The sequence below is a fragment of the Amycolatopsis sp. NPDC104775 genome (genome assembly GCF_055583325.1).
Map to the genome: position 1 here is coordinate 655,673 of NZ_JBVJOE010000003.1, position 54,790 is coordinate 710,462.

At 70.6% G+C, this 54,790-nt stretch carries 45 protein-coding genes and 1 riboswitch; of the genes, 16 read left to right on the plus strand and 29 right to left on the minus strand.

All coding sequences use genetic code 11. The annotated features are described in order from the left end of the window. Positions 1-939: 939 nt before the first annotated feature. Positions 940-1,500 carry an NADPH-dependent FMN reductase gene (locus ACZ63D_RS17170; RefSeq protein WP_465355268.1) on the minus strand — a complete coding sequence of 187 codons (561 nt, stop codon included), beginning with the start codon at positions 1,498-1,500 and terminating at the stop codon, positions 940-942. A 94-nt stretch (positions 1,501-1,594) separates the two neighbouring features. Here ACZ63D_RS17170 and soxR point away from each other — a divergent pair, with 94 nt between their 5' ends. Continuing rightward, positions 1,595-2,062: a redox-sensitive transcriptional activator SoxR gene (soxR, locus tag ACZ63D_RS17175; RefSeq protein WP_465355269.1), complete on the plus strand. Its 468-nt coding sequence runs from the start codon at positions 1,595-1,597 to the stop codon at positions 2,060-2,062. Between the two features lie 725 nt (positions 2,063-2,787). Here soxR and ACZ63D_RS17180 read toward each other — a convergent pair. Continuing rightward, positions 2,788-3,294, minus strand: coding sequence for a mycothiol transferase (locus tag ACZ63D_RS17180; RefSeq protein ID WP_465355270.1), 507 nt, complete (start codon positions 3,292-3,294; stop codon positions 2,788-2,790). Positions 3,295-3,543: 249 nt separating this feature from the next. On the opposite strand from ACZ63D_RS17180, the gene ACZ63D_RS17185 reads away from it, so the two are divergent. After that, complete coding sequence (locus ACZ63D_RS17185; RefSeq protein ID WP_465355271.1) at positions 3,544-3,693, plus strand: hypothetical protein; 150 nt, start codon at positions 3,544-3,546, stop codon at positions 3,691-3,693. 67 nt (positions 3,694-3,760) lie between these two features. Here ACZ63D_RS17185 and ACZ63D_RS17190 read toward each other — a convergent pair whose 3' ends face one another. Beyond that, entirely contained in the window at positions 3,761-4,195 is a 435-nt protein-coding gene (locus tag ACZ63D_RS17190) for a DUF6314 family protein (protein WP_465355272.1), read from the minus strand. A gap of 242 nt (positions 4,196-4,437) precedes the next feature. Between ACZ63D_RS17190 and recQ the strand changes: the two genes are divergently transcribed. Further along, positions 4,438-6,282 carry a DNA helicase RecQ gene (recQ, locus tag ACZ63D_RS17195; RefSeq protein ID WP_465355273.1) on the plus strand — a complete coding sequence of 615 codons (1,845 nt, stop codon included), beginning with the start codon at positions 4,438-4,440 and terminating at the stop codon, positions 6,280-6,282. Positions 6,283-7,100: 818 nt separating this feature from the next. Further along, positions 7,101-8,411 carry a serine hydrolase domain-containing protein gene (locus ACZ63D_RS17200; protein ID WP_465355274.1) on the plus strand — a complete coding sequence of 437 codons (1,311 nt, stop codon included), beginning with the start codon at positions 7,101-7,103 and terminating at the stop codon, positions 8,409-8,411. A gap of 32 nt (positions 8,412-8,443) precedes the next feature. Here the strand turns inward: ACZ63D_RS17200 and ACZ63D_RS17205 are convergent, their stop codons facing one another. After that, positions 8,444-8,647 carry an antitoxin gene (locus ACZ63D_RS17205; RefSeq protein ID WP_465355275.1) on the minus strand — a complete coding sequence of 68 codons (204 nt, stop codon included), beginning with the start codon at positions 8,645-8,647 and terminating at the stop codon, positions 8,444-8,446. Between the two features lie 116 nt (positions 8,648-8,763). Here ACZ63D_RS17205 and add point away from each other — a divergent pair, with 116 nt between their 5' ends. Next, positions 8,764-9,747 carry an adenosine deaminase gene (gene add / locus ACZ63D_RS17210; RefSeq protein WP_465355276.1) on the plus strand — a complete coding sequence of 328 codons (984 nt, stop codon included), beginning with the start codon at positions 8,764-8,766 and terminating at the stop codon, positions 9,745-9,747. Here the strand turns inward: add and ACZ63D_RS17215 are convergent. From ACZ63D_RS17215 to ACZ63D_RS17225, 3 genes are all read right to left on the minus strand, one after another. Next, the gene (locus ACZ63D_RS17215; protein ID WP_465355277.1) at positions 9,725-11,098 is read right to left on the minus strand and encodes a vWA domain-containing protein; all 1,374 of its coding nucleotides are present in this window, start codon (positions 11,096-11,098) and stop codon (positions 9,725-9,727) included. The two genes, add and ACZ63D_RS17215, sit on opposite strands and share 23 nt — an antisense overlap. Further along, positions 11,095-11,976, minus strand: a complete 882-nt coding sequence (locus ACZ63D_RS17220; protein ID WP_465355278.1) for an AAA family ATPase — start codon at positions 11,974-11,976, stop codon at positions 11,095-11,097. Before ACZ63D_RS17220 ends, ACZ63D_RS17215 begins: the two co-directional genes overlap by 4 nt. Before the next feature lie 91 nt (positions 11,977-12,067). Beyond that, entirely contained in the window at positions 12,068-12,580 is a 513-nt protein-coding gene (locus ACZ63D_RS17225; protein WP_465355279.1) for a hypothetical protein, read from the minus strand. 135 nt (positions 12,581-12,715) lie between these two features. On the opposite strand from ACZ63D_RS17225, the gene mgrA reads away from it, so the two are divergent. Next, complete coding sequence (gene mgrA / locus ACZ63D_RS17230) at positions 12,716-13,744, plus strand: L-glyceraldehyde 3-phosphate reductase (protein WP_465355280.1); 1,029 nt, start codon at positions 12,716-12,718, stop codon at positions 13,742-13,744. A 22-nt stretch (positions 13,745-13,766) separates the two neighbouring features. Here mgrA and ACZ63D_RS17235 read toward each other — a convergent pair whose 3' ends face one another. After that, positions 13,767-14,324, minus strand: a complete 558-nt coding sequence (locus ACZ63D_RS17235) for an NUDIX domain-containing protein (RefSeq protein ID WP_465355281.1) — start codon at positions 14,322-14,324, stop codon at positions 13,767-13,769. Positions 14,325-14,329: 5 nt separating this feature from the next. After that, entirely contained in the window at positions 14,330-14,854 is a 525-nt protein-coding gene (locus ACZ63D_RS17240; RefSeq protein WP_465355282.1) for a PadR family transcriptional regulator, read from the minus strand. 85 nt (positions 14,855-14,939) lie between these two features. On the opposite strand from ACZ63D_RS17240, the gene ACZ63D_RS17245 reads away from it, so the two are divergent. From ACZ63D_RS17245 to ACZ63D_RS17265, 5 genes are all read left to right on the plus strand, one after another. After that, the gene (locus tag ACZ63D_RS17245) at positions 14,940-15,500 is read left to right on the plus strand and encodes a hypothetical protein (protein WP_465355283.1); all 561 of its coding nucleotides are present in this window, start codon (positions 14,940-14,942) and stop codon (positions 15,498-15,500) included. A gap of 4 nt (positions 15,501-15,504) precedes the next feature. Then, positions 15,505-16,806: a carotenoid oxygenase family protein gene (locus tag ACZ63D_RS17250; RefSeq protein ID WP_465355284.1), complete on the plus strand. Its 1,302-nt coding sequence runs from the start codon at positions 15,505-15,507 to the stop codon at positions 16,804-16,806. 227 nt (positions 16,807-17,033) lie between these two features. Beyond that, complete coding sequence (locus tag ACZ63D_RS17255; protein ID WP_465355569.1) at positions 17,034-18,191, plus strand: ROK family transcriptional regulator; 1,158 nt, start codon at positions 17,034-17,036, stop codon at positions 18,189-18,191. A 294-nt stretch (positions 18,192-18,485) separates the two neighbouring features. After that, the gene (locus ACZ63D_RS17260; RefSeq protein WP_465355285.1) at positions 18,486-19,217 is read left to right on the plus strand and encodes an HAD family hydrolase; all 732 of its coding nucleotides are present in this window, start codon (positions 18,486-18,488) and stop codon (positions 19,215-19,217) included. Continuing rightward, complete coding sequence (locus ACZ63D_RS17265; RefSeq protein WP_465355286.1) at positions 19,214-21,583, plus strand: glycoside hydrolase family 65 protein; 2,370 nt, start codon at positions 19,214-19,216, stop codon at positions 21,581-21,583. Before ACZ63D_RS17260 ends, ACZ63D_RS17265 begins: the two co-directional genes overlap by 4 nt. A 100-nt stretch (positions 21,584-21,683) precedes the next feature. On the opposite strand, the gene ACZ63D_RS17270 is transcribed toward ACZ63D_RS17265, so the two are convergent. The 5 genes from ACZ63D_RS17270 to ACZ63D_RS17290 all read right to left on the minus strand — a co-directional run bounded on the left by ACZ63D_RS17270 (position 21,684) and on the right by ACZ63D_RS17290 (position 28,692). Further along, positions 21,684-21,887, minus strand: coding sequence for a hypothetical protein (locus ACZ63D_RS17270; RefSeq protein ID WP_465355287.1), 204 nt, complete (start codon positions 21,885-21,887; stop codon positions 21,684-21,686). Between the two features lie 41 nt (positions 21,888-21,928). Continuing rightward, positions 21,929-22,891: a Ppx/GppA phosphatase family protein gene (locus tag ACZ63D_RS17275; RefSeq protein ID WP_465355288.1), complete on the minus strand. Its 963-nt coding sequence runs from the start codon at positions 22,889-22,891 to the stop codon at positions 21,929-21,931. Positions 22,892-23,050: 159 nt separating this feature from the next. After that, the gene (locus ACZ63D_RS17280) at positions 23,051-24,091 is read right to left on the minus strand and encodes an LLM class F420-dependent oxidoreductase (protein ID WP_465355289.1); all 1,041 of its coding nucleotides are present in this window, start codon (positions 24,089-24,091) and stop codon (positions 23,051-23,053) included. 84 nt (positions 24,092-24,175) lie between these two features. Then, positions 24,176-25,381 (minus strand): fumarylacetoacetase, encoded by a 1,206-nt coding sequence (fahA, locus tag ACZ63D_RS17285; protein ID WP_465355290.1) that lies wholly within the window; start codon positions 25,379-25,381, stop codon positions 24,176-24,178. After that, positions 25,378-28,692: a DUF885 domain-containing protein gene (locus tag ACZ63D_RS17290; RefSeq protein ID WP_465355291.1), complete on the minus strand. Its 3,315-nt coding sequence runs from the start codon at positions 28,690-28,692 to the stop codon at positions 25,378-25,380. The genes fahA and ACZ63D_RS17290 overlap by 4 nt, the downstream gene beginning before the upstream one ends. 619 nt (positions 28,693-29,311) lie before the next feature. Between ACZ63D_RS17290 and ACZ63D_RS17295 the strand changes: the two genes are divergently transcribed. Beyond that, positions 29,312-30,643: an AsnC family protein gene (locus ACZ63D_RS17295; protein ID WP_465355292.1), complete on the plus strand. Its 1,332-nt coding sequence runs from the start codon at positions 29,312-29,314 to the stop codon at positions 30,641-30,643. A gap of 4 nt (positions 30,644-30,647) precedes the next feature. Here ACZ63D_RS17295 and ACZ63D_RS17300 read toward each other — a convergent pair whose 3' ends face one another. After that, entirely contained in the window at positions 30,648-31,574 is a 927-nt protein-coding gene (locus ACZ63D_RS17300; RefSeq protein ID WP_465355293.1) for an RluA family pseudouridine synthase, read from the minus strand. Continuing rightward, complete coding sequence (gene lspA, locus ACZ63D_RS17305; RefSeq protein WP_465355294.1) at positions 31,571-32,179, minus strand: signal peptidase II; 609 nt, start codon at positions 32,177-32,179, stop codon at positions 31,571-31,573. The genes ACZ63D_RS17300 and lspA overlap by 4 nt, the downstream gene beginning before the upstream one ends. Before the next feature lie 98 nt (positions 32,180-32,277). Here lspA and ACZ63D_RS17310 point away from each other — a divergent pair, with 98 nt between their 5' ends. Then, positions 32,278-32,784: a hypothetical protein gene (locus ACZ63D_RS17310; RefSeq protein ID WP_465355295.1), complete on the plus strand. Its 507-nt coding sequence runs from the start codon at positions 32,278-32,280 to the stop codon at positions 32,782-32,784. Positions 32,785-32,799: 15 nt separating this feature from the next. Here ACZ63D_RS17310 and ACZ63D_RS17315 read toward each other — a convergent pair whose 3' ends face one another. The 6 genes from ACZ63D_RS17315 to ileS form a co-directional block, all read right to left on the minus strand. Next, positions 32,800-34,137: an aminotransferase class V-fold PLP-dependent enzyme gene (locus ACZ63D_RS17315; RefSeq protein ID WP_465355296.1), complete on the minus strand. Its 1,338-nt coding sequence runs from the start codon at positions 34,135-34,137 to the stop codon at positions 32,800-32,802. 40 nt (positions 34,138-34,177) lie between these two features. Continuing rightward, a riboswitch (SAM riboswitch) is annotated at positions 34,178-34,292 on the minus strand. A gap of 96 nt (positions 34,293-34,388) precedes the next feature. Continuing rightward, complete coding sequence (locus tag ACZ63D_RS17320; RefSeq protein ID WP_465355297.1) at positions 34,389-35,867, minus strand: potassium/proton antiporter; 1,479 nt, start codon at positions 35,865-35,867, stop codon at positions 34,389-34,391. Between the two features lie 100 nt (positions 35,868-35,967). Continuing rightward, the gene (locus ACZ63D_RS17325; protein WP_465355298.1) at positions 35,968-36,663 is read right to left on the minus strand and encodes an ArsR/SmtB family transcription factor; all 696 of its coding nucleotides are present in this window, start codon (positions 36,661-36,663) and stop codon (positions 35,968-35,970) included. 40 nt (positions 36,664-36,703) lie between these two features. Beyond that, positions 36,704-38,305: a penicillin-binding transpeptidase domain-containing protein gene (locus ACZ63D_RS17330; RefSeq protein WP_465355299.1), complete on the minus strand. Its 1,602-nt coding sequence runs from the start codon at positions 38,303-38,305 to the stop codon at positions 36,704-36,706. A 127-nt stretch (positions 38,306-38,432) separates the two neighbouring features. Continuing rightward, on the minus strand, positions 38,433-39,824 hold the full coding sequence (locus tag ACZ63D_RS17335) for an amino acid permease (protein ID WP_465355300.1): 1,392 nt from the start codon (positions 39,822-39,824) through the stop codon (positions 38,433-38,435). Between the two features lie 126 nt (positions 39,825-39,950). Then, positions 39,951-43,112, minus strand: a complete 3,162-nt coding sequence (ileS, locus tag ACZ63D_RS17340) for an isoleucine--tRNA ligase (RefSeq protein ID WP_465355301.1) — start codon at positions 43,110-43,112, stop codon at positions 39,951-39,953. A gap of 386 nt (positions 43,113-43,498) precedes the next feature. Between ileS and ACZ63D_RS17345 the strand changes: the two genes are divergently transcribed. Next, positions 43,499-45,268 (plus strand): HSP90 family protein, encoded by a 1,770-nt coding sequence (locus ACZ63D_RS17345; protein WP_465355302.1) that lies wholly within the window; start codon positions 43,499-43,501, stop codon positions 45,266-45,268. Continuing rightward, a complete protein-coding gene (locus ACZ63D_RS17350; protein WP_465355303.1) occupies positions 45,268-48,012 on the plus strand; it encodes a hypothetical protein in 2,745 nt (914 codons plus the stop codon). Before ACZ63D_RS17345 ends, ACZ63D_RS17350 begins: the two co-directional genes overlap by 1 nt. Before the next feature lie 348 nt (positions 48,013-48,360). On the opposite strand, the gene ACZ63D_RS17355 is transcribed toward ACZ63D_RS17350, so the two are convergent. Then, positions 48,361-49,704: an MFS transporter gene (locus ACZ63D_RS17355; protein ID WP_465355304.1), complete on the minus strand. Its 1,344-nt coding sequence runs from the start codon at positions 49,702-49,704 to the stop codon at positions 48,361-48,363. Positions 49,705-49,768: 64 nt separating this feature from the next. On the opposite strand from ACZ63D_RS17355, the gene ACZ63D_RS17360 reads away from it, so the two are divergent. Beyond that, complete coding sequence (locus ACZ63D_RS17360; RefSeq protein WP_465355305.1) at positions 49,769-50,557, plus strand: ArsR/SmtB family transcription factor; 789 nt, start codon at positions 49,769-49,771, stop codon at positions 50,555-50,557. Here the strand turns inward: ACZ63D_RS17360 and ACZ63D_RS17365 are convergent. From ACZ63D_RS17365 to pgeF, 6 genes are all read right to left on the minus strand, one after another. Beyond that, positions 50,502-51,113 (minus strand): hypothetical protein, encoded by a 612-nt coding sequence (locus ACZ63D_RS17365; protein ID WP_465355306.1) that lies wholly within the window; start codon positions 51,111-51,113, stop codon positions 50,502-50,504. The genes ACZ63D_RS17360 and ACZ63D_RS17365 overlap by 56 nt on opposite strands. Positions 51,114-51,265: 152 nt before the next feature. Then, on the minus strand, positions 51,266-52,117 hold the full coding sequence (gene wag31 / locus ACZ63D_RS17370) for a DivIVA-like cell division protein Wag31 (RefSeq protein WP_465355307.1): 852 nt from the start codon (positions 52,115-52,117) through the stop codon (positions 51,266-51,268). Between the two features lie 53 nt (positions 52,118-52,170). After that, a complete protein-coding gene (locus tag ACZ63D_RS17375) occupies positions 52,171-52,443 on the minus strand; it encodes a YggT family protein (RefSeq protein WP_037367937.1) in 273 nt (90 codons plus the stop codon). Between the two features lie 115 nt (positions 52,444-52,558). Then, on the minus strand, positions 52,559-53,131 hold the full coding sequence (locus ACZ63D_RS17380; RefSeq protein ID WP_465355308.1) for a cell division protein SepF: 573 nt from the start codon (positions 53,129-53,131) through the stop codon (positions 52,559-52,561). A gap of 81 nt (positions 53,132-53,212) precedes the next feature. Further along, positions 53,213-53,956 (minus strand): YggS family pyridoxal phosphate-dependent enzyme, encoded by a 744-nt coding sequence (locus tag ACZ63D_RS17385; protein ID WP_465355309.1) that lies wholly within the window; start codon positions 53,954-53,956, stop codon positions 53,213-53,215. Further along, positions 53,953-54,666: a peptidoglycan editing factor PgeF gene (gene pgeF, locus ACZ63D_RS17390; RefSeq protein ID WP_465355310.1), complete on the minus strand. Its 714-nt coding sequence runs from the start codon at positions 54,664-54,666 to the stop codon at positions 53,953-53,955. The genes ACZ63D_RS17385 and pgeF overlap by 4 nt, the downstream gene beginning before the upstream one ends. Positions 54,667-54,790 lie beyond the last annotated feature (124 nt).

Below are 54,790 nucleotides of genomic sequence, written 5' to 3' on the forward strand. Positions count from 1 at the left end.
AGAGGGCAAGTTGGGATGGTTTTTGGAAGGGCGGGCAGGTGGGGGGGTGGGCGGTTTGGTGGGGTGTGGTGGGGTTTTTCGGGGGGAAGTCCTTTCTTTCCCCCCCCTCCCCCGCTTCGTGGGGGGATGTTGCCCCGGGGTTGCTGCTTTGGTCGGTAGTTGCTGCACCGGATTCTGTCCGCCTCGCTTTCCCATCTGGTACGGGGAACGCGCCGGGCTTCACCTGGATTCTGGGAAATCACGCCGGTGGAGCCACGGCACAGGACACTTGCGCAGCCGGACTCTCACAAGGCCCCGCCGCATCGCTTGCCGAGCCGATGCCGGGATCGCGCCGATCTTCACCGCTCAACCCGGGAATCATCCCGGTCGACCCACGGTGCTGGACACTCACCAGCCGAACCAAGCCAGTCGGCCACGCTTTGCCCGACTGTGCCGATTCCCCAGCCCATGCCGGGACCGCGCCGGGCCTCACCACGGAATCACCCGGCCCAGGCACGGCAAGGGCACCCGCGCAAGCAGCTGGCACCGCGCCGGTCAGGCCACACTCTCACGCACCCCAGCCGCATCGCTCGCCGAGCCGATGCCGGGGTCGGCCGGGCTGCACCGCATGCCCCGGAATCATCCCGGTCAACCCACGGTGCTGAGCACTCATGAGCCGAACCACGCCAGTCGGGCCACACTTTCGCCCGACCGTGCCGCTCCCCCAGCTCATGCCGGGATCGCGCCGGACAGCACCGCCTACCGAGGAATCACCCCGGTCCGAGCCACGGCACACGACATCCGCGCAATCAGCCGGACCACGCCGGTCTGTCCGCACTTTCCCCAGGCCCGGCAGCGCCACCTACAGCGCGGGACGCAAGGGCTACGGCCCGGGCGCACCGATCTACGCGGCAGAACACCGACATCCCACCGGGAACCCTTGGCATCACGATCGCCGGATTATGCAGGATAAGCCCGCACCGACCGCGCGTCCTGCAACGCGCGCGCCCACCATTCGAGCTGGTCGAGCAACGCCGTCGCCGCCGTCGCCGCGGCGGGGTCGACGGGTTCGCCGTTCTCCCCGAACCGGCCGTGCGCGCCGTGGAAGCTCACGGTTTCGCGGATGGTGACCGCGTGCAGTTCGGCGAAGACCGGGCGGAGGTGCTCGACCGCGCGCAGGCCGCCGGAAATCCCGCCGTAGGACACGAAACCGACCGGTTTCGCGTGCCATTCGCCGTGGAACCAGTCGAGGACGTTCTTGAGCGCGGCCGGGTAGCTGTGGTTGTACTCCGGCGTGACCACGACGAACGCGTCCGCCGCTTCGAGCCGGGCGGCGACGGGCGCGGCTCCCTCGCCGTTCATGGCGAGCGGCAGCGAGATCTCGGCGACGTCGAGGACGTCGACCTCGAACCCGCCATGCAGATCGGCCTGGCCGGCGAACCAGCGCACGACCGTGGGGGCGAACCGCCCCTCCCTCGCGCTGCCGACGAGCACTGCGAGCCGGACGGGAGCTTCGGACACGGTGTTCTCCTTTTCCCGGGGCGGAACAGGTTTCCCGCCTCCGGAAGCGAGTCTCGAACTTCAAGCTCCCTTTAAGTCAAGCTATGCTGCGCGCATGACAAAAACGGAGCTGCCCGAACTGACCGTGGGCGAACTTTCCCGCCGCAGCGGCGTACCGGCGTCGGCCCTGCGGTTCTACGAGGACGAAAACCTGATCCGCAGCAGGCGCACCGCGGGCAACCAGCGCCGCTACCGCCGCGACGCCCTGCGGCGGGTCACGTTCATCCGCATGTCGCAGCGGGTGGGCATGCCGCTGGCGCAGATCCGCGCCGTGCTGGCCCTCCTCCCCGACGACCGCACCCCGACCCGCGCCGACTGGTCCCGCATCTCGTCCTGCTGGCGCACCGACCTGGACCAGCGCATCCGCCAGCTGGAACAACTCCGCGACCAGCTGAACGACTGCATCGGCTGCGGCTGCATGTCCCTGGCCAAATGCCGCCTGGCCAACCCAGGCGACCAACTGGGCCAAGACGGCCCCGGCCCGCGACGGCTGCCGGACCATCGAGGAGCCCGGTACGAGTGAGACCTCTCGGCAGTGGGGTTGCGCGCGGACGCAAGGCTTGCGCCACTGAGGCTCACGGCGCGGAGACGCTGACGCGCGGCGCAGAAACGCTGACGCGCGGAGCCGAGGACTCACAGCCCGAAGGCACCGACACGCGGCGCAAAGACACTGGCGTGCGGAGCCGAGGACTCACGGCGCGAAGGCGCCGACACGCCGCGCAGAAACGCTGACGCGCGGAGCCGAGGGCTCACCGCCCGAAGGCTCCGACGCGCGGCGCAAAGGCGCTGGCGTGCGATACCGAGGGCTCACAGCGCGAAGGCGCCGCCGCGCGGTGCTACGCGGCCGGGTGCCCGAGGAGAGCGGGTCTAATTCCGCCTCCCCTCTCGTGCCCCGTGTCCGCCAGTCACCGCCGGTTCGACCAGCGGTCGCAGCACCGCCCGATAATGGCTGGTAACCGGCGTGCGAGCGCCCCGGTCAGGTTCGCCCGCCGCCGAAACCCCGCCGCCGAAACCCCGCCGTCGAAACCCGGGCAGCCCACAACCCGCCGCCGCCCCAGCCGCTCCCCGTCGCGGCATCCACGGCGCGCGACCCGCGAAGCCGCCCCATTCCACCTGCCATCCACGGGCCGCGTTTCGTCCACCGGCCGCGCGCCGTCCACGGACTGCCTGCCGTCCACGGGCCGCTCGCCGCCACTGTCCGGGCGGGACCCAGTCACCCGCCCAGCGCGTCAGTCGCTCCAGCCCAGGTCAGCCCACCAGCAACCCCCTCACGTAGGCGGCCTGTCCGGCGTGTTGCAGGTCGTCGGACAGCACGCTGACCAGCCGGACTCCGAGGGTCACTGGCGGGTCCCAGCCTTTGTCGACGACGCGGTCCAGCTTCGCCGCGTCGAGGCCGGACACCCAGGACACTGTGTGCTCGTGCACGGCGTCGTAGTACCCGGTGAGCAAATCCGGCGACTGCGGGCGCACCTTGGCCACGTCGGCGCTGCGGTGTCCGTAGCCGATGTCGTCGGCGGGGAACGGCAGGTCGAATTTCTCGCGCCAGTCCTTTGCCGTCCAGAGCTGCTCGGTGTCCGCGACGTCCGCGATGTGGTCGTCTTGCACCCGCGCCAGATGCCAGATCAGCCAGCCGATCGAGTTGGCCTCCGGGCCAGGGCGCGCCGCCAGCTGTTCCGCGGTCAGGCCCTCGACTGCCTGGTGCACCACTTCCCGCACCCGGCCGAAGCCGTCCACGAGCAGATCGGCCACATTCATCCCGCGCTCCTTCTCCGTCGTCGTGCGCTTGCCTCGATCATGCCTCGAAGATCGCCTCCTGCCCAGCATCGTGACCCGAGCGGCGCGAAGGGTCCATTCGCACCGGCCGAACCGCCCCCGCAGGGCACATTTCACCGGCTACCAACGGTGACCGCGACTGTCCACTTCGGACCTGACGGTGTCGTCCGGTGTCGGGTAAACTCCGGCGCGCAAGCGATCCGCACGCCGACGACACGAACGGAGGGCTCCGTGGCGATCACCGCGCCCCGCGCCCTGCCCGGCTTCGACAACATCGCCGGGATCGCGATTCCCGCCTGGGCTGGGATGGTGATCACCGCCGCCTGCGCGGTTTCGGCGATCACGGTTCTGTTGGTGATCCTGCGCAACCGGCGCAAGTAGAGCGCTGCGATTACCGCCGGTTCCTCAGGGCGGCAGAGCGGAATCAGGCGTTAGACCGCAGCTGGAGTCACTTCTTCATCCGCGTGAACCGGCTGGTGATCACATGGTCCTTGGCTGGCCCGGTCACCACCCATTCCTGTTCCCACCGGCGGTCGTCGAGCACCCGGTACGCGCCTCGATACCAGTCGGCGGCGCACGGATGATCAGCTGTCCACTCCCCAGTCGCCAGGTCCAGGTCGTGGAAGAACCCGCCGTGGTCGAAATGCACGGCGGCGCGCGGGCCTCCGGCGGGCCGGTAGTGCAGGGTCCGCGTGAACGGTCCGCGATGCGCTCCCAGCTGCAACTCTCCCGACTCGCGATAGACCAGCACCCCGTCGTCCCAGGTGAACGCCGCGCGGCCGCTCGCCTTGCCCAGCGCCGCCCCGTCGACGTCGACGATTTCGCGCGCGAGCTGCCAATCCCCGGAAAAATACCCGGTCAGGTCATCGATCGGAAATGCCACGGATCCCATTGTGCGCCTCCGGACCACACCCGAAGGGCACTGGGACCGCTGTCTCGACACCGTCTGTCACGGGGGTGGCGTGAAGGGTCCCGCCATCCCGGCTGTCACCAGTCGCCATGCTGTTCACCCTGTGCGATCGAGTCCGCCGCAGCCCACGAAAACGGCCGGTGCGATGGGGACTCTCGCGCCGAACCCGGCGGGGCAGGCTCGCCCGGACAGCCCTCCGCCCTAGAATCGGCCGGGTGGCGCACCCCGATCTGGCCGAGCAGGCCACCCGTTCCCCCGCTCTCGAGACTCTGCAGCGCGTCTTCGGCTACGACGCGTTCCGCGGCGACCAGGCGGAGATCGTCGAGCACGTGATCTCCGGCGGCGACGCGCTGGTGCTCATGCCCACCGGCGGCGGGAAATCGCTGTGCTACCAGATCCCGTCGCTGGTGCGGCCGGGCGTCGGCGTGGTGATCTCGCCGCTCATCGCGCTGATGCAGGACCAGGTCGACGCGCTGCGCAACGTCGGCGTGCGCGCCGGATTCCTCAACTCCACCCAGGATTTCGCGCAGCGGCAGCAGGTGGAGGAGGCATTCGTCTCGGGCGAGCTGGACCTGCTTTACCTGGCACCCGAACGGTTGTCGGTCGAATCCACGGTGCGCCTGCTCGACCGCGGCAAAATCGCGCTGTTCGCGATCGACGAAGCGCACTGTGTCTCGCAGTGGGGCCACGATTTCCGGCCCGACTACCTGATGCTGTCGTCGCTGCACGAACGCTGGCCGGACGTGCCCCGGATCGCGCTCACCGCCACCGCGACCGAGGCCACGCACAAGGAAATCTCGCAGCGGCTCGGCCTGGACGACGCGAAGCATTTCGTCGCGAGCTTCGACCGGCCGAACATCCAGTACCGGATCGTGCCGAAGAACTCGCCGCAGAAGCAGCTGCTCGACCTCCTGCGCACCGAGCACCAGGGCGACGCCGGAATCGTCTACTGCCTGTCTCGCGCTTCGGTGGAGAAGACCGCGGAATTCCTGGTGCAGAACGGAATCCCGGCGCTGCCCTACCACGCCGGGCTCGACAAGGCGACGCGCGCGGCGAACCAGTCGAGGTTCCTGCGCGAGGACGGGCTCGTCGTGGTCGCCACGATCGCGTTCGGCATGGGCATCGACAAACCGGACGTCCGGTTTGTCGCGCACCTGGACCTGCCGAAGTCGGTGGAAGGCTATTACCAGGAAACCGGCCGCGCGGGCCGGGACGGGCAACCGTCCACCGCCTGGCTCGCGTACGGGCTGCAAGACGTGGTGCAGCAACGCAAAATGATCGACAATTCCGAAGGCGACGAGATGCACCGCCGCCTGCAGGGCCAGCACTTGAACGCCATGCTGGCGCTGTGCGAGACGGTCGAATGCCGGCGCACGCAAATCCTGGCGTACTTCGGGCAGTCCGGTCAGCCGTGCGGAAACTGTGACACCTGCTTGAACCCGCCGGAACGCTGGGACGGCACCATTCCCGCGCAAAAACTGCTGTCCACAGTGGTCCGGCTGCGCAACGAACGACGGCAGAAGTTCGGCGCCGGGCAGATCATCGACATCCTGCTGGGCAAGACGACCCCGAAGGTCACCCAGTTCCAGCACGACACGCTCAAGGTCTTCGGCATCGGCACCGAACTGCGCGAACCGGAATGGCGTGCGGTGGTGCGGCAACTGCTGGCCCGCAACCTGCTCGCGGTCGAAGGAGATTACGGCTCGCTGGTGCTGACCGAAGGTTCGGCGGCGGTCCTCAACGGCTCCCTGGAAGTGCAGCTGCGCCGCGAACCGGAACGTCCGGCGCGCGCCCCGCGCACGTCCCGCCGCCCGGCGGCTCCCCCGGTCGACATGCCCGCGGAAGCGGCACCGGTGTTCGAGCGCCTGCGCGCTTGGCGCGCCGCGACGGCGAAGGAACAGGGCGTCCCGGCGTACGTGATCTTCCACGACGCGACGCTGCGCCAGATCGCCACGCTCATGCCGACGACACTGGACGCGTTGGGCACGGTGAGCGGGGTGGGCGAGAGCAAGCTGGCCAAGTACGGGGAGGGCGTGCTGGCGACGCTGGCCGAGGAGTGACGTGGGGCGGAGCTGCTGCCACCAGCTCCGCGCTCGCGCAACGTCGGCTGGGCAGTCGGCTGTCGCCGGGCTGGGCCAGCAACACTGACTCGCGCCTGCCAACCTGGCCTGGGAAACCGGCCAACGCTAGGCCGAACCACCGCACCGACCCGCGCCCACCAACCCCACCAGCCAAACCGACCGCCAGGCTGGGCCAGCAAGGCTGACCCAGCGCCCGCAAACATGGCCCGGGAAACCGGCCAACCCCAGGCCGAACCACCAACACCCACCCGCGCCCGCCAACGCCACCCGACAAACCGGCCGCCGCCGAGCTGAATCACCAACACTGACCCGCGCCGCCAACCTGGCGTGGGAAAACCGGCCAACGCCAAGCCGAGCCACCAACACCCACCCACGTCCAGCAACCCACCCGCGAAACCGGCCGCCGCCGGGCTGGACCACCAATACCGACCCGCACCCGCCAACCTGGCCTGGGAAACCGGCCAACGCCAAGCCGAGCCACCAACACCCACCCGCACCCGCCAACCCACCCGCGGAACCGGCCGCCGCAGGGCTGGACCACCAATACCGACCCGCACCCGCCAACCTGGCCTGGGAAACCGGCCAACGCCAGGCCGAACCACCGACACCCACCCGCGCCCGCCAACCCCACCAGGCAAACCGGCCGCCAGACTGGGCCAGCAACACCCAACCCCACAACCCCAACCCCGCCCGCGAAACCAGCCCCGGAGAGCACTTTTCGGCACTCCGGTTGGCTAGCTCTGCGCAACGAGGCACAACCCGCCCGCACCAAGCCCCCGGGGCAGTAGGTTGCGGGGATGATGTGGGGTCTGCGCGAGCTCATCGCGGAGCACGACGTGCCGGGCGCGCAGGTCGCAGTGCTGGCCGACGGGGAAATCCGGGACGAGGCCGCCGGCGTGCTCAGCCTCCGCACCCGCATCGAGGCCACGACCGACTCGGTGTTCAAGATCGGGTCGATTACCAAGATCTGGACGGCCACGCTGATCCAGCAGTTGGTGAACGACGGCTTGCTCGACCTCGACCGTCCCGTCCGCGCCTACCTGCCCGGTTTCCGGCTGCGCGATCCGGCAGCCACGGAATCCCTGACCGCCCGCCATCTGCTCACCCACACGGGCGGCATCGACGGCAATCACTTCGTCGACACCGGGCGCAACGACGACGCGATCGAGAAATTCGTCGCCAGCCTCGCCGACGCCCCTCATCCGTTTCCGCCGGGCGGCGTTTTCTCCTACTCCAACAGCGGATACGCGTTGCTCGGCAGGCTGGTGGAAGTCTTGCGCGACAGGACCTTCCACGAAGCGCTCCGGGAGCGTCTGGCCGCTCCGCTGGGCCTTTCCACCGTCGCCGTGGACACCTACGAAGCGATCCTGCACCGCGCCGCGGTCGGTCACGTCGAGACCGAAGGAAAACTCGAGCCGACAACCAGCTGGGCAGTCCGCTACTTCTCCGCACCCAGTGGTTCGCATCTCGCGATGAGCGCCCGCGACCTGCTGGAATTCGTCCGCCTGCACCTCGCCGACCCGACGCTCGCGGGACTGCGCGAACCGCAGCTGGAATCCGTCCCGGACTTCGGTGGCGGTGTCCTCGGCTGGGGACTGGGCTGGATGCTGTACCGGGACGGCGTCGTCGGCCACACCGGCGTCTCCAAGGGCCAGAAGGCCTTCTTGCGCGTCGTTCCCTCAGCAGGGGTGGCGATGGCCGTGCTGACCAACAGCGCGGGAGCCGAGCCCTTGGCCCACGAGCTTTTCAGCACGGTGCTCCGGGACCTCGCCGGCGTCGAGACGGCACCACCGCCCGTGCCGCCCGCGAACCCCGCTCCCCTCGACGCGCACCGGATGTGCGGCACCTACCGCACCACCTTGTACGACCTCGCCCTGACCGTCGACCACGGCCGGGCGTTCCTCACCCACCACCCGCGCCAAGAGACCGCCGGGGCGCGGTACGGCAAGCCCGCGCAGCGCGTCGAGGTCGTCCGCCTCAACGACCACGCGATCATCACCGCCGAACCGAAGCTCAACAGCCACCAGGTCCTTTCCCTAGTCGACTCCGACGAGCACGGCCGCGCGCGCTTCCTGCACAACGGAGCCGCCGCGTACCGGGTCGCCTGACGGCCCCGGCGACCCGGCGACAGGTCTGGCCTTTACTCAGCCGTCCGAGGACGGGTCGTGTCCGAAACCTTCCGCACCGCCCCGGCGATCTGCGAGTGGTAGCGCCCACTCGTCTTCTCGTCGACGAAGCGCGCCGCCTTGCCCACGGCCTCGTTGACCTTCTCCGGGTTCTTCCGCACATACGACACCGCACCCGCGGCACCGGCCAGCACAGTGAGTTTCTTCAGCAAAGCCATCGCGCGTCCCTTCCCCTGCGGAAATCTCCGTCACCTACCCCAACGCCGCCCGACCGCCGCGGGTTCCCGGCGAAATCCGGATGACAGAAGATCGTGCGCCAGGCATCATCCGACGCGTGCGCGATCTTTCCGCCCTTCCCAAGGTGCACCTCCATGTCCACCTCGAGAGCACAATCCGTCCCGGCACGCTCAAGGAGCTGGCCGCCGGCCACGGAATCGAACTGCCGGACAAACCAGCCGCGTTCGACGGGTTTCGGGCGTTCGCCGATCGCAACAGTCTCACCCGGTCGTGTTTGCGCGAGGCCGAAGACTTCGAACGGATCGCGCGCGAGTTCTGCGCGGACGAAGCCGCCCAAGGGACTCGGTACGTCGAGGTCACGTTCACCGCTGCCTCGCACGGGGAACGGCTCGGGGATCTTGAACTGCCGCTGAACGCCGTCCTCAAAGGACTGTCGGAAGGCGGGAAAGAGCATGGGCTGCACTGGAGGCTGATCCTCGACCACTCACGGCGACGCTCGGTCGAACGGGCCGGGAAGACGCTGGAGCTGGCCAAGCAGCACGAAGAAGTCATCGCGATCGGGATGGCTGGCGAAGAAAAGCACTCGCTCGCCCCGTTCGAGGACGTGTTCGTCCGGGCACGGGAGGCGGGGTTGCATCTCGTTCACCACGCCGGCGAGGACGCCGGACCGGACAGCATCCGCGAGGCGATCGAAATCGGCGGTGCGGAGCGCATCGGCCACGGGATCCGTATCGCGGAGGACCCGGAACTGACCGAACAGGTCGCGAAAAGCGGGATCGCGCTCGAGGTGTGTCCTTCGTCGAACGTCACGCTCGGGTTGGTTCCGACGCTCGCCGAGCACCCGCTTCCCCGGTTGATCGAGGCGGGGCTCAAAGTCACGCTGAACACGGATGTCCCGGACGTCACCGGCACCACGATCACCGACGAGTTCACCCGTGCGCGTGAGGTTTTCGGTTACGACGACCCGACGTTGGCTCAGCTGGCTCGCAACGCGGTGGACGCGTCGTTCGCACCCGAAGAGACCAAAGCGTTGCTGCACAAGGAGATCGACGGCTGGCTCAGGTCGGCAGAAGGCGCGTGACCAGCACGCCCAGCTGCTGCGCGTTCCGGCATTCGTGCATTTCCACCAGTTCCGCGTAGTCCGGCGCGGCCGAATCGCCCGTCCCCCACAGGGCGCGGCGTTCGGGATTCAGCCAGTGGACGTGCCGGGCGCGGGAGCGGATCGCGCGGACGGCGTCGAGATTCGGGTCGCCGCCGTTCGTCCGGGCGTCGCCCAGGATGAGGACCGACGTTCGCGGGCCGACCGCGTCCAGCCAGTGCGAGGTGAACTGTCCCAGCGCGCGGCCGTAATCGCTGTGGCCGTCCCAGCGGACTACCGCGGCTTCGCTGAGCATTCGGGCGCCCAGCTGTTCGGGATCGGCGGCGCCGGTGTCCACCAGGTGCGTCACCTCGTCGGTGCTGTCGACGAAACCGAACACGCGGATTTTGCTGAACTGGTCCCGCAATGCTTGCACCAGCAGCATGGTGAAGTTCGCGAAACCCGCTACCGAACCGGAAAGATCGCACAGCAGGATGATTTCCGGGCGGCCGGGGCGGCGGTGCCGGTAGGCTGGCCGCAAGGGCACGCCGCCGGTGGAAAGTGAACGACGCAGCGTTCGGCGCAGGTCGATCTGACCGCGAGTGGTGCGTTTGCGGCGCGCGGCGAGCCTGGTGGCGAGTTTGCGGGAGAGCGGCTGGATGGTGCGCCGCAGCTCGGCCAATTGCGTGCGGCTGGCGAGAAGGAAGTCGACGCGGTCGGCGGCGGGTGCGATCGCGTGCTTGGCGATTCGTTCCCGGCCGCGGAGTTCGGCGGCCCGGCGGCGCGCTTCGGTACGCACGCGCCCGCGGAAACCCTCGACGCGGCGGCGGATTTCGTCGCGGGTGAGCCGGTCGGTGAACTCGTCCGGGGCGCCGGAGGCGCGCATCGCGGCGAGCACCTGGGCGATGAGCGTCTGCGGTTGCAGCCGGTCCAGCGTTTGGTGCGCGGAGTACCCGCCGCCTGGGCCGGTTCCCACGCCGTACTGGCCGAGCAGGTCCACGGCGAGTCCGGCGAGCTGGTCCAACGCCTGGTCGTCGCCTTCGGCCAGAGCGGCGGCGAGCGCTTCCCGCAGTTCCTCCCGGTCCCGCGGCGGGTTCTCGCGCGCCAGCTCCGGCGCGCCGACGCCGGCCGGGAAGTACAGGTCGAACGCGGCGTCGAACACCGTCCGCTGCCCGCCCCGGCGGACCAGCGCGGCGGCGAGCCCTTCGCGGACCAGTTCGCGGTCGTCCAGGCCGAGCACTTCGAGCGCGGCCGCAGCGTCGGCCGTCTCGCCGGGACCGGCCGGGATGCCTTGCGCCCGCAAGGCCCGCACGAACTCGGCGAGCCGTCCGGTCAGGCCCGGCGCGGCGGTCATGACGCGTCCAGCACCCGGTCGAGATTCAGCCCGGCCCCGGCCTTAGCGATGTCGTCCTGATGTTTCAGCACGACACCGAGGCTTTCGCGCACCACCCGCTCGTCGAGCGCGCCCGCGCCCAGCTCCAGCAGCGTGCGCGCCCAGTCGACGGTCTCCGCCACCGACGGCAGTTTCCGCAGGTCCATCGCCCGCAGCGCGGCGATCACGCGCACCACCGAATTCGCCAGCGCGGCCTCGATGCCGGGCACCTTCAACCGGACGATCTCGCGTTCGAGATCCTCGTCCGGGAAATCGATGTGCAGGAACAGGCACCGCCGCCGCAGCGCCTCGGACAGCTCGCGCGTCGCGTTCGACGTGAGCACCACGAACGGCTGCCGCGTCGCGGTGATCGTGCCGAGTTCGGGCACAGTCACCTGGAAATCGCCGAGCACCTCCAGCAGCAGGCCCTCGATCTCGACGTCGGCCTTGTCCGTTTCGTCGATCAGCAGCACGGTCGGCTCGGTGCCGGAAATCGCGGTGAGCAGCGGTCGGCGGAGCAGGAACTCCTCGCCGAAGATGTCGGTGCGCGCCTCGTCCCACGTCTCGTCGCGGCCCGCGGTGATCCGCAGCAGTTGCTTCGCGTGATTCCACTCGTACAGCGCGCGGGCCTCGTCGATGCCCTCGTAGCACTGCAACCGCACCAGCCGCGAGCCGGTGACCTCGGCGACCGCCGTCGCCAGCGCGGTCTTGCCGACCCCGGCCGGGCCTTCGACCAGCAGCGGCTTCCCCAGCCGGTCGGCGAGGAACACCGTGGTCGCGACCGCGGTCGACGCGAGGTACCCGGCCTCGGCCAGCTGCGCCGACACGTCGTCGACGGACGAGAAAAACCCGGTGCCCACGGTGCCTCCTAAGCGATCGCTCACCTGCACTGTACTGGCCAGTCGCCGCCTCAGCCAGAAAGCGGGCACCGCGCCGGGCTCGGGGCCGTATTCACGGCAAATGCGCAGCGACCTGGTCGACCAAGCGTTTCGCGACCGCGCAGGACCCTTCGTTGCCCACGGAGCGATCGAGATACCAGACCTGCACCGCCGCGTCAGTGCCGGGAATCAGGATCTGATACCGGCATCCGCCGCCGCCTTTCGTGGTGTCCTTCCGGATTTCGGGCCCGCTCTTGGAACTCGGCTCGCTGTGCCCGCTCCAGTCCTCCGCCTCGGCGAGGTCCAGAGTCGCGGCCAGATTGCCGCCGGTGAGCTTGCCGCGCGGCGGGTTCCACTCGGTGCGGCAGCCGCCCACGCCTCCCGTCGTCACGGCCGGGGTGGATTCCGTCAGCTTGTACTCGCTTCGCTGCGGGTCGATCGGCGTGCCCCGCGCGGCAGTTGCCAGCAACTCGCAGGCGTTCGTCTTCGCGAACGTCTCCGCCGGACCGGCGCCGCTGCATCCCGCAGAGACGACGGCCGTCAGCCCGAGCCCGAGTGCGAGCCATTGCCATCGAACCTTCGCCACACGTCCTCGCTGTCAGGTCACGCACCGCCGGGGCACCGTCTTGGTCCGCACAGTACAGAGGGAATTTAGCGGCCGAACCGGATCTTGACCCCCGCGCACAGGGCTCGGCGCGGCATCGCGGGCTAGCATCGCGGCGTGACTTACGCTGCCGCTGATGCCCGTTACGACTCGATGCCCTACCGCCGCTGCGGGCGCAGCGGCCTGAAACTGCCCGCGATCTCGCTCGGGCTGTGGCACAACTTCGGGAACGACCGCCCGCTCACGCTCCAGCGCGAGATCGTCCAGCGCGCGTTCGACCTGGGCATCACGCACTTCGACCTGGCCAACAACTACGGCCCGCCGTACGGCAGCGCCGAGGAGAACTTCGGCCGGATGCTGGCGAGCGACTTGAAGCCGTACCGCGACGAGCTGATCATTTCGACCAAGGCCGGCTACGACATGTGGCCCGGGCCGTACGGCGAGTGGGGTTCGCGGAAGTACCTGCTGGCCAGTCTCGACCAGTCGCTGGCGCGGATGAGGCTGGACTACGTCGACATCTTCTACTCGCACCGCTTCGATCCGGAGACTCCGCTGGAAGAGACCGTCGGCGCGCTCGACCGGGCGGTCCGGTCGGGCAAGGCGCTGTACGTCGGGATCTCGTCCTACAACTCCGCGCGGACCGCGGAAGCCGCGCAATTGCTGCGCGAACTGGGCACGCCGCTGCTGATCCACCAGCCGTCGTACTCGATGTTCAATCGCTGGACCGAGGCGGACGATCTGCTCGGCACGCTGGAGCAGGCGGGAGCCGGGTGCATCGCGTTTTCGCCGCTGGCGCAAGGGTTGCTGACGAACAAGTACCTGTCCGGCGTGCCCTCGGATTCCCGTGCGGCGCAAGGGAAGTCGCTGAACCCGGACACGATCACCGAAGAGAAGCTGGGCAAGATCCGGGCGCTGGGCGAGATCGCGCAGCGGCGGGGGCAGACGTTGGCGCAGCTGGCGCTGGCGTGGGCGTTGCGGGATCCGCGGATGACGTCGCTGGTGATCGGGGCCAGCAGCGTGAAGCAGCTGGAGGACAACGTGGCCGCGCTGGACAACCTGTCGTTCACCGAAGAGGAACTGGCGGAGATCGACCAGTACGCCACCGAGGAAGACATCAACATCTGGAAGCGGTCCTCGGACGGGTGAAAACCGGCGTTCGGCCGGAGGACTACCCGAGCCTCCGGCCGAACTCGCCGTAGACCGTCTCGCCCGTCTGCAACGCTTGGCAGGCCAGCGCAATCCGTCGCGCTTTGAAGGGCCGCAAGAGAGACCGCGCGGCCTCGAGTTCGAGGAACTCGAACCGGCTCAGCTCGTCCGAGGCCAGGCGGATGGCGCCGATCTGTTCGCGGCTCAGCACGCCGCCGTCGAAGACGAACTGCAGGCTGTCGCGCCAAACGCCGTGGGCGGGCAGCCAATCGACGACCAGCAGGCGTCCTCCCGCGACGTCGATGCCGAGTTCTTCGCGGACCTCCCGGCGGCACGCGGCCAGCGGCGACTCGCCCTCTTCGACCAGACCGCCCGGAATCTCCAGGAAGGGCTTGTAGGTCGGGCAGACGAACAGAACCCGGTCGCGGTCGTCGCGGGCGAGGATTCCCGCGGCTGCGTTCTTGCGCGGAAACCGGGCGGCGATGCCGGGATTGAACTCGGCCTCCGGCTCGCCCTCGTCCCGGAGGTCTCGCGCGAAAACCACGTCGTCGCCGCAGTGGCGGGCTTGGTCGCCGGTCACGATCGTCACCCGCGGTGGGCGCGGATGGTTTCCGCCGCCCACTCCGCCCAGTCCCGTTCCATCGCCGCGTAGCGCTTGCCCCATTCCAAGGCGAGACGGCCGTAGAGCGACGGATCGCTGTCGTCCCAGTCCACTGACGCGTCGATCGCCTCCAGTTCCTCGCCCAGCCCCTTGGCGAAAGCACCGTGCCGGGCCAGGAATCCCCGGGCTTCCTCCGGCGTGACCTCGCCCAGGAAGTACACCCGCAGCAGCATCTCGTTCCGCCGCGCCGCCGGCGGTTTGTCCTCCAGTAGCCATTTGCGCAGCTCCGCGCGCCCGGCGTCGGTGATCGCGTACTCCTTGCGCCCGCGCGGCCCCGCCGCGGAGACCTCGATCAGGTCCGCCCCCTCCAGCTTGCCCAGTTCCCCGTACAGCTGGCTCTGCGTGGCCGTCCAGACGCTCGACATCGCCGTTTCGAAGCGTTTCAGCAGGTCGTAGCCGCTTCCGGGGGCTGTCGCCAGCAGCCCTAGCACCGCGTGTCGCAAAGTCATGCACCCCAGCCTACCTTCCACTATTGACATGTCCAATCCGCACGTTCTAGCGTTGACATGTCACTACAGGAACGTGAGGGGCCCGATGAACTACCTGAAGAGTTTCCTTCCCTGGATCGCCTTCGCGATCGTGTCCACCCAGGCCGACTGGCGCTGGTCCGGCCTCACCGGACTCGTCCTCGCGGGCGGTCTGCTCCTGCTCGAACGCCGGCAGGGCAAGGGCTGGGACACGCTGGTCATCGAGGTCTCCGCGGTCGCTTTCTTCGCGGTGCTTTCGATCTGGTCCTTCAGCGACCCGGCCTCGCCGCTGCGGGACTACGTCGGCGCGCTGACCGATCTCTGGCTGGCCGTGACCGCCTGGGGTTCGATCGCGGCGAAACGGCCGTTCACGCTGGGGATCGCGAAAACCATGGTCCCGCCGGAAATCGCCGCGACCGCGGTTTTTCGCCGGGTCAACGTCGTCATCACCGCCGTTTGGGCGGCCAGTTTCACCGTCGCGGGCATTGCCGAAGCCGTGCTGCTGCATTACGCGCCGCACAACACGATCGCGCTGGTCGTCATCAAGGTGCTCGGCTTCGCGATTCCGATCTCGTTCACCATTCGCTACCCGCGCATCGTCCGGGCCCGTGCCCAGAAAGCCGCGTGACTTCATGGCCACCACCGATTTCCACCTCAAGGGCCATTACGCACCGGTCCATGACGAACTCACCGCCTACGACCTGCCCGTCACCGGTGCGCTGCCGCCGGAGCTCACTGGCTGGTACCTGCGCAACGGGCCGAACCCGCGCCAGGACAGCGCGCATTGGTTCACCGGCGACGGAATGGTGCACGGCGTGCGGCTCGAAAACGGGCGCGCGGCTTGGTACCGGAATCGCTGGGTGCGCACCGAAAGCTTCGACCTCCCGAATCCGGCGCTGTACAACGCCGACGGAACCCGAAATCTCCGGTCGAGCGTCGCGAACACCCATGTCGTCAATCACGCGGGACGCACGCTCGCGCTCGTGGAATCCTCGCTGCCCTACGAAATCACCACGGATCTCGACACCGTCGGCGTCTACGATTTCGACGGCAAGCTCGCCGATTCGATGACCGCGCATCCCAAGATCTGCCCGGAAACCGGCGAACTGCATTTCTTCGGCTACGGCAGCATCACCGCCCCGCACGTGAGCTACTACCGCGCCGACGCCGCCGGGGAACTCGTGCTGCGGCAGCCGATCGACGTGCCGGGGCTGACGATGATGCACGACTTCGCGCTCACCCGTCGGCACGTGGTGTTCTTCGATCTGCCGGTGGTGTTCGACCACGGAACCGACGGCATGCCGTTCCGCTGGAGCGACACGTACGGCGCGCGCCTCGGCCTGCTCAGCCGCGACCGCCCACAAGACGGCGTGCGCTGGTTCGAGATCGACCCGTGCTACGTCTTCCACACCCTCAACGCACACGACACCGCCGACGGCCGGATCGTGGTGCATGTCGTGCGGTACGAGCAGTTGTACCGGCCGGGCGTCCCAGACCCGGAAGGCGCCCTGTGGAAGTGGACGATCGATCCGCACACGGGCACGGTCAGCGAAGACCTGCTCGACGACCGCGACGGCGAATTCCCCCGCATCGACGACCGGCTCGCCGGGCTCGACGCCCGCTTCGGGCACGTCACCGGCAGGCACGGCCCCGAAGGCCCGCTCGTCCTCCGCCGCTACGACCTGCACACGAACGCCGCGCGCGAGCATCTGTTCCCGGAAGGACACATCCCGGGCGAGGCGGTGTTCGTCCCGGCGGACGACCGTCCGGACGGCGCGGGCTGGCTGCTCGCCTACGTCTACGACGGACCGAACGACCGCAGCGACCTGGTGGTGCTCGACGCGCAGGACCTCGAAGCGGATCCGGTCGCGACAGTCCATCTGCCGGGCCGCGTGCCCGCGGGCTTCCACGGCAATTGGCTGCCCGACGCCTGATCCGTCAACCAGCGCACGGCGAACTCTGCGTGCCGTCCCGGGGTTTCGCCGCCCGAGCCCGTATCGTCGGGTCGAGACGTACGCCTGCCCTCCCGCACCGGAAGAAAAGAAACTTTCCTGCCAAAGCGGGGCGAATCCGGTTACCGTGGCAGGACGGAAGTCCGAACGGGAAGGAAACTCAGCAGGTGGCAGGGTCGGGTACACCTCCGGTCGGCACCCCGGCCGGGATGCGCATGATCAACCAGCGGGCGGTGCTCGACCTGCTGCGCCGCGGCGGGCCAGCGACGCGGCCGCAGGTGGCGAAGGACACCGGGCTGTCGAAGCCGACGGTGAGCCAGGCGCTGCTGGCGCTGGAGGCCGCCGGGCTCGCCCGCGCGACCGGGCACACGTCCACCGGCACCGGCCGTTCGGCGGTGCTCTACGAGGCGGACCCGACCGCGGGCTACGTGCTGGGCCTCGACATCGGCCGCGAGCACATCCGGGTCGCGGTCGCCGACCTGGGCCGCACCACAGTCGCCCGGCGCGACGTGCGCAACACGGCCCGCTCCGGCAGCGCACTGATCTCCGCACTGGGCAAACTGGCAGCCGACATCGTGGCCGAGGCGGGCCTCACGAACGACGACATCGTGGTCCGCGTACTGGGCTCCCCCGGCGTCGCCGACCCGGTCAAACGCTGCTTCCGGCACGCCCCGAACCTGCCCGGCTGGGGCCGCCCCGGCCTGCTCGACGACCTCGAACAGGTGCTCGGACCGGACCTGCTGGTGGAAAACGACGCGAACCTCACCGCGGTCGGCGAGTGGGAAAGCGGCGCCGCGCGCGGAGCGTCGGTAGTCGGCTGCATCACCATCGGCACCGGCGTCGGCATGGGCCTGATGGTCGACGGCCGAGTCTTCCGAGGAGCCACCGGCGCAGCAGGCGAAATCGGCTACCTGCCCTACGGCCGCACGCACGTCACGGACGAACCGAGCGAACCGCCCGCCCGCGGACACCTGGAAGAAGCCACCGCCGCCCAGTCAGTAGTCCGCGGCGCACGCGAACTAGGCCTGGGCACAGCCCGATCCGCCCGCGAAGTCTTCCGCCTAGCCCGCGAAGGCGACGAACTGGCCCAACGCGCGGTGTCGGCGGAGGCAGACCGGCTCGCCTACACAGTCGCTTCAGTAGCCGCAGTAATCGACCCCGAACTCATCGTCCTGGGCGGCGGCGTAGGAACGGCAGCAGACCTCCTGCTGGAACCGATCGACCGAGCCCTCCGCGCCTTCACCCCGCTGACCACCACAGTGGTCCAAGGCGAACTAGGCGACGACGGCGTCCTCACCGGCGCGATCAGCGTAGGCCTGCGCGCCGCGGAACGCCTGGTCTTCGACCGCCGCGTAGGCGCCGCCTGACGTTCCGTGAGGGGAACCCTCACGACCAGCCCCAGCCCCAGCGCAAACCGCAGCCAGCGCACCCAACCATCGAGGCGCCCAGCCCCTCCCCCGCACCCCGATACGAAGCCTCCCTGCGGTCAGTGGGTGGTTGTCAAGGCATCTTTCCCGCCTTGACAACCACCCACTGACCGTCAGCACAATCACGCTTCGGGGTGCCCCACGCCACTCACCAAAGCAATGTCGCCCCCAGGGCGACGAGCCGACCCCCGCCAACACCCCGCAAACCCCACCCAGGACAGGTACGTTGCAGGAATGATCGGACTGCCCGACACCATCACCGCCTGCCTCTTCGACCTCGACGGCGTACTGACCGGAACGGCCGTGCTCCACCGCGAGGCGTGGAAACGGACGTTCGACGAATACCTGCGCACCAAGGACGCCGCGAACTTCCAGGAATTCACCGACGCCGACTACGCGACCTACGTAGACGGCCGCCCCCGAGCCGACGGCGTCCGGGAATTCCTTCGCTCCCGCGGAATCGACCTCCCCGAAGGCACCCCAGACGACCCCGTCGACGCCCCGACCGTCAACGGCATCGGCAACCGCAAAAACCAACTCGTCCTGAAAATCATCGACGAACGCGGCGTAAACCCCTACCCCGGCTCCGTCCGCTACCTCGAAGCCGCCAAAAAGGCCGGACTCAGGATCGCCGTGGTGACCTCCTCCGCGAACGGAGCCAAAGTCCTCGACGCGGCCGACCTTTCCCGCTTCGTGGAAGCCCGCGTGGACGGCCTGGTCATCCGCCGCGACCACCTGAAAGGCAAGCCAGCGCCCGATTCTTTCCTGGCCGGGGCCAAGGCGCTCGGCGTGGATCCGAAGCAGGCGGCGGTGTTCGAGGACGCACAATCCGGCGTCCAGGCGGGCAAAGCCGGCGGTTTCGGGTACGTGGTAGGCGTGAACCGGGAAAACCAGGCCGACGCATTGCGCGCGCACGGCGCCGACGTCGTGGTGGACGACCTCGCCGACCTGCTGGAGGACAAGTGACGGAACTCGGGTACGAATGCGCGCCGTGGGAGCTGCGCTGGCGCGGCCTCGACGTGGATGCGTTGCAGCGCACCGAATCCGCCTTCGCGGTGTCGAACGGACACATCGGACTGCGCGGCACGCTGGAGGAAGGCGAGCCGCGCGGGCTGCCCGGCACGTATCTCAACGGTTTCTACGAACAGCACGAACTCCCTTACGCCGAGGGCGGTTACGGCTATCCGGAGGAAGGCCAGACCGTCGTCAACGTGACCGACGGCAAGATCATCCGGCTGCTGGTCGAGGACGAGCCGCTGGACATGCGCTACGGCATCGCGACCGCGCACGACCGCGTGCTCGATTTTCGCCGCGGGACGCTGCGGCGGGTGACCGAATGGTCCTCCCCCACCGGCAGACGGGTGCGGGTGACCACTGAACGGCTGGTGTCCTTCACCCAGCGCGCGGTGGCCGCGATCCGGTACGAGGTCGAACCGCTCGACGAGGACCTGCAGCTGGTCGTGCAGTCCGATCTGCTGGCCAACGAGCCGGTCGAGTCGGACACGCACGATCCGCGGGTGGCCGCCGCGCTCGACGCGCCGCTGGTCGGCGAGTTCTGTCACGCCGCGGGCTATCAGGCGGTGCTGGTGCACCAGACCCGGATGTCCGGGCTGCGGGTCGCCGCCGCGATGGACCACAAAATCGAGGTGGACGACGGCCTGCGCACCCGCATCCACGCCGAAGAGGACCTGGCCCGGCTCACCGCCGCGGTCGACGTGCCCAAGGGCGGACGCCTGCGGGTCACCAAGTTCCTCGCCTACGGCTGGTCCGCGCAGCGGTCCGCGCCGGCGCTGCGCGCGCAGGTCGAGGCCGCGCTCGCCGGTGCCCGGCAGACCGGCTGGAAAGGCCTGGCCGCCGAGCAACGCCAGTTCCTCGACGATTTCTGGGCCACGTCGGACATTGAGATCGACGGCGACCCGGAGCTGCAGCAAGCCGTCCGGTTCGCGCTCTTCCACCTGCTGCAGGCCGGGGCTCGCGGGGAAACCCGTGCCATCGCAGGGAAAGGCCTCACCGGACCGGGGTATGACGGGCACGCCTTCTGGGACACCGAGACGTTCGTGCTGCCGGTGCTGACGTACACGATGCCGGACGCGGCCCGCGACGCCCTCGGCTGGCGACACTCCACAATAGACAAAGCGAAGGAACGCGCGACCCAGCTCGGCTTGCGCGGCGCGGCTTTCCCGTGGCGGTCCATCAACGGTGCGGAATGTTCCGCGTACTGGCCGGCCGGCACCGCGGCCTTCCACGTCAGCGCGGACATCGCCGACGCTGTCGTGCGCTACGTGAACGCCACCCAGGACACGCACTTCGAGCGCACTTGCGGCGCGGAACTGCTGCTGGAAACCGCGCGGCTGTGGGCGTCTCTCGGGCATTTCGACCACCACGGGCACTTCCGCATCGACGGCGTGACCGGGCCCGACGAGTACTCCGCGGTGGCGGACAACAACGTCTACACGAACCTGATGGCGCGCAAGAACTTGCTCGCCGCGGCGGACGTGTGCCAGCGGCATCCGGACGTCGCCGAACAGTTCGGAGTGGACACTCCCGAGATCGATTCCTGGCTCGCCGCGGCGGAGGCGATGGCGCTGCCGTACGACCAGGAACTCGGCGTGCACCCGCAGTCGGAAGGGTTCCTGCAGCACGACGAGTGGGATTTCGCCGCCACCGACGAGGATTTCTACCCGCTGCTGCTGAACTACCCGTACTTCGACCTCTACCGCAAGCAGGTCGTCAAACAGGCCGATCTCGTGCTGGCCCTGCATCTGTGCGGGGATTCGTTCAGCCCGGAGGAAAAAGCCCGCGACTTCGCCTACTACGAAGCCCGCACAGTCCGCGATTCCTCGCTGTCCGCGGGCACGCAGGCCGTGATCGCGGCCGAGGTCGGGCATCTGCAACTGGCCTACGACTACCTCGCCGAAGCCGCGCTGACCGACTTGCACGACGTGCACAACAACGTCCGCAACGGCCTGCACATGGCGTCCCTGGCCGGTGCCTGGCAGGCCGCTGTGGCTGGATTCGGCGGCCTGCGCGATTACGGCGGCCAGCTGTCGTTCGCGCCGCGGCTGGCGGAGGAACTCGGCGGCCTCACCTTCCGCCTCGCCTTCCGGGAGACGCGCTTCCAGGTGTCGATCCGGCACGACGCGGCGACGTATCGCGTGCTCGACGGGCCGCCGCTGGACCTGATCCACCACGGCGAGCGGTTCACCGTCGGCGACGAGCCGGTGGAGCTGCCGATCCCGAAACTGGACCCAGGCCCCGCGCCGGTCCAGCCGATCGGCCGGGCCCCGGCGCGCCGGGACGCGGCGAAGGTGCGGCAGTTCGACCGGAGCTGACTCGGGAGTGGCACCGCGGTGCCAGCCACTCACGCCGTCTCGCCCGGACACGCACTTCCGTCGTGAGCGGCCGATGCCAGTTCTCCCCGGCGTCGGCCGCTTACGACGGCGTTTCGTCCGTGCCCGGCACCCGCGGCACCTCGTCCGTCCGCGACGGGCTCAGGTCCGGGCCGGGCGCGTTGGCCACCTCGCCGGGCAGCTCGTCCGGGTCGGGCAGCTCGCGTTTCCGGCGCGCGGGGAACGGGGATTCCTCGTCGTCGTCCTCGGACCGGTCACGGGGATGGAACTCGCTGCGCGGGGTCATGGTTCCGGGATACCCGGTTTACCGCGCCCGCACCAGGGAGTTCACGCGGCCGGACGCGAGCGCTGCTTCCCGGTCGCGTCGGTGAGCTGATCCAGCAGCGTCAGCAGCAGCCCGTCGCGCGTCGACCACGGGCAGATCGTCATTCTCCCGCCCGCGACGGTCAGCAGGGCTTCCGCCACCACGGCGCCGCCGAGCGCCTGCTGGGCCCGCTGCCGCGAAATCCCCGGCAGCTGCGCCCGCCGCGCGAACGGCATCGCCGACAGCCGCGGGATCCACGCGCGCACGTCGTCCAGGTGCAGTTCGCGAGCCTTCCCCGGCCGGTCGCCCGCCAGCCGGGCCAGCTGCCGCAGCACCTTCGAGCAGCCGACGACCCGGTGTTCGGCCAGTTCGGCTTTCACGTCGCCCAAGGCGGCGGCGACTTCCTCCAGCACATGGTCACGCAGCGCACTCACTTGCTTGCTGCGCACCGGCGGTTCGGCGGGCAGCCAATCGCGCGTGACCGACCGGGCGCCCAGCGGCAGCGAACGCGCGAAAGTAGCTTGCTCGCCTGCCCCGGCGGACAGCTCGACCGTGCCGCCGCCGATGTCGAGCGCCAGCAACGGACCGCCGGCCGCGCCGTACCAGCGGCGCGCGCCGACGTAGGTCAGCTCCGCCTCCCGGCGGCCGGACAGGAAACGCAGTTCTACACCGGTTTCGCGCGCTACCGCACGCACCGCCTCGCGAGCGTTGACCGCGTCCCGGATCGACGACGTGGCCAGCGGAAACACGTCCTCGACGCCATGGTCGCGAGCGAATTCCATGCCCTGGGCCACGGCCTTCGCGATCGCCGCGATGCCGCACTTGCTGAGCCGTCCCTCATCGTCGAGCTCGCGGTCGAGCCGCAGCCGGGTCTGGTGCGTCAGAGCCGGGTCGATCGGGGATCCGCCGGGTTCGAGCACGACGAGCCGGGCGCTGAACGATCCCACGTCCAGCACCGCAGCAGCGGGTCCTTCGATTCTGCGCACAGCCCGGCCTACCTCGCTTTCGCCCCGCCCGGATTCCCCGTTGAACCCGTTCTTACTCCCGAATTCGCGTCCCGCGCGGGGAGTTGACGGTATTTCGACGGCGGCATCGACCTGAAGTGCGGTTTTTTCACACTCTCAGTAGTCCGCATCATAGCGGACCTAGCCGAGCAGCTCCTTCAGTTTGGCGACGGCGGCCACCCGAGCTTCGCGTCCGGGCTGCAGCGGGTTGACCGCCAGGGTCGTCGCCCCGGCCTCCTTGAACGCCGCCAGCCGCTCCTTCACATACCCCGCCGGACCGACCAGCGACGTGGCGCGCAGCAGCTCGGTCGGGACCGCCGCGGCGGCCTCTTCCTTCTTGCCGTCGAGGTAGAGGTCCTGGATCTTCTTGGCCTCGGCCTCGTAGCCGTAGTTGCAGGCCAGCGTGTTGTAGAAGTTCTTGCCGCGCGCGCCCATCCCGCCGATGTACAGCGCGAAGACCGGGCGCACCCAGTCGAGCAGGCCCTCGACGTCGTCGCCGATGGCCAGCGGCGGCGCGGCGAACACGTCCAGCTCGCCCAGCTCCGGGTCGCGCTTGGCCTTGCCCTCGGCCAGCGACGCGCCCCAGACGTCGGCGGCCTTCTCCGGGTGGAAGAAGATCGGCTGCCAGCCCTCGGCCACCTCGGCGGCGAGCGCGACGTTCTTCGGCCCGAGCGCGGCGAGCACGACCGGGATCCGCTCGCGCACCGGGTGGTTGATCAGCTTGAGCGGTTTGCCGAGGCCGGTGCCCTGGTCGGCGGGCAGCGGGATCGTGTAGTGCTTGCCGTCGTGCACGACGCGCTCGCGCTTCCACACCTGGCGGCAGATCTCGATGATCTCGCGGGTGCGGCCGATCGGCGCGTCGTACTTCACGCCGTGGAAACCCTCGATGACCTGCGGCCCGGACGCGCCGAGACCGAGGGTGAACCGGCCGTCGGACACGAAGTCCAGCCCGGCCGCGGTCATCGCGGTGAGGCTCGGGGTGCGGGTGTAGATCTGGAAAATCCCCGACATCAGCCCGACCCGCTCGGTCTTCGCGGCGAGGAAGCCGAGCTGGCTCACCGCGTCGAAGCTGTAGGCCTCGGGGACGAACACGATGTCGAGCCCGACCCGTTCCAGCTCCACGATGTCCGCGACGCTTTCGGCGAACCCGCCCGAGTAGCTGACGCCGGTGCCGATCCTCATCGATCCCTCATTCCCGTGCCGGTCGACTGTGACTAAGCGTTTGCTCATTATGCGGCCGCTCGGATGACCACGCTACGGCGTGGGTCACACCACAGCGGGCGCCACCGTCCCGCGCACCTCGCCGAACCCGATCCGGGTCCCGCCCGGACCTGGGGCGGAGGCGCTGATGACCACCTCGTCGCCGTCCTCCAGGAACTCCCGCGTCTCGCCGCTGTCCCCGAGCGCGAGCGGTTCGCGGCCGCCCCAGCTCAGCTCCAGCAGCGAGCCGCGCTGGTCCTTCGCCGGGCCGGTGACCGTGCCGGACGCGTACAGGTCGCCGGTGCGCAGGCTCGCGCCGTTCACCGTGAGGTGCGCGAGCTGCTGCGCGGCGGTCCAGTACTGCGTGGCGAACGGCGGACTGGACACGAGATGGCCGTTGATCCGGATTTCCAGTGTCAGGTCGAAACTCCACGGCTCGGCCGCGCGCAGGTACTCGAAGGGCTCCGGGTCCTGTGCGGGCTGCGGCACGCGGGCGTGCTCCAGCGCGGCGAGCGGAACCAGCCACGGCGACACGGACGTGGCGAACGATTTGCCGAGGAACGGCCCGAGCGGCTGCGATTCCCAGCCCTGCAGGTCGCGGGCCGACCAATCGTTGACCAGGCAGACGCCGAACACGTGCCGGGGGAATGCGTCGATCGGCACCGGCGTGCCCAGTTCGGACGGGGTGCCGACGACGAAACCGACCTCGGCCTCGAAGTCGAGCCGGGTGGCCGCACCGAACGAAGGATGTTCGGCGCGGCGCGGTTTCCGCTGCCCGGCCGGGCGGATCACCGGCGTGCCGGAGGCGACGACCGTGCCCGCGCGGCCGTGGTAGCCGATCGGCAGGTGTTTCCAGTTCGCCGGCACCAAATCGTCCCCGCCGGTGAAGATCCGGCTGGCGTTGAGCGCGTGCTGTTCGCTGGAGTAGAAGTCGACGTAATCCGCGACCTCCACCGGCAGATGGCTGACGATTTCCTCGCGGGGCACCAGGTGCGGCCGGATCCGGTCGGCGTGCCGCGGTTCGGTGAGCCATTCGCGGACCCGCGCCCGCACGTCGGCCCAGGTGTCCGGACCGGCGGCGAGCAGCGGGTTCAGCACGCCCGCGCCGAGCAGGCGGCCGAAAGACTCGCCCTCGGCCGCCGCGGTCAGGTCGAGCACCTGGTCTCCGACCGCGACGCCCGCCCGGCGGGTCCGCTCGCCGTGCGAGAAGACGCCGTAGGGCAGGTTGTCGAGGCCGAAGAGGGTGCCGGCCGGAAGGTCGAGCCAGCTCACGCGGACGCCTCCGCGATCCACGCGCCGACCACGGTGTCCAAAGCGGACAGCGGGAGGATTCCGTTGCCCAGGATGACGTCGTGGAACGCGCGGATGTCGAACCGGTCGCCCAGCGCCTGCTCGGCCTCGGCGCGCACGCGCTGGATTTCCAGCCGCCCCACCATGTAGCTCAGCGCCTGGCCCGGATTCGCCACGTACCGGTCGATCTCGGCCTCGATCTCCATCTTCGCCATCGGCGTGTGCTCCACCAGGTAGTCGACCGCCTGCTGGCGGGTCCAGCCCAGCGCGTGCAGCCCGGTGTCGACCACGAGCCGCCCGGCCCGCATGGAGTCCTGGGCGAGCATGCCGAACCGGGCGATGTCGTCGGAATACAGGCCCATCTCGTCGGCCAGGCGCTCCGCGTACAGGCCCCAGCCCTCGATGTAGGCGTTGAACGGCGCGATCCGGCGCAGCAGCGGCAGATCGGCGAGTTCCTGCGCGAACGTGAGCTGGAAGTGGTGGCCCGGAACGGCTTCGTGGAACGCGATCCCCTCGCTGGTGAACCGCGGCCGCGAACTCGCCTCGTAGGTGTTCGCGTAGTACGTGCCGGGCCGGGAACCGTCGAACGCGGCCTGCAGGTAGTAGGCGATGGTGCCGCTCGCCGCGTCCGCCTCCGGGACCGGCTCGACCGCGCACTTCGCCTCCGGAACCCGGGAGAACCATTGCGGGGCAACGGTTTCCGCGCGGGCGATGGCCGTGCGGGCGCCCTCCAGCAGTTCCTCTCCGTCGCGCCAGCGCAGCTCCGGGTCGTTGCGGAGCCGGTCGAAGATCTCCGCCAGTTCCCCGGTGCCGAACACGCGCGTGCCGAGTTCGCGGTACTCCTCGGCCAGTTTTTCGCCCAGCCGCAGCCCGGTGTCGTGCAGTTCTCGCGCGGTGCGGTCGGTGGTGGTGTGCGCGCGAATGAGGCCCTGGTACTTCTCCAGGCCGCCCGGCAGGTGGCTGATGCCCGGTTCGCTGTCCGTCTTGGACACCGGCAGCACTTCCTCGGCGAGGAAGTCGCGGTAACGCCGATACGCGGGCCGCACGACCTCGGCGAGCAGCCGGTCGCACTCCGCCGCGAAGCCCTCGACCTCGGCCGTCGGCGTGACGCGGAACGGGTCGCCGTCCTCGTTCGCGAGATACCGCTCGACGTACTCGATCCCGATGCGCACCAGGAAGTCCGGCGGCGCGAACCCGTCCGCGACGGTCGTGCGCTGCGCCTCGATCACCGCGTCGAGATAGCCGCCGATCGCGGCCAGCCGGGCGAGGTAGTCGCGCGCCCGGTCCGCGGTGTCCGGGGTCAGCGCGGGGAGGATGGTCATGAGGTTCAGCGCGGGCGAGCTGAATCCGTCGCTCACCGCGAACCAGGACAGCCGCGAGTCGATCGTGTCGATCGCGCCGCGGGCGTGCGTGCGCACCACTTCGCGGGTGATGACCTCGGACGGGGTCAGCCCGGCCGGGTCGATCGCGTCGGCCCGTTCGGCGATCGCGAGGTACTTGGCGCGGTCGCGCTCGGCGGCGGCGAGACTCGGGTCGGCGAGCTTCGTGTGGTCGCCGGGCAGGCCGAGGACGGTGCGCTCCAGCGGTTCCCGCTCGAAGTCCAGCTCCACCAGCTCGTCGGCCAGGCCGGCGACGGTGTCGCCCTGCCCGGCCACCCACTCGGTGACCACGGCGTCCAGCACCGACAGCGGCAGCGAACCGCCGGAGAGGACGGTGTCGTGGAACGCCTTGACGTCGAACCGGCTGCCGAGCCGTTGTTCGGCCTGCTTGCGCAACCGCTGGATTTCCAGCCGCCCCACCAGGTACGCGAGCGCCTGGCCCGGGTAGCCGAGGTACCGGTCCACTTCGGACTCGATCTCGACCTGCGCCATCGGCGTGTGCTCCAGCAGGTAGTCGACCGCCTGCTGGCGGCTCCAGCCCAGCGCGTGCAGCCCGGTGTCGACGACCAGCCGCCCGGCGCGCATGGACTCCATCGTGAGCATGCCGAGCAGCGACACGTCGTCGGAGTACAGGCCCATCTCGTCGGCCAGGCGCTCGGTGTAGAGGCCCCAGCCCTCGGCGTACGCGGTGAAGTTGCCGATGCGGCGCAGCAGCGGCAGGTCGGCGAGGTCGAGTGCGGTGCTGAGCTGGAAGTGGTGTCCCGGGATCGCCTCGTGGAACGCGATGACCTCGGCGGTGTGCCGGAACCGCTCGGTGGCCTGGTAGGTGTTCGCGAAGTAGACGCCGGGCCGGGACCCGTCCGCGGCGGGCGGCATGTAGTACGCCGGGGGCGCGCCGGGCGCGGAATCCTCCGGCACCGCCTCGACCGTCCACGGGTGCTGCGGGATGCTGCCGAACCAGTTCGGCGCCTCGGCCGCGGCGCGGGAGATGGCCGTGCGGGCGGTTTCGAGGAGGTCTTCGGCGCTCGTCCAGCGGAGCTTCGGGTCGGTGCGCAGCCGCTCGAAGATCTCCGGCAGCTCGCGGGTGCCGAAGACGCGCTCGCCGAGGGCCTGGTACTGCTCGACCTGGCCGGCGATCACCGCGAGGCCGGTCTCGTGCAGTTCCTGCGGGGTGCGGTCGCTGGTGGTGTGGGTGCGGGCGAGGCGGGCGTAGATCTCGTCGCCGCCGGGGAGCCAGGAGACGCCGGCCTTGTCGTCCGGGCGGCCGTGCGGGAGGACCTCGGCCTCGAGGAAGTCGCGGTACTCGCGGAACCCGGGCCGGACGATGTCTTCGAGAATCTGCTCGCGGCGCGCGGCGAAGTCGTCGTCCGGGGCGGGCTGGCGCAGCAGCGGGTCGTTCTCGGGCTCGGACAGGTAGCGATCGAGATGCGCGATCGCGGCCTTGACCAGCCGTTCGATCGGCACGAGGCCCGCGTCGATGCCGTCGCGGTGACGGTGCGCGACGGCGCGAAGGTATTCGGGAATCTCGCGGAGCCGTCCGAGATGCACCTCGGCGGTCTCCGCGGTGACCGTCACCATCGGCAGCGCGGACAGCAGCCCCGAGGCGGGCCCGACGAACAGGTCGGTGACGGTGAAATCGACGACCCGGCTGTCGATCCGGTCGAGGCTGCCGTCGACGGAACTGAGCAGGACATCGCGAGTGACCCGGTCGACGGGATCGAGCCCGGCCGGGTCGACCGCCTCGGCCCGCTCCCGGAGCGCGACGAGCTTCTCGCGGAACGCCGCCTCCGCCGCGGCCGACGGATCGCCGAGCCCCGGCGCGTCCGGCCGGATGCCGAGAATGGCGGCGTCGAGCGGCTCGTGGTCGAACGACAGCTCGACCAGCTCGTCGGCGAGATCGGAAACGACGGACATCGGCGTGGACCCCCAGGGGTAGGCGGAGAAGGTGCTGCCGCCGACCCTAATCGAGGACGGGGTGGCAACGCCCGTATCCGGGGCGGCCGGGGTCCGTCTGGGGGCGGGGGCGTTCCGTGGTGCGGAATTTTCCGGGCGTCCTGGGCCGAGGGCGATCCTGGCAGGGGGCCTGTGGTCCGGGTTTCGTCGGGTGGCTCGCCGATCGCTGCGGAATGTGCCGCGCTGGCCGAACACGCCGGGCCTCTCCGCTGACCGCCGCGACTCGTCCCCCAGCACGCTCCGCGCTGGCCGAACACGCCCAAGCCTGCGTCTACCGGCGTTCCGCGACCGTCGCGCGACTCGCCGCGGCATGCCCCGCACCGGCCAAACGCTCCGGGCACGCAGCCGCCCGACTCCGCCAACCGCCACTCCGCTCGCCGACCGCCGCACGTCTCCCGCCAGCAAAACACCTGCACGCCCGCACCGGCCGGAAGTTTCGCCGACCGCCGCGCCGCTCGCCGCCCCCGTCGCGCGCTCCGGCCAATCGCCCCGGCGCCCCTGCCGCCGCCGCGGCGGCGCGGGGCACGCCGGGCGCGGTGGTGCGGCCGGGTCCGGCGGGCGAGGCGGTAGCGTTGCCGGAGTGGCCGTGACCGATCCCGCCGACATCCGCCTGCTCGCCGCGCTCGCCGAGCTGGGCAAGGGTGCTGTGCACGAGCTGGCGGCGAAGGTCGGGATGGATCCGCGGGAGGTCGCCTACCGGCTGGTCGCGCTGTCCGGGAGCGGGTTGCCGCTGCTGGTGGGGGTCGAGAGCGACCCGAACGGTCTGCGGGCGGCGATTTCCCGGGCTCCGGCGTCGTGGCAGCGTCCTCCGAACAGCGGGTATCCGGGAGAGCCTGGCTCGGTGCCGTTTCCCGCGGCCGCCGGGCCGAATCCGGGCGCGATGCCGTCCGGTCCGGTCCCGAACGGCCCGGCGTCGGCGGGGGTTCCCGTTCGGGGCGGCGGGATGCCGGGCGCGCCCGGTCCGCAGCCGCCGGGGATTTCCGAACCGGCCGGGATGCCGGGGCATTCCGGACCGCATCCGCCGGGACAGCACGGCATGCCTGGCCCCAGCACCTCCGGGCCGCATCCGCCAGGACAGCACGGCATGCCCGGCCCCGGCACCTCCGGCGCGTACCCGCCTGGGCCGAACGGGATCCCCGCGGGACAGCACGGCCTGCCCGGCCCGGCGACGTCCGGCGCCTACTCTCCGGGGCAGACCGGGATCCCGGCGACCGGACCGGGTTCGCCGGGGCAGCAGATGCCCGGCCCGGGGATGACCGGCGCGTATCCGCCGGGAGTTTCGGGCGCGTATCCCCCTGGACCGAACGGGATTCCCGCCGCGTCGCCCAGCGTGTCCGGCGCGTACTCCCCCGCGCAGGCCGGGATGCCCGCGAACGTCCACAATGGACCGTCCGGGCCGTATCCGGCTCCGGATCCGGTCGTCAGCACGTGGGGCGTTCCGCAGACCGCGTCCTGGGCTCGCGGCGACGAGCCCCGGCCCGCCGCCGCTCCGGCCAGGCAGGGGCGGATCGGCGAGACGATGCAGTCGCAAGGACTCGAAGGGGAGCAGCTTTCCGTGCAGCTGCTGGAAGTCCAGGACCCGGCCGACTTCCTTTTCGGCGCGGCGGGCTACCGGCTCGAGGACGGCGAGCGCGCGGTCGTCGTGCACACCGAGATCACCAACCGCGGGCCGATCCCGTTCGCGTCGCTGCCGGACAACTATCTCGAACTCGTCACCGACAGCGGCGAGACCATCGCGAAGGCCCCGGTTTCGCTGACGTCCCGGCCGCCGCACAAGATCGGCGTGCAGCCCGGCGAGACGCTCGGCGGGCACACCGTCTACGTCCTCCCGGCCGCGACCCGGGTGGTTTCGGTGCGCTGGAGCCCTCGGCCCGAGCCCGACGAGCGCACCTTGACCTGGACCGTCGGCTGACCGGCTAGTTCCCGTCCCGCAGGATCTCCAGCGCGCTGGCCAGATCGTCCGGGTACTCCGCCTCGAACTCGACCCACCGGCCGTCCGCCGGATGCGCGAAACCGAGTGTGCGTGCGTGCAGCCACTGCCGCGTCAGGCCGAGTTTGCGGGCCAGCACCGGGTCCGCGCCGTAGGTCAGGTCGCCCGCGCACGGGTGCCGCAGCGCGGAGAAGTGCACGCGGATCTGGTGGGTGCGCCCAGTTTCCAGTTTGACGTGCGCCAGCGAAGCCGCCCGGAACGCCTCGACCACCTCGTAGTGCGTGACGCTCGGCCGTCCGCCCGCGACGACGGCGAACTTGTAGTCGTGCCGCGGATGCCGGTCGATCGGGGCGTCGATGGTGCCGCGCGTCGGATCGGGGTGGCCCTGGACGACGGCGTGGTAGCCCTTGTCGACGGTCCGTTCCTTGAACGCCCGCTTCAGCACGGTGTACGCGTGCTCGCTCTTGGCCACCACCATCACCCCGGTGGTGCCCGCGTCGAGCCGGTGCACGACGCCCTGCCGTTCGGCCGCGCCGGACGTCGAGATGCGCAGGCCGGCCGCGGCCAGCCCGCCGACGACAGTCGGGCCGGTCCAGCCCGGGCTGGGGTGCACGGCGACGCCGACGGGTTTCGCGATCACCACGATGTCGTCGTCATCGTGCAGGATCTTCATGCCGTCGACCGGCTCCGCGACGATTTCCGCCGGACGCTCCGGTTCCGGCAGCGTCACCTCGAGCAGCCCGCCCGCGGAAAGCCGGTCCGATTTGCCCGCGGGCTGGCCGTCGAGCAGGACGTCGCCCGCCGCCGCCAGCTCCGCGACCGCGGTGCGGGACAGGCCGAGCAGTTTGGCCAGGCCGGCGTCGACGCGCATTCCGTCGAGCCCGTCGGGGACGGGCAGCATGCGCGCGCTCACGCGGTTTCCTTCTTCTTGCCGCGGGTGGAGGTGCCGTCGTAGTCCTTGCCGAGCAGAGACAGCAGCACGATCAGGGCGCCGCCGACGCAGATCGCGGAGTCGGCGATGTTGAAGATCGCGAAGCCCTCTCCATTGGGCACGAACGCGGAGATGAAGTCCACGACGTGGCCGCGCAGCGGGCCCGGCTCGCGGAAGAACCGGTCGGTCAGGTTGCCGAGCGCGCCGGCGAGCACGAGCCCGAGGCCGATCGCCCAGCCGACCGAGCGCAGCCTGCGCGAGATCCACACGATCGCGATCACGACGCCGATCGCGACGAGCGCGAGCACCCACGTCATGCCGGTCGCCATCGAGAACGCGGCGCCCGGGTTGCGGGTCACCTGCAGGTAGATCAGCCCGCCGAGGATCGGCTTGGGCTCCTTGCCCTCGAGGTTGGCGACGACGAGGTTCTTCGTGATCAGGTCGATCGCCCACAGCAGCGCCGCGACCGCGAACACCACCCACACCCGCCGTTTGGGCAGCGGTGCGCCTTCCTCGGCGGCCTCCTGCTCAGGCGGTTCCGCAGACGGCTCGACCTCGGATTCGGACGGCGAAGGATCGGTGCTCACACCCCCATTGTCCACGCCCGCGCCCGAGCAGGTCACAGCGGCAGTCCCCGGCCCGAATTCACTCGCCCCGGGCATGCCTCTCCGGCCATCATCGCTGCATGCCCGCCGAGATCCCTACGCCCGCCGTGGCCGCGGCCTGGATCGCCCTGGACCTCTCCCCCACCGACGACCTCCCGCTGTGGGCCGCCCACTGGCTGGCCGACGGCGAAGACGGCGAGCACTTGCGCCGCCTGGCAGGCCTGTCCCGCACTGAACCGCGAGAAATCCACGATGTGCAGCAGTCCGCCCTAGCCGACTGCCTCACCCCGATCCCCACCGCGACCGACGCGGCCCGAGACGCATTCACTCATCTGGCCCGGATGCTTCTCGGCGGCCACCTCACCGAACGCTCACTGCTGGTCGCCCTGCATACGATCGTCCTCCGCACCGACTACGCCGACAGCGTCCTGGAGCTGCCGCTAGCCCAAGCCTGGATGCTGGACGAAGAGTGGGACCAACCTTGGGGCCGCACCGAAGAGCAGATCAAAGTGGCGATCCGCGCGGCCTGCGAAGCCCAGCTGTGTTCGACGGCGTCGGCTCCGCCGCCGCGGGCGGAATCGCGTTAAGCCGATCCCGCACCCTCACCGGCAAAACGACGGCAACTCCCGCCCGTCGTCAACCGGTGCCCACCGGCCGTCCACCTTGGCGTACTCCCACCGCGCCCCCCGGGCCACGATCTGCCGCAACGCCAGCACGAGCCGGTCCACGTGTTCCTCGGTGCTGCCCAGCCCGAGGCTCACCCGGACCGCCTGCTGCCCGTCGCCCCCGGCCTCCCGGATCAGCCGCCGCGCGGCCACATGGGCGCAGAACGCCCCGTCCCGCACCCCGATCCCGTACTCGGCCGACAGCACCGCTGCGAGCCACCCGGGCTCGAACCCGTCGACCACGAAACTCACCGTGCCGACCCGATCCACCGGCGCGTCGAAGAACCGCAGCTCAGCACACCCGGGCAACCCGGCCAGCCCCTTGCGCAACCGCTCCAGCAACGCGGCCTCGTGCGCCTCCACAGCGTCCCAATGCGCCGCGAGCTGCTCGCAAGCCACCCCGAGCGCATACACGCCAACGGTGTTCGGCGACCCAGCCTCGTGCCGTTCCTCGCCGCTGTTCCACACCACGGCTTCCTCGGTCACCAGCTTCGTCGCGCCCCCACCGGCCAGATAAGGCTCAGCAGCCCGCAACCAGTCGCTGCGCCCGATCAACGCCCCCGCCCCGAACGGCGCGTACAGCTTGTGCCCGGACAGCGCGACGTAGTCGACATCCAGTTCCCGCAACGAAATCCGCCGATGCGGAGCGAGCTGCGCAGCGTCCAGCGCTACCCGCGCCCCATGTTTCCGGGCCACCGCGGCGATCTCCGCCACCGGCAGCAACTCGCCGGTCACATTGGACGCACCGGCGACCACCACCAGCCGAGGCCCCTGCGGACACTCGGCGAGTGCTTCGTACACAACGGACACCGCGGCGAGCCGAGTGCGCGGCAGCCGCACGCGCCGGACGTTCGGCCCGCGCCACGGCAGCAGCGCGGCGTGGTGCTCACTGTCGAAAACCACCACGGAAGTCTTGCGCGGCAACGCCTTCGCCAGCAGATTGAACGCATCAGTGGTGTTGCGGGTGAAGATCACCGAGTCGCCGCCGCGAGCGTCCACGAACCGGCGCAGCACGTCCCGGGTCCGCTCGTACAGCCGCGTCGAGACCTGCGAAGCGAAGCCGGCACCGCGATGCACGCTGGCGTACCAGGGAAGGAACTCGTCGACCGCCGAACGCACCGCGTCGAGACAGGGCGCGCTCGCCGCGTGGTCGAGGTTGGCGTAGCTGATGTCGCCGCCGGTCACCAGCGGCACCCGCAGCGTCGCACCGGCGACAGCGGGCACGGCGGGAACAGTGGCGACAGCTTCCGTGGACCGGTCGAGTGCGAGAGTCATGACGGTGCCTCCTCGGCGTTCCGGGGGACCCCCGGCGAGGGGCCCGCGCTTGCCCGCCGCACTGCGCGACCGGCCTGGTCCTCACCCGGGGCACCCCACCGCGGTAGGAGGGTTGCCGGCCAGCAAGCCGGGGCTTCGCGCTGGCACTCATGACCTGAACCAGACGATAGCGGAAAACCGGCGGGCGAAACCAGCCCCGTCTCGTGATCTGAGACGGCCGTCACCCGCGATGTCCACAAAGGACAGACGGATCAGGCCCCGGATTCCCCGCGCCAGCGGGCGAGGCGGCCGGCCCGGTCGACGGCCCGGATGCGCTGTTCGGTCGCGTCCCGGTCGGCCGCGGTCGTAACCACTAGAAGCTGGTCTTCGACCTGCAAACGGCTGGTTTTCTGCGGGGTGAAAGCCGTCCCGCTACGGACCACGAGGCTGACTGTCGCCCCGGCGGGCAGCCGCAGTTCCGACAGGTACACGCCGTGCAGCTTCGACCCCTTCTGGATGCGCACCTGCAGCAGTTCCGCACCGAGTTCGTCGAGCGGCGCGGAGTCGACCTCGATCTCGTGCGCCTGCGACGCCTTCGCCAGTCCGAGGATTCGCGCGAGCGGGCTGAGCGTCGCGCCCTGCAGCACGGTGAGCACGATGACGAGCACGAAAACCGCGTCCACGAGCCGCTGCGCGCCGGGCACGCCCTCGGACAGCGGGATCATCGCGAGCACGATCGGCACCGCGCCGCGCAACCCCGCCCAGGACAGGAACGCCTGCTCCCGCCACGGCAATCGGAACGGCAGCAGCGACAAGACGACCGACAACGGCCGCGCGAGCAGCAGCACCACAGCGCCCGCCACCAGACCGGGGATGAGCGCTTCGAGCAGCCGGGTCGGCGACGCGAACAAGCCGAGCAGCACGAACAAGCCGATCTGCGCGAGCCAGCCGAGCCCTTCGGCGAACGAGAGCGTGTCCGACCGGTGCGGCAGCTTGGAATTCCCGAGCACCAGACCGGCGACATAGGTGGCGAGCAGGCCGGAAGCGTGCGCCAGCTGTCCCGAAGAGTAGGCGAGCACGCACACCGCGACCGTGGCGAGCGGGTACAGGCCGGTCGCCGGAAGCGCGGCCCGGCGCAAGGCCTGCGCGCCCAGCCAGCCGAACGCGAGACCGAGCGCGAGACCGGTGAGCAGTTCGTAGACCACCAGCAGCGGCAGCGACCAGTCGACCGCCTCGCCGGAAGCGAGCACGACGACCGCGATGTAGGCGGGCGCGTCGTTGATCCCGGATTCCAGTTCCAGCGATCCGACGAGCCGTTTGCCGACCCCGGCCGTGCGCAGCACGGAGAACACCGCCGCCGCGTCGGTGGACGCGAGGACCGCGCCCCACAGCAAGGCGAGCCGCCAGTCGAGGCCGAGCAGCCAGTGCAGCGCCGCGCCGGTGACCGCCACGCTGATCACCACGGCCACTGTGGACAGCAGGATTCCGGGCCCCAGCGAGGGTTTCACCGCCGACCAGCGCGTGGTGAGCCCGCCTTCAGTAAGGATCAGGACGAGCGCGGCGAGCCCGAGCGACTGCGTGAGCGCCGGATTGTCGAAGCGGATGCCGAACCCGGCCTCGCCGAGCACGACGCCGATCCCGAGATACAGCAGCAGCGACGGGAATCCGAGCCGGATGGACACCCGCACCGCGACGACCGAGACGACCAGAACCAGCGCTCCGACGCCCAGCACCATGGGAAGCTCGTCCACCCGCCCGCCTCCCTCCCGGTCGCCCGCAGGCGTCCAGAATAGTGAGGCTGTGTCCGGTTCCCGAGCGCGCACCACCGGTCCGGGGGACCACGCACGTGTGTTACGAAGCCTCGGCGGCACTCACCGTCTCGAGATCGACACCGAGCGCGGCGAACGGACCCCTCGCGCCCGGCAAAACCCGGATCGCGCGCTGCGAGTCCCGCGTCAGCCATCCCGCCTCGACCGCCCGCTCCAGCACCGCCGCCGGGACCGCGCCGGCGAGGTGCTCGCGCCGCTCTGTCCAATCCAGACAGTCGCGCAGCAACGGCCGCTTCGGCCGGTCCGGCACGACGACTTCGAGACCGGCCAGCACGTCGCGTCCGGCGTCGGTGAGCGCGAGCCCGTCCGACACGTCGATCAGCCCCTGCTCGACCATCCCGTCGCGCAGGGCGACCCCGAGCGTCCCGGCCAGATGGTCGTAACAACTGCGGGCGAAGGACAATCGCTGCACCCGCAACGAAGTCCGCAGCCCAGACGGCCGTTTCAGCTCGGCGTGCTGCGCCAAATGCTCGATCAGTTCTGCGACCCGCGGATTCGCGAGCCGCACGTAAGCGTGCCTGCCCTGCTTCACCCGCGCGACGAAACCGGCGTCGGCCAGCCGCGTCACGTGTTCGCTGGCTGTCGAGACCGCGATCCGCGCCGCGGCCGCCAGTTCGCCGACTGTCCAGGCGCGGCCGTCGAGCAGCGCGAGGCACATGGTCGCGCGGCTCGGGTCCGCCAGCACGGCGGCGACTTCGGCCAATCCGACGGTTTCCATGCCCTTACGGTAGAACGCGGAAGCTTCGGCCGCGGCCGAACTACAACGCGTCGAGGAACTTCGCGCCCAGCGAGACGGCCGGTTTGGAGTCGTTGGCCCCCTCCAGGAACACCGCGAACGCCAGATCGCCGCGGTAGCCGACGAACCAGCCGTGCGCCTCCGCGCCGTCGCCGAACTGCGCGGTGCCGGTCTTGCCGAACACCGAGCCGGAGTGCGCCAGCCCGGTGGCCGTGCCACCGGTGACGACCTCGCGCATCATCCCGCGCAACGCCGACAGCACCGAGCCGGGCGGAGCGGAGTAGCCGGTGTTGGTCTTGGTGCCGTCCGCCCACAGCCGCGGCACCACCGCGTGCCCGGACGCCGCGGTCGCCGCCATCACCGCCGCCCCCATCGGGCTGACCTGCACCTTGCCCTGGCCGATGCCGTCCTCCACCTGCTCGTCCGCGTTCGCCGCCGGATCGACGCGGCCCAGCTCGGTGGACAGGCCGTCGATCGCGAAGTCGGCGTTGAGGCCGAACTGGGTGGCCGCCTTCGCGAGCCCGTCGGCGGGCAGCTGCGACGCGAGCCGGCCGAACGTGGTGTTGCAGGACTTCGCGAACGCCTTGTGCACCGTGGTCGTGCCGAGGTCGAAGCCCTCGTTGGACAGCGTGCGGGTGCCGATCCGGTCGGTCAGCGGGCACGGCACCGAGGAATCCGGCGTGACCAGCCCGGCTTCCAGAGCCGCGGTCGCGGTGACGATCTTGAACGTCGAGCCCGGCGCGTACTGGCCGCTGAACGCCGACGACGCGTTGGTGACGCTGCCGTTCTGCGCCACCGCGAGCACATCGCCCGAGGACGGCTGAATGGCGACGAGGACCGCCTTCCCGTGGTACCCGTCGACCGCTGCCTGCGCGGCCTTCTGCGTTTCGAGACTGAGCCCGGTAGCGGCCGGTTTGCGGTCGCCTTCGGGATTGCCGAACAGCGTTTCCAGGCTCTTGCCCGAGGCGTCCACGCGCTGCACCGCGAACGCTTCGGACGCCTGCCCGTGCCCGGTGAGCACCGCACGGAGCAGCGGGAACGCCTTGTCGTCAGCCAGTTTCAGCCCGCCGCCGCCGGAGACGACGAGCGGTTTGCCGTCGCGGTCGACCACCGCCGGAACGTCCGAGGACGCGAGCGCCAGCCGCTGTCCCGCTTCCAGTTTCGGATGCAGCACCGTCGGCGCCCAGTGCACCCGCCACTTGCCTTGCGCCTGGACGAGCCCGAGGCTGCCGGAGTACGTCCAGGCGCGGCCGGGGCCGAGGTTCCAGGTGATCGTGTAGGCCGCCGTGGCCTTGTCGCCCTGCGCCGCGCCGACGTCGCCGAGCTTGGCGGTCAGCTGCGTGGGGTGCAGCATCGACCACGCGTCCTGCAGCGCGGTCGAAGCGGCCAGGGGTTCGTCGGTCGCCTTGCTGGCGGCGTCGGAGTCCTTCCCGGCGAAGGCGAGCAGGTACTCGCGCGCCGCGGACGTCGGATCGCTCGGCTCCGCGGCCGCCGACGCCGTCTCCGAATCCGTTGAAGCCGCCTTCGATCCCCCGCCGTTGAGCAGCACGACCGCTGCCACCACGATCGCGACCACGGCCAGCGCGCTCCCGATCAGCACGCCCCTTTTCGCGGCAGGACTCACCGTCGCCTCCCCCTCGCCCACGCGGTCCGCCCGCGTCCCTGGCTCAGCTTGCCCATCGCTGCGCGGAACCGGGCGTTACCTCGGGGAATGCGACAGATTCGTGATCAACGCCGCGCCGTATAGGCCGTTATACAGTTTGGTCGGCTGAACGACGGGCGCGCTGCCACGCGATCCCGGCCGCGACCAGCACCACGACCAGCACGCCCGAGCTGATCAGCTGGGTCCGTGCCTCGGGGTCGCCCGCCATCACCACCAGGATCGCCACCATCGCGGCCAGCGTCGCCCAGGTCAGGTACGGGAAGCCCCACATGCGCACGGTGAGCCGGTCCGGCGCGGTGTGTTCCAGCTGCTTGCGCACGCGCAATTGCGTGCAGGCGACCAGGATCCACACGATCAGCAGCACCGAACCGACCGCGTTGAGCAGGTACTGGAAAACGGTGTCCGGCCAGAGCGCGTTCAGCGCCACGGCGACGAAACCGAACAGCACCGAGGCGGCGACGGCGAAAACGGGCACGCCGCTTCCGTCCACTTTGGTCAGTGCGCGCGGGGCGTGGCCGCGGCGCGCCAGCGAGTACAGCATGCGGGCCGCGCCGTACATGTTGGTGTTCAGCGTGGACAGCAAGGCGAACAGCACGACCACGTTCATGATCTGCCCGGTCGCCGGGATGCCGATCCGCTCGAGCACCGCGGCGAACGGGCTCTGCCCCGGCCGCACGCTCGTCCACGGCAGGAGCGAGACGATGACCAGCATGGAACCGATGTAGAACACCGAAATCCGCACCACCGCGTTGCGCACCGCCCGGCCGACGGCGTGCGCGGGGTCGTCGGATTCCGCGGCCGCGATGGTCACCACTTCCAGGCCGCCGAAGGTGAACACCACCGCGAGCAGCCCGGTGCCGACGCCCTGCCATCCGTGGGGCAGCAGGCCTCCGTGGCCGAGCAGATTGTCCGTGCCGACGAAGGACGTTCCCGGGAGCACGCCGAGGAACGCGAGCACGCCGAGGACCAGGAACCCCACGACCGCCGCGACCTTGATCAGCGCCAGCCAGAATTCGAGTTCGCCGAAGCGGGACACCGCGGTGAAGTTGAACGCGGTCAGCACCGCCATGAAAATCAGCACAAGCGCCCACTGCGGAACAGCGGGCAGCCAGCCGTTGACGATGATGGCGGCCGCGGTGGCCTCCACGGCGAGCACGACGACGAGCGCGGCCCAGTACAGCCAGCCGATGGCGAACCCGGCCCACGGCCCGAACGCGCGCTCGGCGTGCACGGAGAAGGACCCGCTGGACGGGATCGCCGCGGCCATTTCCGCCATCATGCGCATGACCAGCATCGCGAGCGTGCCGGCGAGCACGAAGGACAGCACGATGCCGGGCCCGGCGAGCTTGATCCCGACGCCGGAGCTGACGAACAGTCCCGAACCGATCACGCCGCCCATCGCGAGCATGGCGAGGTGCCGCTGGCGCAATCCGGCGGCCAATCCCTCGGCGGCCGGTCCGGCGGCGGTCTCTGAAGTCATGGGAAATCCCTAGCAGACGCTCCCCCAGGCGCAGGAGCCGAGGCCCGCGCCTAGCGGTCCGTGAGGGGAACCCTGAGGGAATCAGATTCCCTCAGGGTTCCCCTCACGAACGTCACAAGAGCGGGCTCACGCCTTCGCGACCGCCACGCGCACCTTCACGCCTTCGCCGACCGTGCCGTCGAAGCCCTCGGCCACCTCGCCGTAGGACACCGACGTCGCGAGCGTTTCGGACGCCACGAACTCCTCGTGCTTGCGCACCGCGGCCGTGACCTCGCCGGTGGCGTCCACGGTCAGCGAGATCCGGTCGCCGACGTCGAGACCGGCCTCGCGGCGGGCCTGCTGGACCACGCGGACCAGGTCGCGGGCCAGGCCCTCGGCGGCCAGGTCCTCGGTGACCTCGGTGTCCAGCACGACCAGACCGGCCCCGCCGGGCAGTTCGGCCGCCGCGCCGCCGCCGGAGGCGACCAGCCGCCGGTCGTACTCGCCCTCGGCCAGTTCGACGCCCGCCGCCACGACCGCGCCGGCCGCGTTCGTCGTCCAGTCGCCCGCCTTGACCGCCTTGATCACCTGCTGCACGGCCTTGCCCAGCCGCGGCCCGGCGGCCCGCGCGTTCACCGCGACCTCGAACGTGCCGTGCGCTGCGACGTCCGTGGTCAGCTCCACCGACTTCACGTTCACCTCGTCCCGCAGGATCTCGGTGAACCCGCGCAGCGGTTCGACGTCTTCGGCCGCGACCACGAGCTTCGCCAGCGGCAGCCGCACCCGCAGCTTGTTCGCCTTGCGCAGCGCCAGCGCCGACGACGCCACCTGCCGCACCTTGTCCATCGCGGTCACCAGCGCCGCGTCGGCGGGCAGGTCGAGCGCGTTCGGCCAGTCGGTCAGGTGCACCGAACGGCCGCCGGTCAGCCCGCGCCACACCGTTTCGGTGGTGAGCGGCAGCAGCGGCGCGACGACCCGGCAGGTCACCTCCAGCACGGTGTGCAGCGTGTCGATCGCGTCCTGCTCGCCCGCCCAGAACCGGTCGCGCGACCGGCGGACGTACCAGTTCGTGAGCACTTCCAGGAAGTCCCGCACGGTCTGGCACGCGCCCGCGATGTCGTAGCCGTCCATCGCGGATTCGACGTCGGTGACGAGTTCGTGCGTCTTGGCGAGCACGTACCGGTCGAGCAGATGCGGCGAATCCGTGCGCCACTGGCCCTGCTTGCCGTCGGCGTTCGCGTACAGGGCAAGGAAGTAGTACGAGTTCCACAGCGGCAGCACGGCCTGGCGCACCGCGTCGCGGATCCCCCGGTCGGTCACCACGAGGTTGCCGCCGCGCAGGATCGGGCTCGCCATGAGGTACCACCGCATGGCGTCGGAGCCGTCGCGCTCGAAGACCTCGTTGACGTCCGGGTAGTTCCGCAGCGACTTCGACATCTTCTGCCCGTCGGAGCCGAGCACGATGCCGTGCGACACGCAGGTGCGGAACGCCGGCCGGTCGAACAGCGCGGTCGCGAGCACGTGCAGCAGGTAGAACCAGCCGCGGGTCTGGCCGATGTACTCGACGATGAAGTCGCTCGGGTAGTGGTGCTCGAACCATTCGCGGTTCTCGAACGGGTAGTGCACCTGGGCGTAGGGCATCGAGCCGGAGTCGAACCACACGTCGAGCACGTCCGGCACCCGGCGCATCGTCGACTTGCCGGTCGGGTCGTCCGGGTTCGGCCGGGTCAGCTCGTCGATGTAGGGCCGGTGCAGGTTGTCCAGCCGCACGCCGAAATCGGCCTCCAGCTCGTCCAGCGAGCCGTAGACGTCGACGCGCGGGTAGGCCGGGTCGTCCGAGCGCCACACCGGGATCGGCGTGCCGAAGTAGCGGTTGCGGGAGATCGACCAGTCGATGGCGTTCTCCAGCCACTTGCCGAACTGGCCGTCCTTGACGTTCTCCGGGTACCAGGTGATCTGCTGGTTCAGCTCGACCATCCGGTCCTTGAACTGCGTCACCGCGACGAACCACGACGACACCGCGCGGTAGATCAGCGGGTTCCGGCAGCGCCAGCAGTGCGGGTAGGAGTGGTCGTAGGTCTCGTGCCGCAGCAGCACCGCGCCCTGGCGCTCCGCGCCGCCGGTGCCGTTCTTGAGGTCCCGCACGATGTTCGGGTTCGCGTCGAACACCTGCTGCCCGGCGTAGTCCGGCACGGTCTCGTCGAACTTGCCGTGCGCGTCGACCGGCGTCACCGGGGTGATCCCGGCCGCGTCGGTGACCACCTTGTCCTCGGCGCCGTAGGCGGGCGCGATGTGCACGACGCCGGTGCCGTCGTCGGTGGTGACGTAGTCCGCGGACAGCACGCGGTGCGCGTTCTCCGTGCCGACGAAGTACGGGAACGGTGGTGCGTAACGGGTTCCGAGCAGTTCCGCGCCGGTGTAGCGCGCGACGACGGTCGGCTCTTCGCCGAGTTCGCGGGCGTACGCGGCCACGCGCGCCTCGGCGAGCAGGAACCGCTTGCCTTCGCTTTCCACGACGACGTACTGCACCTCGGGGTGCACCGCGGTCGCCAGGTTGGACGGCAGCGTCCACGGCGTGGTGGTCCAGATCAGCAGGTACGTGCCGTCGAGGTCGTTGTCGTTGCCCTCCAGGCGGAATCCGACCGTGACGGCCGGGTCCTGGCGGTTGCGGTAGACGTCGGCGTCCATGCCCAGCTCGTGGTTGGACAGCGGGGTCGCGTCGCGCCAGCAGTAGGGCAGGACGCGGTAGCCCTCGTAGACGAGTCCCTTGTCCCACAACCGTTTGAACGCCCAGAGCACCGATTCCATGTAGGTGACGTCGAGCGTTTTGTAGTCGTTGTCGAAGTCGACCCAGCGGGCCTGGCGGGTCACGTAGTCGCGCCACTCGTCGGTGTAGCGCAGCACGGACTCGCGCGAAGCCTCGTTGAACTTCGCGATGCCCATCTCTTCGATCTCGGTCGTCTCGGTGATCCCGAGCTGCCGCATCGCTTCGAGTTCGGCGGGCAGGCCGTGGGTGTCCCAGCCGAACCGCCGTTCGACGTGCTTGCCCTTCATCGTCTGGTAGCGCGGGACGATGTCCTTGACGTACCCGGTGAGCAGGTGCCCGTAGTGCGGGAGGCCGTTGGCGAAGGGCGGGCCGTCGTAGAAGACGTACTCGTTGTCGCCGTTCGTGCCCTCGGGACGGGCGTCGATCGTCGCCTGGAAGGTCCGGTCGCTCTCCCAGTACGCGAGGACGCTCTCCTCCAGCGCGGGGAACGACGGCTGGGACGGGACCGTGGTCTCTCCGCCCGGCGAAGCCTGGGGGTACATCCGGGTGCGCTCCTTGCGTTCGTCGCTCGTACGGGCGACCGGCGGCCGCCCACACGGGGACGAGACGCTCGCGCGTCACGCGGTACCACCCCGCTTGCCCGGCACGCTGCTCCCGGGCCACTCGTTGCACGGCTGTCACGGGCCGCACCCGTCCGGTTCTACTGAGGGCTCGCGCCCGGTTCTTCCGGAGGCTCCCCGGTGATGGCCGGATCGACGCCTTGCTGGTTCCAGGTTAACTCGTCGCCGCAACTCGCTTTCGCCCTCCCCGGCCCTGGCGGGGCGGCTGCGTAACGATTGCGGACGCCGGGCGGAAAACCCGGTGTCCGGCACCGGCCGCGCCGATACGGTTGCGGCCCGCCCAACCACAGCACAGGAGTCGAGCACGGGTGAGCCGTAGTTTTCAGGTGGATCTTCGCGGGGTCGTCGACCTGCTGAGCCAGCACCTCTATTCCAGTCCGCGCGTGTACGTGCGGGAACTGCTTCAGAACGCCGTGGACGCGGTGACCGCGCGCCAGGCGGCCGACGGGTCGGCCCCCGCCGGGATCGCGATCGACGCCGGCGACGGAACCCTGCGCATCACCGACACCGGCGTCGGCCTGACCGAGGAGCAGGTGCACGAACTGCTCGCGACGATCGGCCGCAGCTCCAAACGGGACGAACTCGGCTACGGCCGCCGGGATTTCCTCGGCCAGTTCGGGATCGGGCTGCTGTCGGCGTTCCTGGTCGCCGACGAGACCCGCGTCGTCACCCGCTCGGCGTCCGGCGCTCCCGCGGTCTCGTGGACCGGCCGCGCGGACGGCACCTACTCCGTCGGCCCCGGCGAACGGGAGAGCGTCGGCACCACCGTCACCCTCACCGCGCGCCGCGGCGCCGAGCAATGGTTCGTGCCGGAGACGGTCGCCGAGCTCGCGGCGCTGTACGGCTCGATGCTGCCGTTCGAAATCACCGTCAACGGCAAGGCGATCAGCGGCGCCGGCGTCCCGTGGCAGGCCGACGAGCGCTCGCCCGGGCACCGCTCGGCGGACCTCGTCGGGTACGCGCAGGAGATGCTCGGGTTCACTCCGTTCGACGTCGTCGACCTCGACGTGCCCGAGGCCGGCCTGACCGGCGTCGCCTACGTGCTGCCGTTCCCGGCGAACCCGGCCGAGAACGCCGGGCATCGCGTGTACCTCAAGCGGATGCTGCTCGCGGAGAACGCGCCCGGGCTGCTGCCGGACTGGGCGTTCTTCGCCCGCTGCGTCGTGGACACCGGCGAGCTGCGGCCCACCGCGAGCCGCGAGGCGCTGTACGACGACGACCAGCTCGCCGCGACCCGCGAAGCGCTCGGCGAGCAGCTGCGCGGCTGGCTCGTCGGGCTCTCGAACACCAGCCCGCAGCGGCTGAACCAGTTCCTCAAGATCCACCACCTCGGCGTCAAAGCGCTCGCGCTGCACGACGACGACATGCTGCGGCTGGTCGACGAATGGTGGCCGCTGCAGACGAACGTCGGCCAGATGACGCTCGCCGAGTTCCGCGCGCGCTACGGCGTGCTCCGCTACTGCGCGACCGCCGAGGAATTCGACCAGCTGGCCGGTGTCGCGGCCGCGCAGAACCTGCCGGTGATCAACGGCGGGTACACCTACGACAGCGAACTCGTCGAACGCGTCCGCGCGCTCGAACCGGACGTGCGCGTCGAGCGGCTCGACCCGAGCGACCTCACCACCGCCTTCGCCGACCTCGACCCCGAGACGGCGCTGGCGGTCCGGCCGTTCGCCGCGGCCGCGCAACGCAGCGTCGACCGGCTCGGCTGCGAGGTAGTGCTGCGCGAGTTCGAGCCCGCGTCGCTCCCGGTGCTCTACCTCGTCGACCGCGCCGCCGCGTTCGCCGGCGAGCTGCGCGCGACCAAGGAGGCCGTGGACGAGCTGTGGGCCGGGGTGCTGTCGGCCTTCGAAAAGCCGGAACGGGAACGCCCGCAGCTCGTGCTCAACTACCGCAATCCGCTGGTGCGACGGATTTCCCGGCTCGAGGACGCGGAACTGGCCTCGCTCGCGGTCGAATCGCTCTACGGGCAGGCGCTGCTGCTCGGCAGGCACCCGATCCGGCCCGCCGACTCCGCGCTGCTGAACCGGGCCTTCCTCGGCCTTCTCGACCACGCCGTCCCGAACCGGGAGAACTGATGAGCGCACCGACCGGACAGGACCTGTGGAACCGGCTGTGGTCGGCCCGGAACCTGCCGTATGGCAAAAGCCAGATCGCCGCGGTGGAGAGCCTGGTCCGCACCGCCGACGCCGAGGGCATGCCGGACCTGCAGTACGCCGCCCGGCTCTCGCTCGTACGCGCGTACAAACACGGCGCCGAACCGGCGAAGGCGTTCGTGCCGTTCGCCTGGTGCCTCGCCAAACACGACAAGGGCGAGGGCACCGAGGACTGGGACTACACCCTCTTCTGGTCGTTCAAATCCATCATCACGTCGCTGGCGGACTTCCCCGAGGTGCCGCTGGATCGCACCTACGCCGTGCTCGACGACATGGAACGCCGGTACCGGGCGGCCGGGCACACGATGAACCCGGTGCACCAGCACCGGCAGATCGTGGCGCGGCACGTCGGCGACCACGAAACGGCCGTCGAGCAGTACCGGCTCTGGAACGCGGCTCCGCGCGGCGAGATGTCGGACTGCATCGGCTGCGAACCGTCGGCCAAGGTCGCGCACCTGAACCGCTACGGCCGGTTCGAAGAAGCCGTAGCGGTCGCCGAACCGGTGCTCGGCGGCACCTTCACCTGCAGCGAGCAGCCGAACGGGATCCTCTCGGCGCTGCTGCTCCCGTATGTCCACACTGGACAGCTGGACGAGGCCGCGCGAGCGCACCGGCAGGTGTACCGCGCGATCCGGCACAACCCGCTCCACCTGGATCTCCTTCCCGACCACCTCCAGTTCTGCGCGCGCACCGGCAACCACGTGCGTGGGCTGGAAATCGTCGAGCGGCACCTCGGCTGGCTCGACGAGGCGCCCACCCCGTACGTCGAGATGGAGTTCTGCGCGACCGCCGCGCTGAATCTGCGCCTGGTCGCCGAGTCCGGCCACGGCGACACCACGGTGCGGCGGGCCGATGGGGAGATTTCCGTGCAAGCACTGCACGAGGAACTTGCCGAGCGGGCGCTGGGCGTCGCGGCCCGCTTCGACGCCCGGAACGGGACGAGCGAGCAGAGCGACCTGGTCCGCGCCATTCTTGCCGCCGAGCCGATCGTGGACCGGCTCCCGCTGGCCTGGACCAGCCCGCGCCCGGCCCCTTCGGTGCTGCCTGCTGCCTCACCATCCTTTCCGGACACTCCGGAAGAGCTGGCCGACCTGGCCGAAAAGCACACCCGGCTGGGCGAAGACGCGGCTGCCGAAGCTGTCTGGGCGAAGTTCGACGAACTGTGCCCGGAGCCGGCCGGGTCGCTGCTGGCCCGGCGGCTGTCCGGCTCCGCGACCTCAGCCGTGGGCACGGATCCCGAAGCAGCCGAACGAGATTGGCTTCGCGCGGCCGAACTCTTCGCGACAGAGGGCGACGAGGTCGCCCAGCACGTCGCGGCGAGCAAGGCCGGGTCCTCCCGCTGCCGGAGGGGCGAGCTCGAATCCGGCCTCGCCGCCCTCGCCGGCGCGGCCGAGGCGCTCGCTGGGCTCGGCGACGGGGAACAGCACGTCCGCGCACTGCTGCGGTGGACCGTGGGGCTTTCCGAGACCGACGACCTCGGCCCCGCGTTCGACGTCCTCGGCCGCGCCGAAGCCGCCGCCACCGAGGTGCCCGCCGAGCTGACCGCCCGGATCTTGTTGCTGCGCGCCGAACTCACCGCGCGCAGCGATCGCCTGGACGAGGCGCGAGAGCTGGCCGGACGCGCGGCTGAGCTGTTCGCCGAAGCCAGGATGGCCGACCAGGAGGCGTGGGCGCGGCTCATGGCCGGGCGGATGACCGCCGCGACTGGCGACTTCGAAGCGGCCTACGCGCTCCTGCGGCCCGCCGAGTCCGCCACCGAACCGGGCCTGCGCGCCCAGGTGCGGCACACCCTCGGCCTGCTCGCGTCCGATCTCGGGCTGCTGGAGGACGCGGTGGGCCACCACCGGGGCGAGGTCGCCGATCTGGCCGAGGCCGGGGATCTGGCTGGGGCCGCACTCGCCCAGCTCGGGCTGTCGGCCGCGGCCCGGCGCGCCGGGGACCCGCTGACCGCCGCCGACGCGGCCGAGGCGGCGATCGACGTCCTGGAGCGGGACGGCGACGAGGACGACCTGGCCAGGGCGCGCTACCTGCTCGCCGGGGCGCACCGCGCACTCGGCCAGCGGGATCCGGCGCTGGTCCTGCTGGAGCAGGTGCTCGCCCATTTCGCCGCCGCGGGCAACCAGCCCGCGGCCGGACAGGCGGCCGAGACCATCGGCGACGTCCTCGACGAACTCGATCGCGACGGCGAGGCCGCCGAGTCCTATCTGCGCGCCGCGGAATGCTTCCAGGCGAGCGAAATCCCGGTCGACGCCGTGCGCAACCTGCGGCAGGCAGCGGTCTCGCGGCAGTGGGCGAACGGACCGGAGCAGGCACTCGCGGTGCTGGCCGAAGCGGAGAAGCACGCCGCGGACCTCGAAGGCGACGAGCCGCCGGTCGTCTGGGAACGGGCGATGGTCGCGGTGAACGGCGGCCGGATCCTGGCCGCCGCCGAACAGCCGGACGAGGCGCTGCCCCGCGCCGCCGCGGCCGCCGCACTGTTCGGATCCCTCGGCGCGACCACCGAGGCCGCGATCGCCGCGGCGCTGCAAGCCCGGCTGCTGGCCGGACTGGGCCGCCGCGCCGAAGCCCGCACCGCGGCGGAGGCCGCGATCGAGGGCTTCCCGCCGGAGGCGACCGAGCAGATCCAGCAACTCCAAGCGCTCTTGGCGAGTTTCGACGTGGAGTGAGGACCGCTCCGCCGAGCCCGCGCGTTTTCTCTCGGGCTCGGCGGAGGTCCGCATCTTTACCCCGTGCGGCCGCGCAATCTTTCCAGGACGCGGATGCCGCGCTATGCCCTCGCGCGCAAGCCCGGCGGCGACTCGCTCGCACCACGCAACCGCTCTAAGCCGCCCCCACACCCACTCACGACAGACGCGCCACGCTCCCGCGCAAACCCGGCAGAGATTCGCTCGCGCCGCTCAACGCCCAGCCACGCAACCTCTCCAAGCCGCCCCCACACCCACTCACGACAGACGCGCCACACTCCCGCACAAACCCGGCGAAGGTCCTTCCCCCCACCCCCCGAACTCCCCGCCTCACCGCACCGGCTCACCCTGCCTGCCACGCGCCCGACGACGCACCGTCACCGCCGCGAGAGCCGCGGCCGCGAACCACAGCCCGGCCGAGACGAACCCCAGCAGATGCAAGCCGTGCACGAACGACGCGTGCGCCGCCGGTTCTCCCGCCACCGCACCGAAAACCGCCACGCCGAGCGCACCGCCCGCCTGCCGGGCCGCGTTGTTGATTCCGCCCGCGATGCCCGCGCGCTCGGCCGGGGCGTCGGCGACCGCGGCGGTCACCACGGCGGCGGTGAGCAGGCCCATCCCGACGCTGAGCACCAGCAGCGTGGGCAGCAGCGTCCAGTACCCGGTGCCGGGGCCGATCCGCAGCAGGTTCAGCATCGCCGCCGCGCCGAGCAGGAGCCCGGCCAGGATCTGCGGCCGCGGGCCGAATTTCGCGGTGAGCCGTCCGGTGACCGGGCCGAGCAGCACCAGCGGGACGAACATCGGCAGCATCGCGGCCCCGGCGGCGATCGGGCCCGCGCCGAGGATGTCCTGCAGATACAGCGTGAACACCAGCACCGAGCCGAGGCCGACGAAGTTCATCGCCCCGGACACCAGGTTCGCGCCCGCCGTCTGCCGGGACCGCAGCAGCGGCAACGGCAGCATCGGCCGGGAAGAACGCTGCTCCACCACCACAAACGCCACCGCGGCCGCCAACGAGAGCACCCCGACCCACGGCGTCTTCGCGATCACCGCGTACACCCCGGACCCGAGCGCCAACGCCGCGGTCGCCGCCCCGGGAACGTCCACGCGGCCCGGTTTCCGGACGTCCGGCGGCACCAGCCGGCGAGTGGCGACGGCCGCGGCGGCGACGATCGGGACGTTCAGCCAGAACACCGGCCGCCACCCGGCCGCCTGCACGAGAATCCCGCCCAGCAACGGCCCGGCAGGCAGGGCGAGCGCCGAAATCCCCGCCCAGATCCCCAGCGCGCGAGCGCGTTCGGCACGCCCGGGGAAGGTTCCGGTGATGACCGCCATCGTCCCCGGCAGCAACAACGCCGCCCCGACGCCCTGCACCGCACGGGCCGCGACGAGCCAGCCCGCGGACTGCGCCAGCCCGCACGCCGCCGACGCGGCCCCGAAAACGGCCAGTCCGGTCAGCACTACGCCGCGGTGCCCGAGGACGTCGCCGAGCGCTCCCCCGGTCAGCAGCAAGGCAGCGAGCACTACCGAGTACCCGACCACGACCCACTGCAACTGCGGGACGTCCGCGTGCAGTTCGCTGCCGAGGGTGGGAAGGGCGACGTTGACGACGGTGACGTCGAGCTGCACCAGGAACATCCCGGCGCACATGGTGAACAGGATCGCGGTGCGCATGAATCCAGCAGACACCCGGAACGCTTCCGTCGCGGTGGAAGTGTCCTCGGGGCATGCTGGAGGCATGGAAGGAGACGCCGACATCGCGCGCACCGCCGCGCTGTTCGCCGATCCGGCGCGGGTCCGCGTGCTGATGGCCCTCGCCGACGGCCGTTCGCTCGCCGCGTCCGTACTGGCCGGTGAAGCGGGTCTCACCGCGCAAGGCGTCAGCGCGCATCTGTCGAAACTGCTGGCCGCGGGCTTGGTGACCGCGGAAAAATCCGGCAGGCACCGGTTTTACCGCCTCGCCGGCGCGGCTCCGGAGCTGCTGGAAGCGCTCGCCCAGCACTCCCCCGCCCGACCGGTCCGCTCGCTGCGGGAAGGGACGCGCGCGGAAGCCTTGCGCACCGCGAGATTGTGCTACGACCACATCGCCGGACGGCTCGGCGTGACTGTCACGGCAGCACTGCTCGACCGCGGCGCACTGGCCACTGTGGACGGTGACCCGACGACTCAGCGGCGGCCCGGGGACCGGATTTCGTCGCAGCTGCAAGAACATCCGTACGTGCTGGGGCCCGCCGCCGACGAGGTGTTCGACGCGTTAGGCGTGGATGTCGAGGCAGCCGCGAAACGCCGCCGTCCGCTGCTGCGGTTCTGTCTGGATTGGACGGAACAGCGCCACCACTTGGCCGGAGCGCTGGGCGCGGCGGTGACGCGACGGTTCCTGGACGCGGGATGGCTTCGATCACGCGCGAAGGCGCATCGCGCCGTGCACCTCACCGAAAGCGGCGCGAAAGTGCTCGAAGAGGTGCTCGGCGTCAGCGATGCGCCGCGGCCAGCACCGCGTCCGGACCGCACCGCGCGCACGGCGTGAAACCGAGCTGCCGGGCCTCGCCGACGCCGATCGGGATCGTGTCGCGGCCGGACAGCCAGCCGCAGTCCACCAGGTGGTAGCGCGGGTATTCGTCGACGACCACGACCTCGTCCTCGAGGTCCTTGACCAGCTCGAGGTCCTCCGGCGCGGTCTCCTCCACCCCGGGCGGCGTGTCGCGCACGGCTTTCGCCTCGGATTTCGGCGCGCTTTCGGTAGCTGGCTCCCCGGCTTCCGGCTCCGGCACGTCCGCCGGATCGCCCAGCTCACCCGCAGCGGGAAGCAGCGCGGTCTGCTCGGCGTCCGCTTCGGCCGGTGCCGCCGAGTCCTTCTGCTCCGGCGAGTCCTCTGAGTCCGCGGAATCCTCGGCCTCCGCCGGATCCTCGTCCCCCTCGGCGTCCGAGCGCTTGCGCCGCCGCAGCCAGTCGACGAGCAGCAGGAGCCCGGCGAGCACGGACAAGCCGATGGAAACCCAGGCCCACAGCGAGCTGCCCGTGATGAGCGCCGTGACGAGCAGCCCGAGAGCCGCCAGCACCAGAACGAGGACGATGTAGAGCACGCTGAATTACAACACGGGCCGCCCGGTTTCCCGAGGCGACCCGCCCACGCCGCGTACCCCGCCCGCTCCCCACCGTGGCGGGACCGGGTCCGGGCACGCCGAAACCCCGCCGGGTCGGAAGGTCGTCCGGCGGGGTCGCGTACGGCGGTGGGTCAGCCGGCCTCGGCGCGCGGGCCGAACGAGTAGCCCTGGCCGCTGCTGCCGGTCGAGGACTGGCTCGACCCGGAGGAGGCCGACGCCGGGGCCGCGGAGCCGCGGTCGTCGAGCTCGCGCAGCTGGGACTCGAGGAATCCGCGCAGCCGGGTGCGGTATTCGCGCTCGATCGTGCGGAGTTCTTCGATCTTCTTGCCCAGAGCGCCCTTCTCAGCGTTCAGGTTGTTCATCGTCTCGGTGTACTTGCGCTGCGACTCGCGTTCCATGGTGGTCGCCTTGTCGCGCGCCTGGCGCTCCAGCGTCTCGGCGCGCGTGCGCGCGTCGTTCAGCATCGTCTCGGCGCGGGTGCGCGCCTCGTTCACCATCGAGTCGGACTTCGCCCGGGCGTCGGAGAGCAGCTGCTCGGACTTGGTCCGCGCCTCCGCCAGCATCCCGTCGGACTCGGTCTTCGCCTCGGCGGTGAGCCGGTCGGCCATTTCCTGCGCCAGCCCGAGGACCTTGGCGGCCTGCACGTTCGGCTCGGCGCTGTCGGGGACCATCGAGTGCGCCTGGGTCTGCTCCATCGCCGACGGAGCGGGCGGAACCGGGGCGAGCCGCCGCGACGGCTCGGGGTCGCGGCCCGGCGGCGGGCCGGCGACCTTCGCGTTCTCGAGCTCCGAGCGGGTCGACTCGAGCTCGGCGTCGAGCTGCTCGACCTGCTGGCGCAGCTCGTTGTTGTCCTCGATCAACCGGGCAAGCTCGGTCTCCACCAGGTCGAGGAACGCGTCCACCTCGTCCTCGTTGTAGCCCCTCTTGCCGATGGGCGGCTTGCTGAACGCGACGTTATGCACGTCAGCGGGGGTCAACGACATCAGATCACCTCACGCACTCCATGGCCTGCAGGACACACCCGGGTTTTCCCCGATCACCTGGGTGTCAGTTGCATCGCGAAGAACACAACCAACAGCAGCACCATAATCGACAAGTCCAGTCCTACGCCGCCGATCCGGACCATCGGAATGATCCTGCGGAACAACCGCACCGGCGGGTCGGTCACTGTGTAGATGGTCTCGAGCGTCACCGCAACCCCTCCGGCGGGACGCCATTCCCGTGCGAAGGTCCGCACGAGCTCGACCACGATCCGGGCCGTGAGCAGCAGCCAGAAGGCAAACAGCACGTACCAGATCGCGAGCCACACAGCATTCACGGCGACCACTCTAGCGGGGGACAGCCGGATTGGGCGCGACCAGCCGCTCCGAAGGCCGCATAGTCGACAAAATCACGTCTGGCTGCGCCCAGCGGTCCGTCCCCGATCATCCGCGCAGGAACAATCCGCCCTCGGCGATCCGCCTGCGGTCCTCGGCGGTCACGTCGACGTCCGGCGGTGAGAGAAGGAACACCTTGTTGGTGACCTTGTCCATCGACCCCCGCACGGCGAACGCCAGTCCCGCCGCGAAGTCCACGATCCGCTTGGCGTCCGCGTTCTCCATCTCGGTGAGGTTGATGATCACCGGGATGCCCTCGCGGTAGTGCTCGCCGATCGCCCGCGCCTCGATGTAGCTCGTCGGGTGCAGGGTGGTGATCCGGCTGAGCGGGTCCCTGGCCGGCGCGGCGACCGGTTCGGCCACCGGGCGCAGCCGGGCGACCGGCTCCGGCTGGCGGTCCACGGCGAGCGCGCCGTGCGTCGCCGGTTCGGCCGCCAGCGACCGCGACCGCACGCGCGCGGCCGGTTCGTCGTAGCTGTCTTCCACGTCGCGGTAGCGGGCCCGGGACCGCGCCGGCGGCTGGTCGTAGCCGTCGTCGTATTCGTCGTACCCGTCGTCGTAGCCGTCTTCGTCCGCGGGCACCATCCCGAAGTAGGCCTTCAGCTTCTGCAGCGCGCTCATGCCTCTCCCTAGCCCTTGCCGCTCCCGCACCCCTTGTGCCCCGCCCGGCCGGACACGAAACGTGACCACCGGGCGGACTCCCTACGGCGAGGCTAAACCGCGCCCGCCGAGCAACGCGGTTCCGACACGCACACACGTCGAGCCGTGCCGGATCGCCTGGTCCAGATCATGGCTCATTCCGGCGGACACGTCAGCCGCTTCCGGATACCGGGCGCGAACTCTTTCCGACGCGTGGGCCAGGCGGGCAAATGCGGCGCCCGGGTCCTCCCCCAACGGGGCCACGGCCATCACGCCTCGCAACCGCAGCTCCCCCGTGTGGGCGATGCGGTCGGCGAGGGCGTCGACGTCGGCCAGCGGGATCCCGCCGCGCGCGACGTCGCCGTCGAGGCTCACCTGGACCAGGACGTCGAGCGGCCCGCTCCGTTCCCCGGCCTCTTGCGCGGCGGCGACCGCACGGGCGAGCGCGTCGGCGAGCCGCGCCGAATCGACCGACTGGACCTCGGCCGCCCAGCGCACGACCGAACGCGCCTTGTTGCGCTGCAGCCGCCCGACCATGTGCCAGCGCGGCGCGGCGTCCGGGCGCAGCTGCGCGACCTCGGCCGCCTTCGGTCCGGCTTCCTGGTCGCGGTTCTCGGCGAGGTTCCGCAGACCGAGGTCGGTCAGCAGGGCGGCGTCGGCCGCCGGGAAAGTCTTGGTGACGCCCAGCAGCCGCACCTCGTCGCGGGAACGGCCGGCGGCCGCGCAGGCGTTCGCGATGCGTTCCTCGACCGCGGCCAGCGAGTCCGCCAGCTCCGCCCGCCGCTTCTCTGCCGGGTCCTCGGTCACGCCGTCTCCTCTTCCAGCCAGGTGATGCCGGCGATCCGGCCGGTGGTGCCGTCGCGGCGGTAGCTGAACAGCGTCTTGTCCTCCGCCGTGCACCGCGGATCCGCGCCGACCCGCCCGACGCCCAGGTCGGCCAGCTGCCGCCAGAGCCCGGCGCGCAGGTCCAGGCCAGCGGTGCCCTTGCGGGTTTTGCAGGCGCTGCCGGGCACGTGCTTCTCGACGTCCGCGGCCATCGCGGCCGGGACCTCGTAGCAGTCGCCGCAGATTGCCGGGCCCAGCAGCGCCTCGACCCGGCCCGGTTCGGCGCCGAGTTCCCGCATCGCTTCCAGCGCGGCGGGCACCACGCCGACGCGCGCCCCGACCCGGCCCGCGTGCACCGCGGCCACGACGCCCGCTTCCGGATCCGCCATGAGCACCGGAACGCAGTCGGCGACCAGCACCACGAGCGCGAGGCCCGGGCGGTCGGTCACCAGCGCGTCGGTGGCCTCGGCGGCGGAGGTCTCGGTGCCGTCGACGATGGTCGCGGTGCGGCCGTGCACCTGCTCCATCCAGGCCAGCCGGTCCTCGGCGAGCCCGAGTTCGGACGCCAGCCGCTTGCGGTTGGCGTAGACGTCGCCCGCGTCGTCGCCGACGTGGTCGCCGAGGTTGAAACTCTCGTACGGCGGCCGGGAAGCCCCGCCCGCCCTGGTCGTGACCACTCGTCGTACTCGCACCCCGCCATCCTGCCAAAACCGCGGCGGGGGGGGGGGGGGGGGGGGGGGGGGGGGGGGGGGGGGGGGGGGGGGGGAAGGGAAAGGAGGAGAAAAGAAGAAAAAAAAAAAAAAAAAAAAGACGCGA

What these genes read in the sequence shown, in the direction of transcription:
- soxR (WP_465355269.1), top strand. Translation starts at nt 1,595, where the DNA reads ATGACAAAAACGGAGCTGCCCGAACTGACCGTGGGCGAACTTTCCCGC.
- ACZ63D_RS17180 (WP_465355270.1), bottom strand. Translation starts at nt 3,294, where the DNA reads ATGAATGTGGCCGATCTGCTCGTGGACGGCTTCGGCCGGGTGCGGGAA.
- ACZ63D_RS17200 (WP_465355274.1), top strand. Translation starts at nt 7,101, where the DNA reads ATGATGTGGGGTCTGCGCGAGCTCATCGCGGAGCACGACGTGCCGGGC.
- ACZ63D_RS17205 (WP_465355275.1), bottom strand. Translation starts at nt 8,647, where the DNA reads ATGGCTTTGCTGAAGAAACTCACTGTGCTGGCCGGTGCCGCGGGTGCG.
- ACZ63D_RS17215 (WP_465355277.1), bottom strand. Translation starts at nt 11,098, where the DNA reads ATGACCGCCGCGCCGGGCCTGACCGGACGGCTCGCCGAGTTCGTGCGG.
- ACZ63D_RS17240 (WP_465355282.1), bottom strand. Translation starts at nt 14,854, where the DNA reads ATGACTTTGCGACACGCGGTGCTAGGGCTGCTGGCGACAGCCCCCGGA.
- ACZ63D_RS17245 (WP_465355283.1), top strand. Translation starts at nt 14,940, where the DNA reads ATGAACTACCTGAAGAGTTTCCTTCCCTGGATCGCCTTCGCGATCGTG.
- ACZ63D_RS17250 (WP_465355284.1), top strand. Translation starts at nt 15,505, where the DNA reads ATGGCCACCACCGATTTCCACCTCAAGGGCCATTACGCACCGGTCCAT.
- ACZ63D_RS17255 (WP_465355569.1), top strand. Translation starts at nt 17,034, where the DNA reads ATGCGCATGATCAACCAGCGGGCGGTGCTCGACCTGCTGCGCCGCGGC.
- ACZ63D_RS17260 (WP_465355285.1), top strand. Translation starts at nt 18,486, where the DNA reads ATGATCGGACTGCCCGACACCATCACCGCCTGCCTCTTCGACCTCGAC.
- ACZ63D_RS17270 (WP_465355287.1), bottom strand. Translation starts at nt 21,887, where the DNA reads ATGACCCCGCGCAGCGAGTTCCATCCCCGTGACCGGTCCGAGGACGAC.
- ACZ63D_RS17280 (WP_465355289.1), bottom strand. Translation starts at nt 24,091, where the DNA reads ATGAGGATCGGCACCGGCGTCAGCTACTCGGGCGGGTTCGCCGAAAGC.
- ACZ63D_RS17290 (WP_465355291.1), bottom strand. Translation starts at nt 28,692, where the DNA reads ATGTCCGTCGTTTCCGATCTCGCCGACGAGCTGGTCGAGCTGTCGTTC.
- ACZ63D_RS17310 (WP_465355295.1), top strand. Translation starts at nt 32,278, where the DNA reads ATGCCCGCCGAGATCCCTACGCCCGCCGTGGCCGCGGCCTGGATCGCC.
- ACZ63D_RS17315 (WP_465355296.1), bottom strand. Translation starts at nt 34,137, where the DNA reads ATGACTCTCGCACTCGACCGGTCCACGGAAGCTGTCGCCACTGTTCCC.
- ACZ63D_RS17325 (WP_465355298.1), bottom strand. Translation starts at nt 36,663, where the DNA reads ATGGAAACCGTCGGATTGGCCGAAGTCGCCGCCGTGCTGGCGGACCCG.
- ACZ63D_RS17335 (WP_465355300.1), bottom strand. Translation starts at nt 39,824, where the DNA reads ATGACTTCAGAGACCGCCGCCGGACCGGCCGCCGAGGGATTGGCCGCC.
- ileS (WP_465355301.1), bottom strand. Translation starts at nt 43,112, where the DNA reads ATGTACCCCCAGGCTTCGCCGGGCGGAGAGACCACGGTCCCGTCCCAG.
- ACZ63D_RS17350 (WP_465355303.1), top strand. Translation starts at nt 45,268, where the DNA reads ATGAGCGCACCGACCGGACAGGACCTGTGGAACCGGCTGTGGTCGGCC.
- ACZ63D_RS17355 (WP_465355304.1), bottom strand. Translation starts at nt 49,704, where the DNA reads ATGCGCACCGCGATCCTGTTCACCATGTGCGCCGGGATGTTCCTGGTG.
- ACZ63D_RS17360 (WP_465355305.1), top strand. Translation starts at nt 49,769, where the DNA reads ATGGAAGGAGACGCCGACATCGCGCGCACCGCCGCGCTGTTCGCCGAT.
- wag31 (WP_465355307.1), bottom strand. Translation starts at nt 52,117, where the DNA reads ATGTCGTTGACCCCCGCTGACGTGCATAACGTCGCGTTCAGCAAGCCG.
- ACZ63D_RS17380 (WP_465355308.1), bottom strand. Translation starts at nt 53,131, where the DNA reads ATGAGCGCGCTGCAGAAGCTGAAGGCCTACTTCGGGATGGTGCCCGCG.